The following is a 57671-nucleotide window of genomic DNA, read 5'->3' as shown; positions in this document are numbered from 1 at the left end:
ACCTGAAACTTCGTAGTATCCGTGATATGGATTTGTAACAACAAAATCAGGTTCATACTCAATAACTTTTTCCTCCTCTTCTTTTTCTTCAATAGGTTGAGCTTTGTTATTGATAATTAAGTCTCATAATTTAGCTTTAACTTCTTCTAAGTTTTCACGTTTGATTGCAGAAATTGAAACAACTTCAACATCCGGATATTTAGCTTTGAATTCTTTTAAGTGTGCTTTGAAAGCTGGTAAATCTTCTTTGTTAGCAATTACTAATTGTGGTTTTTGCTCTAATTTTAAATTGTATGACTTAAGTTCATTGTTAATAACTTCATAATCTTCAACAGGATTTTTTTCTTCTGAACCAAAGTCAATAATGTGAGCTATAACTCTACAACGTTCAATGTGTTTTAAGAATTGAATTCCTAAACCTTTACCTAATGCAGCGCCTTTGATTAATCCAGGTAAGTCGGCAACTGTAAATGAATCGTCAAAATATTTAACCATTCCTAATTGTGGCACAAGAGTTGTGAATTCGTATTCAGCAACTTTAGCTTTTGCATTTGAAACAGCATTTAAGAATGTTGACTTTCCTGCTGATGGCTTACCTACAACACCAACATCTGAAAGGATTTTTAACACAATGTGTGCTTCAAATTTTTCTCCAGGCAATCCATTTTCAGAAATTCTTGGAGCTGTATTTTTAGCTGTTTTGAATTTAGTGTTACCTCTACCACCTTTACCACCAGAAGCTATTAAATATGGCTTATGTGGTTCAATAATATCAGCAACTAAACGTTTACCATCATAAACCAATGTCCCAACAGGCACCTTAACGTATGTGTCTTCTGCATTGGCTCCATAAAGGTTTTTAGGACCACCTTTAACTCCATCTTTTGCAACAATACGTTTGTTTTGGTAGAAAGTTAAAAGAGTATTTTTACCTAAGTCACCTACAAAGTAAACATTTCCTCCTCTTCCTCCATCTCCACCGTCTGGTCCACCTTTATCAACGTGTGCTTCTCTACGGAATGAAACCATACCATTTCCACCACGTCCAGCTTGAATTGATACATAAACTTCATCTATAAATTTGGCCATATTTTCCTCCTTTATGGTAATTAATTTAAATTAATGTAATTATATTCTAAAAATATAATTAAGTTATGCAAATGCATTTGTTTTTGTTAAAAAACAAACTCACGTTTGTGAGTTTGAAATTTTAAAGATAATCATTTACTCCAACGAATGTTTGCTCATCTGGACGGTTAATGTTTCAGTAACCTGTATCAATTCTCTTTTGAATTTTTCTTTGTTTGTGCCCTTCTAACATTGCTCATACTCAAGAACAAATGAAGATTGATGAGTAAACTCCGATTGAAATTCCAAATAGCATAACAATGTTAAATGACATATTTGTAGCATTGTTAAAGCATAATAGAACTAAAATAGCTAGAATTGTTGTTCCTGATGTATATAAACTTCTCTTGAATGTTTGTGCAATTGAGTGGTTAACAATTGACTTGATATCATCTTTTTTAAGAATTTTTCCATTGAATTTAGTTTTAATTGTTTCACGTATCTTATCAAATGTAACAACAGTATCATTGATACTTAAACCTAAAATTGATAACATAGCAGCAACTATGATTGTTGAAACTTGTAATCTTGTAATTACAATGAAAGCAATAACCATTAAGAAGTCGTGAACTAAACCAATAATTGCTGCAATTGAGTAAGTTCAACTCATTCTGAATAATAAGTAAACAATAATTCCAACAAAGCTGATTACAGTAGCTAAAACTGCATTTAATACTAATTTGTTAGCTTCACTTGTTGAAATTGTGTAACTAATAATTTCAACGTTTGCATTATTACTTAAAATATCAGCTCTAATTTTTTCAACAACATCTGCTGATAATGATTGACTTGTTTTAATCATTACAACGTATTCATTTCCTGAAGCACTTGCTTTTGAGAATGAAACTATTTGGTCAACATTTTCAATATTGTATTTTGCAGCATTATCTGCAATTACTTTTTTAATAGATTCAGCATCTTCTAATGTAATAGCAGAACCAATCGATGGTTGAACAGTTATATTTGTTCCTCCAGCAAATTCAAGTGATTTATTAAATCCACCTCAAATATTGTGTTCAGATGCTGAAAGTGAAATGAACACAATCAATCCAATAAGAACAAATATGGCAGAACCAAGTGCAAATCATTTTGATTGTTTCAAGTAATCAAAGTTTTCGATCATTGCGCCAAGTTTAGTTTTATGATTAATGTATCTTTTTCTGATACCTAACATATAAAGTTTGTTATCGAACATACCTGTTCCAACTAACATTGACGCTAAAAATCTTGAAAAGACTAACATAATTAACAATGTACATAAAACAGATAATACAAGTGTAATACTAAATCCTTTTACATCTTTTGTGCCAAAGTAGAATAGGATAAATCCAACAATTAAAGTTGTAACGTTTGCATCGATAATTGATGACATACTTAGCTTATTAGCATTCCTGAAGGACTTCTTCAGTGAGTCTCCTGTGTAAACTTGCTGTTTCAGTCTTTCAAAAGTAATAACGTTTGCATCAACACTAATACCAATTCCAATAATCAAGGCAGCTAATGTAGCTGGTGAATATTCTCCTCTTAATACTGTGAAGATTAGTAATGTTAAGAAAATATAAAGAGCAATTGAGATTGTTGATAATGCACCAAGTAATCCATAGTTAACTAACATAAATATTGAAATTAAACTGAAGATAACAATTCCGGCAATCATTGCATAGTTAAATGATGAATTATTTAAATCAGGTTGGACATAAACATTTGACAATACTTCTAACTCATAATCACTTAAACCAAAGTTAATTTGGTTAGCTAAGTGTTGTGCTTCTTGAGCTGTGAAATTACCTGAGATTTGTACGCTTTCACCATTTAATGGCTCATTAACTGAAGCGTTTGAAATCATATAAGCATTTGCATTAAATTCAAACTCTTTTAAAGCATTTTCAACTCTTCTAGGGTAACCGGCTGAATTATCAATTGAGTAAGCTTGGTTTGTAACGTGAATAAAGTTTCATAAATTATGTCCTGATTGATCTCAATCTTCAGGAAACTCATTTTGTGCAATTGATAATAATTTTTCAATATTTAATCACATTAAAACACGTTTGTCTTGTTGACTTGAAACATATTCAGTTGCTTTTGTTCATTCAACTTGACTATCTGGTCTAAGTTTTAGACTAACTGAGTTTTTACCATTTGATGTATTTGCTTGTGATGTTGCAGAATCTTGTAAAAATGGTGGAATTCATTTTGAAGCAGGTATATCTGTAGGAGAACCATCCACTCCAATAGGCTCACCAACTTTAAATGAACCTTCATAGAATAATGGTCTTAACTGTGCATCAGTAATTGTTAATAATGGTTTATCAACAATTTCATTTTGGAAAAGAATTCTCTCTGAATCAGTTAATTGACCTGATTTAGTGATTCTTATTTTTCCATCACCTTCAGAACTAACTGTAATTCCATTTAAACCTGTACTATTAAGTCTGTTATATAACGATGTGTTAACAAGATTTGTAAGTTGATTGTCTGCGTTCTTTTTATCTTTTTGAACTTGGACTAAAACTTCAATTCCTCCACCATACTCAATAGATTTATTTACATTTTTACCAATGTAAAATAAACTACCAAAAACAATAGCTAAGATTGTTGAAATAATTGTGATAGTGCTTATCACAATTCTCTTTCAATTGCTTAACTTAAAAAATTCTGATATTCTGCTTCTCAATTTCATAATTAGTATTAATTCTACCAAAAATATGCTTTATTTTTTATCTATAAGATAAAAAGAAATTAAAACTAAATTGACAGGTTTTGTCTTAGTAAATAATCTATTCCTAAAGATGTTATTTTTCTTCCTCTAGAAGTTTTTTGCACTAATTTTAAGAGCAATAAGATTGGTTCTATTTCATTGACTATATCGTATTTGTTATGTAAGGTTAAACCGACAATAGTGTCTAATGAAACTGATTTTTCTTCAAATCCATCTTTTAAAATTTGAAGATATTCAATATGGTCCTTTGTTAAACCATATTCATATAGATCAAGATATTTAAAAGTTTTCTTAATAATTTGCTTTGTAATTTCACCTTTTTCTGAAGAAAGTGCAAAATCTAAAACTCTATAAATTAAGTGATTTGCTAACCTAGGTGTATTTCTTGAATAGGATGCAATGTACTTAATTAGTTCGTCATCTAAATTTAAATTTAACTTTGAACAAGTGATTTTTAAGATTTTGCAAATATCTTTTAATGTGTAATTAACTAATCTTCCAATGTAACCAAACCTATCTTTAAGAGGTTGTGAAATTTCATTGAATTTTGTAGTTGCTCCAATTAATGTGAATGGTTTTAATTTCATTCTGATCGGTCTAGAATTTCCATCTACACCTATGATTAAGTCAAAAACAAAATCTTCCATTGCAGCATAAAGAAATTCAACAACATTTTTATTAATGCTGTGAATTTCATCAATAAACACAATATCATTTTCATTTACAACTGATAAAACACTAATTAAATCAGCTTTCTTTTCAATGTTTGTTCCTTGTACAAAGTGAATTTTGCTACCTTTTTGGTTAGCTATGATAGTTGCTAAAGTTGTTTTACCCATACCAGGCATTCCATAAAATAAAATGTGATCTAAAGGTTTATTTTGAACTTTAGAACTCTGTATCATTGCTAAAAGTATTTGTTTCAATTTATCTTGACCAATGAATTTTTCAAAACTATGCGGTCTTAAATCTATTGTCTTCATCTTTTTGAGTTGCTATAAATCTAATGCTTTCTTCTACCATATCTTCGAGCGATTGATTTAATTTAACATTTTTAACTGCACTTTCAATTTGACCTTTGGTAAATCCTAAAACTAATAATGATTTATATAACTCATCTTTCAGTTGTAATTTTTCAGCTTTTTTAGCATCTCCATTTGTTAATATTTTTGCTCATTTGTTACCTAATTCAAAACAAATTAAGTTAGCCATTCTTTCAGTAACAAACGGAATTGATGCTAATTCTTCAGTTTTGTGATCAACGATTAAGTGAGCTACATATTCTCATCCTTTTTCAAGAATGCTCATTGCAATTTTAGCGCCTACTTTTTCTATACCAATAAGGTCAATAAATAATAACCTTTCTTTAAATTCTTTGAACCCATAAGTGTGTGTCATATAATCTGTTCTGTATTCAAATAAATATAGTTTTGTCTTTTGTCCAACTTCTCATCTTTTATCGTCAGCAACAGTTACTATGTATCCATCTCCTTTTGATTCTAAAATAATGTTTGATTTGTTTTTATAAACTATTTCTCCGATTGAATATAATTTCATTTTTTGTCCTCCACTTATTTAGTAAAAACTCTCAAAAAGGAACAAAAAAAGAACAGTTGCCTGTTCTAGTTTATAAATTTAATTAAATTATTAGTTGTTACGATCTAATAAAGCTTTGTACCCTTGTACTTTTTTACCTTTATAAAATCCACAGAATTTACATACAACATGTTGTTCAATTTTGTTTGAACATTGCTTGCAATTTACAAGGTTAGGTAATTCTAATGCTGAATGACTGTTTCTTTTGTGTTTACGTTGTTTTGACGTTTTACGTTTTGGAACAATGGCCATTGTTACCTCCTTTTTAATATTTCGACTAGTCTAAAAGCTTTTATATTATAGTATAAAAGGTAAAAAATAATAGTCCATTTTTAGATTTTTTAGTGATATTTTCTAATGTAAAAAATAAGTAGCAAACGCTACTTGTAATTATTTGATAAGTGAAACTTCTGTTGAAGAATCTAATTTTTGAACCACTTGATCAAGTGTGATTAATTCTTTTTTCAATAGCTCTGATGTAACGATTGGAAGGATTACTGCACATAAGAAACCTATAATTTGTAAAATCATATGTTTTCTAAATAGTGATGCATATTTTAAATCTAATTTTCCATTTGCAATTAATGCAAAAATAGATTTTCTAATATCTAACATAAATACTATGCAAATTACATTAAGAATTCCAAATATAAGTATCAATGTTACTAATCATCATTTAGACATAAGTGCACTCAAATCTAAAAGTGAAATTACAACATTTCATGAAGTAGTTGATTTTTTGCAATTTGTAAGTGCCATTAAAAATACAAAGTATGAAAAACCTGAAATAAGCACAAATATAGAAATAACTAAAATTGCTATGTTGAATTTAGCTAATTTTGGTTTCAGTTCTTTAATAATACTTAACATAATATGTTCCTTTCAGGTTACTAAACATATTTAGTAACCAAGTATTTTTAAATCATATATAAGTAGTTATATTCATTAGCATTCTAAAAAGTCATATATTTATATTATAATAATTTTATTCATGAAAAGTTTTATTGCAAGAAAAAAGAACATTGTCGGAATTGTGGCTGAATACAACCCATTTCATAACGGTCATATTTATCAAATAAATTGAATTAAACAAAATATTCCTAATGCTTATATTGTCGTTGGAATGACAAACAAATACACTCAACGTGGAGAATTCCCTATTGCATCATTCAGACAAAGAGCTAAAATAGCAAAAAAATATGGAGTTAATAAAGTTATTAAGCTTGATGATAAAAAATCAATTCAAGCAGCTCATATTTTTGCATCAAACGCTGTAAAACAGCTTGCTAAACATAAAATAAAATACTTAGTTTTTGGCTCTGAAACAAATGATATTGATTTGTTTTATAAAATCGCAACAACTATAAAAGATAATATTGATGAATACAATAAGAAAATTAAGTTCTATTTAAAGCAAAAAGGAACAGGATTTCCTAGAGCAGCTTCCCAAGCTTTATCTGATTTAATAGGAGTAAGCATAACTTTACCTAATGATATTTTAGGAATAGAGTATGTTAAAGAAATTGTTAATTCAAATTTAGATATTAAAGCAATTTCAATCCAAAGAACAATTCCATTTCATTCAGATGAAACTATGTCTAATTTTGCAAGTGCTTCAAAAATTAGAAGTATGATTAAAAACAATGAAGATGTTTCTACGTTCACGCCTATGAGACTAGTTTATAAGTCAAAAAATGATATTGCAAGTACTTATAAAAAGTTTAAGAAAATAGTAAATAAAAAAACACCTCAACAATTAGCTTCAATTAAAATGATTGATGAGGGTATGGAAAATTTATTTAAAAAACAAGTTAATTTAAATGATGATTATTACTCATTTATTGATGCATGTGTATCGAAAAGATACACAGGAAGCAGAATAAAAAGAGCATACCTTAGTATATTATTGAATATTAAAAAAGATTAATTTAATAAATATAAAACCCTCAAGGTTCCAATTTCTTCTTATTAAATTTTTTAAATAAGAATTTAATTCTTACATAACCATTCGTTTTATTAATAATTACATTATGTGTAACATTGTTGCACATAATTTTTTTTCAAATTAACTTTTTAGTCTTAAATGTAGAGACAGAAATCTTTTTAAATTTTGGGTTGTATTTTAGAATCTTGTATCTTTTGAAAATTGAAGTGTTAAATAAATCAAAAAATCTATCTTCTCAATTAATAACTGAATTTAAATTATTTTCATTGTTATTGAATGACTTAAATGGAATTTGATATCCAAATAATTTAGGTGATATTAACAATAAATTTAAAATGTTTGATAATAATTCTGTTTTGTAAATTAAAACATCATTAAACTTATTGATGAATGAATTAGGATCGAATATGAAGTTTAAATTGTTTTTAGCAAAAACAACTTTATCATAGTCTCCAAAGTTTCTTGCTTTATATGTATCCAACTTAGTAAATACATCATAATTGTTGAATAGTTTACATACTTTTAAAGCCTTGTCATAGCACTTTTCATATAAAGTAATCTGAGTTACGGCTACAGCTAAATTATCAATTGCTTTTTTGATTAATTGAATATGAGGTTTATGAATATTATTTTGCTTATCATTAAGAAAATCAAATAAACCTGAAATGACAATACTAGAAATTTCATATTCAATTTGAAGTCACTTGTAAATTTTTTCAAAATCTTTATGTAACTGATTATCTGAATTTGCAAGAGATTCTAAATCCATCATTTGTGTGTTCAATAAATCAACATACTTTGTCTCATCTGATAATGTTTCATTATTCAAAATTTTTTGAACATCGAAACCATTATGTCTACTTAATAATTCTGCAAACGAAGTTATATTATCGAACTTAATAATTCCTTGAATTTCAACATTTAATTTCTTTAAATTAGAAACAAAACTTTTCAACTTATCTATTTTCTGTAAGAAAATTTGCTCTGTATTTGTTTTTGATGATAATAAATCAAAGTTATATAGAGAATATAAATCAGGTAGAACAATAACAAATTTTTCATCAATGTTTGAAGTAATCACTTTTAGCACTTGCTCATAGCAATTTTGAATAACTTCAACATTTTGTGATTTAATAATTTGAGAATCCAAGTAAATAAATGTTTTATTTATTTTTGACGAAATTTTGGATCATAAACATTTCGAAAATATCATATGAATCAACTCCTGAAGTTTTTAATAATTTATCTGTTTTAGCTAATTGTTCAATTATTTTTTGCACTCTATCAAAACCAAATCTTTTTAAAATCATCACGTGAACAAAAACTCTTTTTTCATTCATATTTAAAGCTTGTGAAATTTCAGAGATATTAAGTCCTAAACTTTGATATCAGTAAATTCTATTTACTAATGTAAACGTTGAAACAAAGTTTGCAAACAATAATATAACAGGTGTGTTTTCGTTTTTCTTTTGTTCAAAGATCTTATACATAGCTTGAAAATCGTCTCTTGAAATAGCATTAGAAAATTGAAAAGGATCATCTGATGGGTAAGGTGCAATGGTTTGCTCAATTATGTCTTCTGTAATCGTTTTGTTTAATAAGCACAACTTATTAATTTCATTATTAATAATTTTTCAGTCATTAGGTAATTTTTGTAAAAATACCAATGCAGTTGTTTTATCTATAGAAATATTATTTTTCGCAAATTCACTTATAACATAGTCTGCAAGCTGTGTAGGCAATAATGCAGCTATTTTTTTAGGTTTTTCGCATAGTTTTAATGCATCGTCGCTTATAACTCTTTTATTTATTATTTCTGTTTTGTAAATTAAATAAACACTAATATTTGAATCAACTGATTTTAATAAATTTAATAAATACTCATTTTTAGAATTATCTTTAGATTTTGCAGGTTTGCTAAAACTAATATTCTCGAGGATAATTAGTTTTCTAGAAGAAAATAAACCATTGCTTAACAAAATCTCATTTAATGTATCAAACGAGCTTAAATATGAGTTGACGTCAAAAATAAAAACATCTCTTTCAAGAACATCTTTTTCCTCAGATTTAATTATTGACTTAATGTATTCTAAATCAGTCCCATAATATAACTTCATATCATTCCTTTAAATTCAAATATTAAAATTATTATACAAAGATATTCAAATATTCTATTAGCTCTTTATTACTGTATGAGTACTAAAAAGGTATAAAAAAATAGCACAAAGTGCATTAAGTTGGTGCCTTAGACAGGATTCGAACCTGCACGGATTTCTCCAGTGGATTTTGAGTCCACGGTGTCTACCATTTCACCACTAAGGCATATTATTTATTATATCAATTTTTAACCATCTAAAAATAAAACAAACTGAATAATCAATTTGTTAAATTTACTATTAAATCAGAAAGTGATAAATAATAAGAATTGCAAAAACAAAACTTCTTACTTAAGGTATTTTATAATTCAGAATTGAACTAACAATAAGAATTTCTTATTTTTTTACTCTTTTGTAAAAATCAATGAAAAAGATAATTAACATTTTACTTACTTATAATAAGCATACTCCTTTAATATATGAAATTTGACTTTTAGCAAAATTTTCATTTAGTAAAAAGCGTATAAAAATGCACATAGTTTTAAAGCTATGTGCAAGGATTATTAGGCATAAATAATAATTGTGAAGATAATTGATAAAAGTAAATAAATTGAAAAGTTAAATACAAACGGAAACTTAGATGGTGTAGGTTTGTCTATTTGTCTTTTTTTAGTTTTTTCCTTTGTATGAAGATAAGCTCTCTTTTCTTCATTAGACATAGACTTGAGTCTTCTTTGTTCTTTAGCATCTTGTAGATTAGTTCAAGACATTTTGAATTTTTCAATACTTTTTTCTAAAAAACCAAGTTTGAAAATAATACATAATAAAGCCACTAAACAAGTAACATAAGCTGGAATTGAAAAACCGTTTATGAGTATGTTGTAATGATATTTTTCCTCAGCTAATAATGCATTATTTTTTCCTAAATATGCACCAACTATCACAAAGTATATAACTAGAAATGCTAGTGATATTAAATAAAATCTAAGTGTTGCAAATTCAAATTTTAATTTATTCAAACTTCTATATATTAACTTTTTCATTAATTGTATTTACCTTCTTTTCATTTTTTAGCTTGTTCATCAGTTGCATAAATATAATGTTTATTTTTCTCAACTGTATGAATTGTTGGAATATTAGGGAATTGTTGTTCATCTAAATATGATAATTCAAACTTAACATCTTGAAATTTTTCATTAGCATTTGAAATTTTAGGTATTGCTTTGAATAAATTAAGTGTGTAAGGGTGAATTGGTTTTGCATAGATTTCTTCAGTTTGTCCTGATTCAACAATTTTACCTAAATGCATAATTTGAACTCTGTCAGCGACATATTCAATCATTGATAAATCGTGTGCTATAAAAATCATAGCAATATTTTTTTGTTTACATAAATCTTTTAAAAGATTTACAACTTGAGCTTGGATAGAAATATCAAGTGAAGCAATCGGTTCATCAGCAACAATTACTTTTGGCTCTGTAATTAATGCTCTTGCTATAACTATTCTTTGTCTTTGACCACCACTAAACTCGTGTGGATAACGGTAAGCAAATTGTTTTAGCAACCCAACATCTTCTAAAGACTTGTAAATTATATTTCTTACATATAAGTTACCTACTCTTAAGAAACGATATGGAGCAATTAAGAATTTAACAAAACTAGCAAATCATCTATTTTGAAGTCACATATCTAAACTTGATATCCCCATAAGCAATCTAATATCACTTAAGTTTGCATTTAAATATTTTGTTTCAATTTTGAATGATTCAATTCCATTTAATCTATCTGAAACGTTTGTTTTATAGACATTTAAATCAATTTGTCTTTGTTTAATTAAAGCATTATTTCTAGATGCTTTAGGCTCTTTGAGTAGTGGTTCAATTAAGTTTTCTTTGTAAAACTTGATAAAGTTAGTGTGATTTTTCTTGAAGTTTTCGAAAATCACATTATCTTTACTTCTTAACTCTTGTTGGAATTTTAATGCTTCATCAATTTCTGCTCTAATGTCATAAATTCTATTTGAGTATTCTTGTAAGTATTTTGCAAGTTCCGAATTAAACACTTCTTGTTTTTGTTTAAGTTCTTCTTTTGCAACTTTGATTTGATCACTTACATTTTGAGGATCTTTAAAGAATTCTACAAACATTCTAAAGAATGTTTTATTTTTTGTTTTTTTAGCTTCTTTATAGTTTTGATGTAACTTAGAACCTAAATGCTGTGATCTTTGAATGAATTTTGAAAGATCAAAATTGTATTCTTTTGAAACTATGTTTTGAAGTTCTTTGATTGATGATTTAAATCTTGTATCCACATTTAATTTTGTATAAAAGTCCTGTGAGTAAGCTCTAAACTCATCTGAGAGCTCAACTAAATCTTCAAATGATAAAAATTTAAGGAAACGATAATTTTGTTTTAACTGTCTATATAAGCTATAGTTAATTAAATAAAGTTTGTATTCATGAAAATATAAGTCTAAAAATGTTGTACTTCTTGCATCATTTTTGTGCATTGTGTATTCATTTTTAACTTCTGCTAAAAAGTTTTTAATTGATGTTTTTGAAATTGACACAGTATCCTTGAAATTCACTTTTTGCTCTTTGTAGTAGGCTTTTTGGTCATTGTATAAATCTTTTAATTCAAAGTACTCTGGGCTAAAACTTGCAAGTTGTTTAACTTTTTTGTATTTAAGTTTAGCTTCCTCAAGGTCAATTTCATCTAAGTCGATTTTTCTGTGTCTAAAGTCAGATTGTTTTTGCTCAAATAATTGAATTAACTTCTCATTATTCTTATAAAGATTGTTAATAACTTGAGAGTTAATTTTTGTTCTCTCTTCTAAATATGCAAAATATGAGTTAAATTGATCATCAATATTGTTTTCAATATCAAATTGAATGTTTTCAGATAACTTTTCTCATTTTTTAATTAATGGGATGTGAAGCTTGTTAATTATTTTTAAGTTTTCGAGTCTTAACAATAATTCTTGTTCTAAAAATGTGTATCTGAAGTTATTTGTTACATCTTTTCAATCTTTTTTAATGTTTTTAATTTTATTTTTAATTATTCCATTAACAATTAATGGTTCTTTTAAAATACTGAAAATTGTATTTTGTCCATTAAGCGATGCCATTGGGTCTTGGAAAATCATTTGTATGTTTTTGTGCATAAATTTCTTACGTTTTTTAGAAATTCTTTTTCCTGAAATGATTTTTCCATCTAATCTAACAAAACCGTTGTAGTCATTATATAAACGTAATAATGAACGTCCGATTGTTGTCTTACCTGAACCTGATTCACCTATGAGACCTACTATTTCACCTTCTTTTAAATCAAAAGAAACATCATCAACAGCTTTGTTAACATTGTTTTTGTTAACAAAGTATTTTTTAAGATTAATAATTTCTAATATTGTTTTTTTACTCATTAAACACCTTCTTAAAACTTTCTAATCTAGCTTGTAATTCTTTTGATAATTCAACTTTTGGAGCATCTGGATGCAATAATCAAGTAGCTGCTCAATGTGTTGGTGAAACTTCGAACAAAGGAGGTTCTTTAAGGAAATCAATTTCTAATGCATATTGGTTTCTTGGTGCAAATGCATCTCCTAAAGGTAAGTTATTCATATCAGGTGGTGTTCCACTGATTGAATATAATCTATCTTCTCTATTTTCAGGAATAGCCGAAATTAAAGCTCACGTGTAAGGGTGTTTTGGTTCTGTGAAAACATCCTTTTTTGTTCCTTTCTCAACTATTTTTCCTGCATACATTACATAAATGTAGTCACAGAATTTAGCAACAACTGAAATGTTGTGTGAGATTAAGATAATTGTAATATTGAATTCTTGTCTAATATTTTCAAATAATGATAACACGGAAGCTTGAACTGTAGGGTCAAGTGCTGTTGTAGGTTCATCAGCAATAATTAAACTTGGTTTAAGTGCAACAACCATTGTAATAACAACACGTTGTTTCATACCACCACTAAGTGTGTGTGGATACATATCGAAAACAGCTTCAGCTTGACGAATTCCAAAACGCTTAAGTAGCGAAATTAAGTATTCTCTTTTTTCTAAGTATGTTGATTTTTTTCATTCAGGATTTTTGTTAAGTGCATCTAATAATTGTTTACCAATTTTTCTAGTTGGGTTAAGTGATGTAAGTGGGTCTTGAGGAATGTAACCGATTTTATGTCCTCTAATTGTCTCTCAGAATTTATCTTTTTCGCTACTGAGTAAGTTAATTCCATCAATTTCCATTTTATCAGCTGTAATAAATGAATTCTCATTTATGTTGAGTAATGATTTAGATGTAACTGATTTTCCTGAACCAGATTCACCTACAATACCTATGATTTCACCTTTTTTGATTTTTAAATCAACACCACGTACGATAGTGATAAATTTATTTCTTCTTAATTTAAATGAGACTTTAAGGTTCTTAACATCTAATAATAAATCTTTGTTTTCCATAAATTTACCCCCTATCTTGTTTTAATAACTTTTGGATCAAGAGCATCGTGAACTCCTAATGCAACAAAGTGAAGTGAAACTGAAATTAATAATAAGATTGATGCAGGTAAGATTAAGATAAATGCGTTATCTCCTGCTTGTGATGCTGCGTTAGATAAAATCGTTCCTAAGTTAGCGCTATCTGATTTGAAGAATCCTAAGAATGCAAGTGATGAAATTTGCATAATAATTGATGGAATAGATGCAACGAAGCTTGTTGAAATTTTCCCAATGATTGCAGGTAATGCGTGTTTGTAAATTAATCTAGCTTTTGATGCACCGATTGATTGTGAAGCTGTAATGTATTCTTGATCTTTAACAGTAATTATGAACATTCTTGTACTTCCAACCGATCTAACTCAACCAATAAATACAAGTGCTATTCCTAAAGTTAAGTTTGATGTACCGAATGTAGCAGCAAAGATTAATAATCAAATCATTGTTGGTGGCGCCATAAAAATATCAATAAGTCTCATTATTGTTGTATCAATTCAAGTTCCAACGTGGAAACCTAAATAAGCACCAATTGCAACCCCGATAATTGTTTGAATTGTAGCAACTATTAAAGCTAATTTAATTGCTTCTCAAGTTCCGACTCAAGACTGTGTTCATATATCAACTCCAGCTTGGTTTGTTCCTAAGTAAGTAGATAATGAAAATTGTGGATTGTGATTTAAGATAGCCTGAATGTATTCTCTAGCTTTTTCAGCTGAAATTGATGGGTCAATTTGTGATTTTTCTAAAGCAATACCGATATTTTGGACTTTGTTAAACACGTAAGCATTAACTAAAACTTTGTTTGTTGAATCTGAGATATCAACAATTTTGATTGCATTAGCAGGATTATTTTCGCCAAAGTAAATAAAGTCTCTTCATAAAACTCCACCATAATAATCTCTACTTGCTCAAGTATTAATTAATGTCTCATAGTTATCAATGTGACCTTGAGCAGGATATCAAGGACTGCTCATTGGTGGTAGTCCTATAATGTTACTTGTTGATGAATCAATGTATTTACCAACTTGCATTGTTTGTGGGTCAATTGTTCAAATTCCGACTGAATTATAAAGTGGTTTTGTAGCTGAATACTTTGCAGTTTCAGTTACAAAAATTGAAATTACTAAGATAGTTATAAATACAATTAATGCGGCAACTGCAACTCAGTTTGTAAAGAAACGCTTAATTATTTCAACTAAAAGTTTTTTAGGCTTACCAGCGATCGAATTAAGTGTACTATCATCTTTAGGAGCAAATTGTGAAATTGCTGGACGAATGCTATCTAAAGATAATTTATATTTCTTTTCAAATTCTCTTGCGTTCATATTTGCTCCTTTCTATGATTGTTTCGTTTTTTCATTTTCTTTAAATTGTTTATTTCTTAATAAGTAGTTTCTTATAAATCTTGTAACACTATATGGGTTAGATGCAGAGTATTTAATTCTTGGATCTAAGAAAGCAAACGATATATCTACAAGTATTGTTGTAAATAAGCTAAGTGATGTGAAGAACACTGTTGAGAACATAATGATGTTAATTTCACCATTAGGGAATGCTTGTGTAATAACTTGTGATGTACCAGGTACTCCTCAGTAAGTTTCAATAACAATTCCACCACTTAAAAGAGGAATGTAAGATGGAATTAAAATTGCAGCAAGTGGGATTGAAATATTTCTTAAAACATATTTAAAGAAAATTTCCCTTTTGCTTAAACCTTTAGATTTAGCAATTAAAATGTAGTTTGATGTAAGAACTGTAATAACTTGGTTTCTTGTGTAAGTAATGTACCCTGATAGTGAACCAAGCACGATAACTAAGATTGGTGGAAGTCAACTTAATATCATTTTGCCTACACCATAGGCTTCAACTTCGGCAGGGTTATTAAAGTTAATGAAATTTGGTGGAAAGTTCATTGAGAACAAGATTGAAATAATAATAGGCGCGATAACAAACGATGGAAGCGCTATAAATATAAGTGCAAAGAAGTTAATTGATGCATCAGCAACTGTTCCACGTTTGTATCCTGAAACTATTCCTAAAGTAATTCCGATAAGAGAAGAAATTAAGAAAGCAGGTAATGTGATAATAATAGAGTATTTAAGGTACTTAAAGAAATATTCAGGAATTGTTTTAACATCTGCGTTTTCTAAAAGTGAATTATTGAATGGATATCCAAATGGGTTTGATGGGTTGCTAAATAAATCTCCAACTCAGTAACCAAATCTGATAACTGGATTTAGTTTCATATTAAATCATTCTGTCTTAACATTCTCATAAATCAAATTATTAGGTATTAAATGGTACTTAACTGAGTTTTCAAATAACCTTTTCATCTCACCTGCATTAACTGCTGAAGAATTATTTTCACCAGCTTGCTCAAGTGCTTTTTTAGCAAATGGGTTATCTGAAAACTGAGCAACCATAAGGTAAACTACCATTATAATGATAAACAAAGTAACGATAGCAAAACCTATACGTTTAAATAAGTATTTAAGCATTTTTCTCCTTTCAATTATTTTCCATTAACTGTTCTAATATCTACTCAATATGGAATTTCTGTTTCAAATTCAGGAACTAAATAGTTAGGGTTTTTAAGTGTTTTAGCAAGTATTGATGTACTCATATATGAGAATGCACTCGGTACTGCTCCAACAAAGTTTCCAATTTCTTGTGCTAAATGAACTAAATCTAATTTTGAAACCATTTCACCAGTAACTGGATCTGGATTTTGTGTGTAATCTAATCAGAAGTTTGCATTTAAGTTATCTCAAGATGTATATGAACTTAAGTTGTCTGATTCATCCATTCTGATTAATTTTTCACCATCTCATTTGTACATACCCATAATGTTTGAAAGATGTTGAACTTGACTGTTTGTTAAATTGAATGTAACTTGCTCTGGTGTAATTGATAATTTATTTCCATCAATTTTGATAAATTCACCAAGTCTTTGAGCTGCTTTATAAAGTTGAGGATATAAAGCTTGCATTTTTTGTGCGTATTCAGGGTCAGCTAAAATTGCAAGCATTGCAGTAGTTATATGAGCTCTTTGTGCGACTCCTGTAATACCTGAACCAATTCCGTTGTAGTCATATCCTCATCCAATTAAGTCTACCGGAGATGGTGTTGTAGTTCAAAATCCTCTTCACTCGTCTTTATCTATTGGTTTAATTAATTTAATGTTTAATCTAGGATCTAAACCATTTCAAGCCTTAATAAGTAAATCAAGTGCATTAATAGCTAAAGTTGGATAGTTGAAGAATCTATAAAAGATACTAATATCTACTGTTTTACCTAGGAGAGTAGGGTTTTGAGCATAAACTCTATCGAGTAAGTCTTTCATTCTTGCTTTAAGTTGCTCATAAACAACACTCTTAACTGAATCATCAGCTGTTGTATTAATGTTTTGAGTATCGCTCGGATTAATTAAGTTTCCAATTGCACCGAAATCGACTCTTTGCCCTGTTTGTGAATCAACTACAAAAAATGCATTAACAATATCACTATTGCTTCTTAAACTGTTTGTAGTTGAGTTATCTAAAGCATTTGAATTAATATCATTATCAGGCGCAAGGTAACTTACTCAACCAACTGCAGGTTGTGGTTTTCTTTGCATCATACCGATTGTGTTTCAGTCAATTGCAGCTGATAAAATTGTTTTAAATTCAGCCCCTGTACCTACAGATACTGATTTAATTGCATTTTTAGAAGATTGAGAAATTGCTTCGGCAGTTGACATATTTCACATTACATATGAATAAGCATCATTAAAGTAAGTTGTTGATGAACCTTCTTTTGGTAAAAGTGATCAAATAAAGTTTTTTGTTAATGAACCTTTATTTGATAACTTAACTGAGTTAAGTCCATAGTCATTTGGATCTTGTAACACTGCATCTCTTCTTTTTTGAGTTAAACCTGTAAATGAATATGATGCTTTTTGACCAAATAAATATTGGTTATATGATGAATCATCGAAAATCGCAGCATCAACTAAATAGTTTTGAAATCTTGAAGAGAATTGATTAATTGTTGTTGGGTTATTAACAAACTCTGAATCTCAATAATGCATATTTTTAAATGTTGATTGAGTTAATGTGTCTGAATTAAATTTAGAACCATAGTATTTTCCAGCAAATAAAGTTTTATCCTGTGAAAATCCATATCAGTAGATACCTGAATCTTTTGCAAGTCCATCAATTGATTGAACTGATTGTCTAATTTTGTTGATTTTGACTTCATTACTTTGATCTTCTTTAGTTTGTGGAGTTATGTCCTGATCATTTCTTCTGTTTTTATCTTTAATAAATTCAGATGGTGCTGCAGCAAATTCATATGATTTAGTTATCATATCTAAAATATTTACAAATGATGCAGTTGCATTTTCATTAAGACGTTCAAGCCCAAAATATGAGCGTCCATCTTTGTTAACAACTGAATTTGAACGATCTAATATTTTGTCTAAGCTTACATTAAATAAATCAAACAAATAAGAGTTTGTATATTGTTGTCTATCATCAAAAAGTTTATTTGGTTCAGATAACATCGATCTAATATCATCATCTGCAGTTTTGCTTCCACCATTTTGTCTTCTAAATAGTGTGTCATTCATTTTTGTTCTTAGAATTGAAATATAAAAGTCATCTGCAACAACAGGATATTGTGTTTTATTACCGTTTGAATCAACTCAAAATACACCGTTTCTAATTCTAAATTCCATTCTGTGAGCTAAACCGACTTTTTCGAAGAAGTTAGCTGAGTTAATAGAACGTGGATTAGATGAAGTTCTTTTAACAATACTTGTTGTGTAGTAATCTACATTAAGCACATCATCGTGTTCAGTTGGTCCAGGAACTAATCCGGCGTCATCTTGATCAAAAACAATAGCTTCTAAAATTGGCTTACCATTTGGGTCAGTTAATTTAGTTCCGTTTTCTTCTTTTTGAACATATAGAATGATTGCGTCAGCTAAATCTAATTTAAATCTTTGTAATGTAGGTTGTAAGATAAGTTCTGTTTTTTTGTTTGTAATTCCAGCTTCAGAAAGTGCTGATTTTTCAGTGTTAATAAATTTTGCCTTACCTGAACTTTCTAAAGAAATAAGGGATGAATAAGTTGTTCAAAGTAATGGGTCAACTGGATTACCATATCCAGCACTTGCATCTCATGGATATGTGCTTGATGAATAAACTGAGTTATATACTTCTTGATAAATTTGTTTTTGAGCGAATCTATCACTAACTTTAGATTTATTGAATGCAATATTAGGATAAAGAATGTTTTTAACTTGTTCACTAGTTAAAAAGTTATTTTTACCAGCATTTTCATCAACATAATCTTGTCCATGTGAAGCTAAATCATCTTCAATTAATTGGGCTTGATAATTTCTAGCTAATTTATTATGAAGATTGAACTTTTCTAATTCAACTTTCATTTGTTCTGCATATTGAGAATTGAATTGATTTTCGATTTTGACAAGTTTTGCTCTGTAGGCATTATCAGCAGCATTGAATTTTTCACTGGTTTTGTTGTATTCAGCTTCTGCAGATTTTACTTGTTCTGTTAATTCGTTTAGCTTTTGTTGTCTTTGTTCTGCAAAACTTGAGCCCATTAAGACATCTTCATTAATTAACTGTGTTAATTTATCTAATGTATGTTTCGCAATTTCTTGTTTAGATTTAATATCTTCAATTTGCTCGTTTAAATCTTGAATATTTTGTTCTAGCTGACTAATTGCTGATTTGAATTTTTGTGCCTCTTCTGAATTTTTATCTTCTAACTTCTTATATTCAGCAGTTTTTTCTGCAAAAGATTTTTTATTAATATCAAGATTAATATTTTGGTTTTCTAACTCTTGCTTTAATTTTTCAATATTAGAAAGTGTTGCGTTATATTGTTCTGATTTAGGTGTTGAACCTTCTTCTAAAACAACATTATAAGATTTATTCGTGTAGTTCCCTAATATATCTAAAACTTCTAAGTTAACATCATTGTTTTTAGGTAAATTATCAACTGCTAAAATTAACGCAGCTAAATCGTTTGAGCTAGACACCAAGGTATAAAAGTTTTTTTCTGATTGTAATGAAACTAATTTTCTAAATGAATTTGTATTTTCATTTTTAGCAGCTCTATATTCAGTTTCAGTATCGTGTAATTGTTCATAAAGAGCTTCTTTTTTGGCGTAATACTCTTGATATTTTGCTCAAGCTTCATTAGCAAGATTTGTTTCTTGGACAGATAATCTTTGATAATTCGCTCTCTCTTCACTGCTTAAAGGTGGTTTTTTTGGTTTATCACCTGTATTCGAACACGAAGCAATTACTAATGGTGATATTATGGACAAACCGGATATAGCACCTAATAATAATTTTTTGTATTTTTTCACGGATACCTCCTTATTTTTTATCTAATTTGAAAATTTTGTTTCCTAATTTAATTCATTGATTTACTAAATCTGATAAGTAATCAAAACTTTGTTTATAGAAGTTTTCATCAAGTAAATCAACCCCAACTTTTTTAAGAATTTCAAGTGGATAATCACTTCCACCGGCTTTTAAGAAATTGTCAATGTAGTTATCTAATGCTTCTTTACCTTTTTCTTTATATTGAGCAAAGAAGTAATTTGCTGTTAATTGTCCAACTGCATATTTATATACATAAAAACCATAGTAATAGTGAGGCACATAAATTGAGCCCAAGTTTTCTTTAGCTACATATTTAGCTTTTTTACCCTTCTTAGATTTGTATTTGAATTTAAGTGAATTTTCGTGGTAAAGTTTTGAAATTGCTTCATAGCTTCCTGAAACACTTCCTTCTTCTATACCTTTGTACAAGTTGTATTCGTATGAAGCTCATTCAACTTGTCTTACTACTGTACCAATAAACCCTTGAATAATTTTTGATAAGATTTCAAATTTAAATAGGTCGTTTTTAGATGTTTTAAGTAAGTAGTCATATAACATTGACTCATTGAAAATTGATGCAATTTCAGCCAAGAAAATTGGATATGAACTAAGTGGTAATGGTTGATATTTAGTTGCAAAATATGAATGCATTGAGTGACCTAATTCGTGAGCTAAAGTTTCTACTGAATCTAATTGACCATCAAAGTTCATTAAAATGTACTTCTTATCAATTCCATAAGTTCCACCGATACTGTAAGCTCCTGAACGTTTGTTTTGGACACTCATAAAGTCAACTCAATTTTCTGTTAATGCTTTGTTAGCTTCGTTTGCGTATTCTTCACCAAACGGTTTTACAGCTTCATTAACTAAATCAACCGCTTCTTCAACTGTGTATGAGGTTTTAATATTTACAAGTTCTCTTAATGTATCTCATTTTTCCATTTTTGACTTATATTTAGCTTTATAGAATTTTTTGTATGCTTCTGAATATTTAGCTAATACTTTAATGTTTGAAGCAACTTGATCAAATAATGTTTGTAAGATTTCATCAGTAACTTTATCTGAATTAGTTAACATCATAACTGCTGATGGGTATTTTCTAACTTTTGCAGCTACGGTTAAGCTCTTAAAGTGTTGGAATAAAGTTTCTGCTAATGAATCTTTGTGTTTATAGTAAGCATCCCAGAACTTTTCAAAAGCTTGCTTTCTAACTTCTTTTTTATCTGATTTAAGTAATTGATTTCTATTTGTTTTATTTAATTTAATTTTCTTTTTGTCTGATAAATCAACATATCCATAATCCAATTCTGAATTAGTAATAATTGAGAAAATGTTGTGTGGATCAGGTTCTCCATATGATGTTTGCAAAATGTATTCTTCAACATCATCACTTAATTTATGTTTATGTTGTTCAATTGTTTCTTCAATTTGCATTTTGTAATCTGCTAATCTTGGATCATCTTTTCAAACTTTCATTTTGTCCAAGTTTGCATAGAATCTATTAATTTCAGAACCAAATTCAGTTTCAAGTTGATTATCTAAAAATTCAACATCTTGTGATTTTTTGATAATTTCAGGATCAATTAAATTAACATTTTGCTTGTTACTTAAATAATTAGAAACCTTGTTACTAATAAGTGTTAATTGCTCACTAACTTTTAAATCTTCTAAATACGCTTCAATTGAATCATATTTTGAATCTTTATTTTCAATTCTTTCTTTGTATAGTGCTACATACTCGTCAATTCAGTCATCTAATTTTTTACCTTGTAAAATGTCTTCTAAATCTCAACGATATTTTTTAGGTACATCTTCATATTTTCTGTATTGTTTTGCTTTCATAATAACTCCAAATAATTAAATAAAAAGTTTTGTAGAACTATAAATCTACAAAACTTTAATACAAAATTTAAAATAAATTAATGTTATTAAAAGGATGTAAATCTATAGCACCAATGGTTAAACCAAAGAGTAGAAATCTTTTATGCTTTTCTACCAATATAGAAGTTTGCCAACCTCTATATTTCGGCTTTTATATCCTTTCAATATTCGTCTTTGCATGCCTGCTAGAATATTTACTTTTATTAAAAGCTCCTCTATAGTATTTATTACATAACAGATTTCATTTTTAATGTAATCTGTTATGTTTTTGTTAACAGAATACACCAAATTAAACGTTAATATGAAATCAACGAATATTGGTGATATTAATAATTCTGTTTTTCTGCATTTTCATTTTTTTATTATAAACCATAATATTGATTTATTTTTAAAAATTAAAATATTTTTATATATGTGAGTAAGGGATAAATAAAAAATAGCATTACTAAACTGGGACGCAAAATATGGACAATACCGTATTTTGTGTTTTTATATTAAGGAGTTATTATGAAACAACTAAAAGAAGAACAATGACTAGAACTTTTTTCAGACTATGATGATTATAAGAAGAGTTTAATGTCAAAAAATGATTTTGAAATTAAATATCGAGCGATAAGAGGTGTTAGCTTTTTTGACAAAAAATCTACATATTCGAAGAGGAATTTTTTAGAGAAATATAAAAGATATAATTTAGGAATGACAAATCTAATATCACAAACAGGTAAATCTTCTAAAAAAGGTAAAGGATCTGGGAGACCTAAAAAATCAAAAATTACACCAATGGATATTGTTAAAAAAGAATGAGAAAAAATGCCAAAAGAACAATTGATTGAAATTTTGGAAATTTTTAAAGATTCATTCGATAGGAATAACTTTGATGTTGATATATCTAAAATCAAAAAAACTTCTGTTTCAACTAGAAAATTAGCGATTATATTTAACAGATCAAAATCAACAATTCATAATTGAAAAAGCAAAGAGCAAAAATCTAAAACCAAAAAAATTGATCATAAAAATGATGAATTAATATTAGAAGCTTTTAAAAAGAATAAATGTATATTTGGAAGAAAAAGATTAGAAAATTACATTAAACAAAAATATCAGATTTTGCTTAATTATAGGACTATTGGCAGAATTATGAATAGATTGCAATTACATTGTTTAATTAGAAGAAAGAAAAAAGATAGAGAAAGAAAAAACACAAATGTTAAATTTGTAGACCTTGTAAAACGTGATTACAATGGAAAAACCAACCAAATAATCGCAACAGATGTTACATATATTACAGCACCAAAAGATTGTGAAAACAATTTTGTTTTTTTGTCAATTGCCATTGACCACAAAAGTGAATTTATTGTAAATTACAATTTGTCAAAAATAAATGATTTAGATTTAGTTATGAAACACATGTCAAAAATAAAATTGAACAAACAATGAATAGCACATTCAGACCATGGTTTCCAATATTCATCTAAAGATTATTTGCAAACAATATCTAAAAATAATGGCATTGTTTCAATGGGGAGAGTTGGCAACTCTCTAGACAACAGAGAAGCAGAATATTTCTTTTCCATTTTAAAGTCTGAATGTTTAAAATTAATTGATATAACCCAGATAACTTTTGATGATCTTAGCAAAATAATTAATGAGTTTATTTTTTGATACAATAATGAAAGAATTCAATCAAAATTAGATTGAAAAACACCCCAACAACATTGAGGTGTTATTATGTCTAATTAAACCTTCTGTCCATTTTTAGTGTCCCAGTTTATTACTGCTACTTTTTATAATTTGTTAACTTCAATGATTGCCGAATATTTTTTATTTTTAACTAATTCAATAACTTTGAAGCTAATTTCATCTTCGATAGTGAATTTTGTTGATTTAAGTAGTTTAGTTGAATTTGTCTTAGTTAATAAATAAGTTTTCAAGTCCATAGCTTTTTCATCATCACTTATAAGTTCTTCATCAATCTCAAGTTGCTTAATTAAATCAGACATTTTAACGTTTGAATGAGCTTTAGCTCTTTCAAGTGAAATTTCATAAATTTGCTCATCATCATCGTATTCATCATAGATTTCTCCAATGATTTCTTCAATGATGTCTTCAATTGTAATGATACCTAAAACATCTGTAGAGTTGTTGTTTTCAACAACAAAAGCCATTTGAGCTCTTGCTGCTCTCATTTTTTCAAGAGCACTTGAAAGAATTGAGTTAGCTGAAATGCTTGGAACTTGTTTCATATAATTAATCACTTTACCTTTTTTAAGTGAGAATATGTCTTTTAATAAAACAATTCCAATAAGTTGTCCATCTTTTTCAATTGGTAATCTTGAATAGTTTGTATCCTTGAATATTTCAATCGCTTCTGCTACACTAGCTTTATAAGAAATGTAAGTTACATCTTTTAATCTAATGTAGTGTTGTGCAACTTTTGTTGAATCTAAATCTAAAGCATTTTGAGCTAAAATACTTTCTCCGGTTTGCAGCACCCCTTCCTCGTTAGCAAGTGCTAGCATTGATTTAATGTCACTTTCTGAGTTTGTAACATAAACATTTTTGCTAAGCTTGCTAATAAAGAAAGTGATTGGAAAGAATATTCAGAACATTAGTTCATTGAATAAACAGAAAACCTTTAAGTATCTAATTGGATTATTTTTAGCAATTAATTTAGGTGTTATTTCACCAAATAATACTAAGATTGGAGTAACTACTACTGTTGAGATAATAACAACAAGTGAGTCATTATCAGAAAGATATTTTGATAAAACATAAGACATTGTAGCTGATGAAGCTACGTTAACTAAGTTGTTACCAATTAAAATGGTACTTAGAATTTGATTGTATTTTTTAACTTGTTTGTCAATTAACTTTCCAAATCTATGTTCGTTTTCAACTAATTCATAAACTTTAGCAGGTGAAACTGTTGAGTAAGCAGTTTCACTTCCACTAAAGATACTACTTAAAATAAATAATATAAGCATAACTATGCATAAAACAATTGTAATTACTGTTTTACTATCCATAGTACACCTCTAAAGAATTATTTTTTTGGTTCCTATAATAACCGGAGTCCATTAAAATCCACCTCTTTCATTCGTCATATCGTCTAAAAATTGTACATACTTACCTGTGTAAATTAAAGTTGCTTGACCAGGTTCACCATTACGGTTTTTAGCAACTGATAGGGTCACAGGGATTGATTCGAATTTTTTAACTTCGTCATCATCATTGTGTGCTGATTTTTTAAGTTTCTTTCTACTTAAGAAAATAACAATGTCAGCATCTTGCTCAATTGATCCGGATTCTCTAAGGTCACTTAATTGTGGACGCTTGTCTTCTCTATTTTCAACACTTCTGGATAACTGTGATAGAGCAATAATTGGAATTTTAAGCTCTAGAGCAAGGGTTTTTAGTGAACGTGAAATCATCGCAACTTCGTTTTGTCTATTTCCTGTTGCTTGATTTCCACCTGAAATCAATTGTAAATAGTCAATTACAATTAAGTCCACTTTGTTTGTGTTTTTAATTAAATGTTTAATTTTAAAAATGATTTCATTAATTTTTGATTTAGGATCATCATCAAATCAAATTTGATTTTCATCAGGTGTTCTTTGCATACTTGAAACAACGTGATGAATTTTCATTAAATCTTCATAATTGTTTTTTAAGAGTTTGATATTTTGCAATTTGTACATATCTATTAGTGTAGAAGTTGCTAAATATCTAGTTGTAAGTTCTGATGTAGGCATCTCAAGAGAAATAAAAGCTACATTTTTTGGTTTACCATCTTTCATTCCTTTTTCAATAATGTTTCTTGCAATGTTTAATGCAAGCGCGGTTTTCCCTACCCCTGGACGAGCAGCCAAAATAATTAGCTGACCAGGTTTAAATCCTTTAACATATTTATCAATTGCATTAAATTCTGTAAGAAGAGCTTTTTCTTCATTTTCATCATTCTTAAGGCGACTAAAGTATTTCTCAAGAGCGCTTTCAAGTGAAATAAATTCACTATTTTTGATTGATAAATTATTACTGCTAATAATGAAGTTTTCAACATCAGTAACAATGTCTTCTCAAGTAATTTTAGGATTTTGCCCTAATACAGCTAAATAATTACTAAAGAAAGCTTCTGCTTGTCTTCTTTTGTGAAGTTCAATTAACTTTTCAACATTTGGCAAAAAGTTTTCATCTGAAGAAAGTGTCGAAACAACTTTGTTTAATGTTTCAATTGATAAAGGAGCTCATTCAAGACTCGGGTTTTGAGCTTTGAATTTAGGTATTTCGTTTAAAAGTGTGTTGTAATCAAAAATGTAATTTTGATTAGGTTCACTTGCTTTTCTAGTTTTTAAAAATCTAAATAATGTAGAGTATTCAGGGTTGAAAAATGCTTCAGGGACAAGGTAGTCTAAACCAAGAGATTGTTTTTCAGTATCATTAATTATCGTACTTAAAACTTGTCTTTCGATTTTTTCATCTTTGTACAAAGTATTTGCTAAAGGACGAATTGTTGTTTCAACTCACTTGTATAAAGAGTTTTGATTGTTTCTATTATTTCTTAACATTTTTAATTTTAATTTCCACTCTTAAAGTTGCTTTTATATCTTTGTATAAAACAATTTCAACATCGTGCAATCCTTCTGAAACTAAATGCACTTTTTGGATTGAATGTTTTGGTAACTTGTAACCTAATGAAGTTAATTTTTTATCAACATCTTTTGTAGATACTGAACCGTGTACATTTAAATTAGAATTTCCATCAATATTAGCTTCTAAAGTAAATTCTAATCTTAACTCTTCTAATTTTTCTTTAAGTCTTAAAGCACCTGTTCTTTTTTCATGTTCATCAGCTGATAAATCATCTAATCTTCTTTGTAATTGTCTTGCAGTTTGTTCATTGTATGGAACTCCAAAACCATTTTTAACTAAGTAGTTTGAACCATAACCATTTGATACTTCGATAACTGTGTTAGCTTTTCCATCTTTACAATCTTTAATTAGTATAACTTTCATCTTTTAACTCTCTTTCTGTTGTTGTTATTGCGTGGTGCACATTGTTAACAAATGTTTCTAATTCTTCATTTGAAATAGCAGCAGCTGTTCCAAAGTGTCCACCTCCACCAACTTGCTCAGTAATAATCTGAACGTTTGTATTTATACCTCTAGCACTAAGTTTGTATAAGTTTGTCCCCTTAAGTCTTGCGATAACGAAGGAAGCAACTCTACCTTTTGTTTTAAGAAGTTCATTAGCAGCCATTGAAATAACGTCAGCTTCAACTTCGATTGGAGAATATGCTAAGTAGCAACCTTTTTTAACTTCTTGTGCATTTTCTAAAATAGTATTAATTTGTTCTTTTGTTGTTTCATCAATTTTAAGAATTTCGCTTCCTTCAACTACATTTGCGCCTTTTGATTGCAACCAAGCACTTGCTTGGAATGTTCTAGCTGAGACTGATTTTGTAAATTGTACTGTATCAACTAAAATACCACCTAAAAGTAATTGAGCACATAATGGCGAGAATTTTCATTCCCTATCTGTGAGCATAAAAATTTCAGTAACAATTTCTGAAGCTGAAGAAGCTGTTGTTTCAACATAAATATTTGTAACGGGACAATAATCAATTTGTTTTCCGACTCTGTGGTGGTCAAATACGAAAATATTTTCCCTGTCTGCATTTAAAATAGCATCCTTATTATCTGTACGACTTGGATCTGAATTATCTACAAACACAACTAATGTGTTTAAGTCTGTTAATCTTGATGCTTTATTTGCGCTTATGATAATTTTTTCTAAGTTTAAATCTGTATCTTCATAAACGTTGTTTTTGTGACTAAGTTCATCTCTAAAATATGTTGTAGTCATATCGAATGATTCAGCACATATGTAAGCTTTCTTACCTCTTTGATGAGCTAAATATGCAATTCCATATGAAGAACCTAATGAGTCCATATCTGCTGATTTGTGTCCATAAACAATAACTTTTGTAATTTGGTCGCTATCAAGTTTTTTAAGAAACTCATCTGAAATTTTCTTAATTTTAGTCATATTATTGTTAGACACAATTTCGATATTTGAACCATAATAAATTGCAGTCTCGGTATCACTGAAAATCGCAACCTGGTCTCCTCCACGGTTTTGAGCTTGAACTAAAGCTTTTTTAGCTTGCTCTAATTTCTCTTTAAGCGAGCTTCATCCTCTAGCAAACCCAACACTAAGCGAAAGTTTACCGATTGATGTGTCCGGAACATTCTTTTTAATATTTGTAAATAAAGAAAACTTATCTTTAGACATATTGTAAAGTGAAACCTGGTCTGTAATAACAATGAACTTACCATTTGTATATTGTCTATAAATTAAGTTGTATTCTTTTGAATATTCATTGAATGTATCAATAATTGTTTTATTAACTAAGTAAAGTTGCTCTTCAGATAAGATTGATTGATACATTTGGTAGTTATCAATTTCAATTTCACCAATAACAGTTTTTTGGTCATGAACTTCATTTTTAAATAAAGTTTCAGTTGTAATATCACGAATAATTATGATGTTTGATAATGGTCAGAATTGAGCTTCATAAATGTTTTTATTATTTTCAAACTCAATTTTAGTTTGATTCATATCAAGCTCTAAAAATTCTTTGTTATCTGAAATTGTTGTAAAAAATGTCTTAATGTGAATATCAATAAAATCTTTGTGAAACTTGTTTTTGATAAAGTTACTTGCTCAAATGATTTTATGTTCAGCATTGTAAATAACAAATCCGATGTTATTACTTGACATAATATCTTCAGTAAATGAATCAAAAGAGTTTTTAACAATGTTTCTTGACCTTGCAAAAATCTTTGTAATTCAAACTAGTGTAATTGCTAGTGATGCAAAAACTAAAATCATTGCGACAACAACTAAACCAATTTCTCAAGTTAATGCAGTTGCTTCGTTATTTTTTACTAAAATTGAAGTTAGCAAAATAAACAGAATTACAAAAACTACACATAAACACGAAAGTAAGCTTATTTTGTATTTTGTTTTCATTCAAATCCTTTTTGTTTGTGTTGTAAAAATTTAAATATTTAATATTTAAATTATATAAGTTTTGCAGAAATTGTTATCAATATGTTTTATTACATCGAAAATATCTACAGCAATATGATAAATAAAACAAAAACTCACAATTAATGTGAGTGATTGTGTGTATGGAATGAAAGAATTAATGCAGCAAAGATTACACCAATAAATAAGAATGCAAGGATGAAATATCATTTTTTCTTCGACATATGTGAATGATAAAACTCAGGAATAAACTCAATTAAAGTAGTGAAAATGAAAATTCCTGCGATTGCTGACATCATCATTCCTTTTAGTATTCAGTTTTTCTCAATTGCTGCACCTGCATAGCAACCAATTAGCATAAATGGTAAAAATAATGAAAGCCCTAAAAATGATAATAACAATGATTGAATTCTTGAGTATCCTGCTTCTCTAAGTCTGAAATAGAAGATTGTTTCTTCAGGGATTAAGTGTAAAACTAAAGAAGCAAAATAAGCCATAGTAAGTGAGTTTTCGTGACCGTTTGCTGCTAAATTTAAGTTGTATCCTAATAATAATCCTTCTGGAATTCTGTGAGTTAAAAGTAGTAACAAAGCAATAACTTTTAATTTATTTGAAGCTGAATTAATCGCTTCTTGTTCAGCTTTAATAATTGACTCATCATTTGAAAAGATGTAATCAGGATGATAATGAACGTGTTTTGAGTTATTATAATTTTTACTTTGTCTTAAAAATATATTTTGATTTTTATTATATTTCTTAACTTCGTAAAAATGTTCTGAATGTGGGTGTGAGAAATCAAAATCACCGTGCTCGTGTTCATCACCGTGATCGTGGTCGTGAACAAATGCGTTTAACTTTCTATTATTTGATTTTTTAAGTTTTTTATTAATTTGATAAGTAATTGCATACTTAAGCGTGAATGAAAATAAGATACCTACAGCAAGACCGACAACTACGACTAAAATGCTATACCCATAGACGTTTACATTGTCTGTTCATGCACCTTGATTTGCTAATTCAAGCGATTCTCTTAAAAAACCAAATGTAGCTAACACTAAGAAAAAACCTGTTGAAAATGAGTATAAATAAAATGACAGATTTTTTCAACCATTCTTACTTAATTTAATAAGTGGGAAAATGAATGAAAGAATAGTTGGTATAGCTAATAAGCAAAGTAATGTGACAAGTATTAGAATGAAGTAAGATAACCCTTCATTACCTGTGCTTAATTTGAGGGTTTCGAAAAAATCTCTAATTATTTGCATTATTCTTCAGTTTCGATGTTATGATAAACATCTTGAACGTCATCATCCTCTTTTAATTTGTCTGCAAATTCTAATAATTTGTCTTTCTTTTCTTGATCATATTCTACATACATATCTGGTACATATGTTACTTCACATTGGATAAAGTCAATTTGACCGAATTTATCTTCAATTGCATTTTTTAAATCTGTGAAGTTTTCAGGTAATGTTGTTAATACAAATGATTCATCATATGTTTCAACATCTTCTGAACCATTTTCAAGTGCAACTTCCATTAAATCATCTTCATTAACTAATTCTTTAGCAATTTCAATGATTCCTAATTTTCTGAATGGATATGGAATTTGACCTGTTTTACCTAATGTAGCATTTTGTTTGTTAAAGTATGACTGAATATTTGATTTAACTCTGTTAAGGTTGTCTGATAATGTAACAACGATAAATGTTGCTCCTCCACCTACAGTAGCGTTAAAAACAGTTTCAATAAATGCGTTTGCATTTTTATCTCCAGCTGCTTTTGCAATTGCTCTTTCAATGTTGTCTTTTGGCATATTTTTTGATTTAGCCTTAGCAATTGCTAATTTTAAAGCTGGGTTAGTATCAGGATCTGCTCCTAATCTTGCTGCAACAAAAATTTCTTTAGATAATTTTTGAAAAATTTTTCCTCTTGCTGCATCTTGTGCGCCTTTTCTATGTGCTATATTCGCTGCGTGTGAATGTCCTGCCATAATTTATCTCTCCTAATCTATATCATTTGGTTTATAAATTGAATCTCTTTTGTGTTGTGAGATTTTATGTTTATATTCAATTTTCTTAATAACTTCTTCTGGTAATACTGATTTGATTTGTTCATAGTCATTTAAGTGATCTAAATAAAAATCAAGTTGAGCATATGATAAACCTAATTCATCTTCATCAGTTTGATTTTCTCATAATCCTGCTGATGGTGCTTTGTTAATAATTTCACTTGGTACATTTTGAAGTGAAGCTAAAAATCTAACTTCACCTTTTGTAAGATGACAAATCGGAAGTAAATCAACTCCTCCATCACCATACTTTGTGAAGTAACCAATGAATGTTTCATCTTTATTATCTGTTCCTAACACAAGTAAATTATTTTCTTGAGCTAGAGCATATAAAGTTGTCATTCTTAAACGCGGTTTAATGTTAGCAACTGCTAATTGATTTTTAACATTAACTTGCTTGCTTAAAGCGTTAAAAGCATCAGTTAAATCAATGTACTCAAATTTATCATCAAACTTTTCTTCAAGTTTTTTAATATGTTCTAAATCACTTTGTAACATTCCATTGACTGACATCACAACTCCTTTAACTTTTAAAGGAAGTTGTTTTGCTATTGCATACACAAGTGAAGAATCGATCCCTCCACTGATACCTACAATAAAACCATAGCAATTAGCTTCTTTTGCTTTTGTTACTAAAAAGTCTTTAATAACTTCAACATAAGATAATCCATTTTCTTTGTCATAATATGGTTTGTTATCTTTATAAAACGTAATCTTACCCATATTGCCTCTTTATTAACTAAATTGAATATTTTTAACAAAATATTAATTGTAAAAATATACTTAATTTTACCATAACAATCTAAAAAATAAACTGAATATATTACTTTTTAATTGTTTAAAATTCAACACACTTGTTTTTTATAGTCATATGAAAAATGAACTAATTCAGTCTCTAGTTCATAATTTGTTCTTTTTTGGATTTTTTTACTAATAAGATGAAATAATGATATTATTTAATGAATATATTTTTATATCGCGAAAAGTAAAAAGTGTAAAAAAGGAGGAAAATAATGCAAAAAAAACAATTTTTAGTTTGAAATAACGAAAATATGAATGTTATTTTCAAGATGGCTTTCACAGGTTTGATGTTAGCTATTTCTATTGTTTTCAGCATTATCGGAAGTTTCATTCCATTTAATTCATTTTTAACTTTCAATTTCCTTTTAATTTCAGCTTTTTTAACTGCTTTTATTATCGATATTCAATATTCATTAATAATGCTTATTTCAAACTTTTTGATAAGTCCTTTTATAACAATTAAATCAACTACATTAGATATTGCATTTCTAGGAAACTTTATTCTTTTATTAATGCAAGGTGTCTTCGTTTTCAGTTCTTATTTATTTGGAAAATTATTATGAAAATCTAAGCTTAAAAAAGAACTTTCAACCCTTTTAATCTTAGGCATAAGTTCATTAGTAACAATTGCAATAATAACATTTTTGAATACATTTTTATTTAACTTAATTTATTTCAAATTATTCAAGCAACTAGATGCTGTTTCGTTTAATGAAATGATTGCTAACTATGATAAAAAATTCAAAGTTTTCTTCTTTGGTATTCCAAATTATTTTGCAGGTTCTATCGCTTTATATTTATCATTTAATTTGAGCAATATTGCAATAAATTATTTTATAATTTATATATTTATTTTTACCTTATCTAAAACTAAGTTTTTAGATAACATCCTAAATAATTTCACAGTGAATAAGTGTGATTCATAGAAAGGTGTTTATGTCAAAATTTAACTTTAAAGAAATTGATTCAAAGTGAAGAAAAATCTGAGCAGAAACTAATGCTTTTGAACCAAAAGATGATTTTAGTTTACCTAAAAAATATGTCTTAAGTATGTTCCCTTACCCAAGTGGAAAATTGCATATGGGACACGTTCGTAATTACTCAATCGGTGATGCTGTAGCTAGATACTTTAGAAGAAAAGGTTTCAATGTCCTTCACCCATTTGGTTGAGATGCTTTTGGTTTACCTGCTGAAAATGCAGCAATCAAAAACGGAACACATCCAAAAAGCTGAACATATCAAAACATTACATCAATGGATGATGAAATTAAAAGATTAGGAATTTCATTTGCTTGAGATTATGAAACAATCACTTGTGATGCCTCATACACAAAATGAGAACAATACATTTTCATCAAACTTTGAGAAAAAGGTTTAATTTACAAAAAGAAAAGCTCATTAAACTGATGTGAATTTGACCAAACAGTTTTAGCTAACGAACAAGTTGAAGATAACAAATGTTGAAGATGTGGAAATCAAGTTATTCAAAAAGAAATGGATACTTACTACTTAAAAATTACCGAGTATGCTGATGAATTACTTGAAGACCTTAAATCTCTTGAAGGACATTGACCTCAACAAGTTCTTACGATGCAAAAAAATTGAATTGGAAGAACTGAAGATTACAAATTAACATTTGAATTTGCAGATAACAGTCAAAACACACTTAATGTCTATGAATGAAATTTAGATTACATTTCAAAAATTGATTATGTTGCTATCTCAAATAAACATAAATTAGTTGATGCCTTAAAAGAAGCAAACTACTTTAATCAAGAAGCTTTAGACTTACTTGAAGAAATCAACTTAAACTTTGTTAAAAAAGAATTTTCAAAGAAAATTTTTATCAAAACACCTTACACTGTTAAAAATCCTTTCGATAGTAGCTTAGTTCAAGTTATCATTACTGATTTTGCATCAAATAATCCAAACAAAGATGCAACTATCGTTTCATCAAATAATCAAACACACACCACTTTTATGGAAGTTAACCATTTAGACTTTTTAGATAATAATTTAGTTCAAGTTGAAGAAACTAAATTAACTAAAGAAGTTAAATACAACTTACGTGACTGAGGTATCTCAAGACAAAGATATTGAGGAACACCAATTCCTCTTGTGCACTGTGAAAAATGTGGAACAGTTCCTGTTTCGCTTGACCAATTACCTGTTTTATTACCTGAAGAAGTTAAGTTCACGGGTCAGGGTAATCCACTTTTAACTAATGAAGAATGAATGAATACAACTTGTCATCTTTGTGGTTCAAAAGCAACAAGAGAAACTGATACATTAGACACATTCTTTGAATCAAGTTGATATTTCTTAAGATATACAACACCATCAAACTTACGTGACGAAGTTATTTTCAAGAAAGAAAACTTAGATTACTGAAATTCAGTTGACTTATACATCGGTGGAATTGAACACGCTATTTTACACTTACTTTATGCAAGATTCTTCACCAAAGCATTATCTGACTTAGGTTTAGTAAACTTTAGAGAACCATTTGCTAATTTATTAACTCAAGGTATGGTGCTTAAAGATGGTGCTAAGATGTCTAAATCAAAAGGTAATACAGTTGAACCTGGAGAAATGATTAACACCTATGGCGCTGATACAACTAGATTATTTATCTTATTTGCAGCTCCTCCTCAAAAAGAACTTGAATGAAGTGATTCAGGTGTTATTGGATGTTTTAAATTCATCAATAGACTTTACGATAGAAGTTCTGAAATTGATGTAAATTCAGACTTTAAAAACATTGACAAGTCAACCTTAAGTGCTCAAGAAAAAATTGCAAGACTCAAACTTTACCAAGGAATGCAAAAACAAAAGAACACATTTGAAAGTGATGATAATTCATTCTCATTTAACACTTTAGTTTCTTGAACTATGGAAATTATGAATGAATATGATTCAATCACAAAACCTGAATTAATCACAGAAATGTTCTATGTTTTATTAAACATTCTTGAACCATTCATTCCACACGTTGTTTGAGAATTATCAAGCAAATACTTTGACTCAAAAAACCTATATGACTTTGCTATAGATAATTCTGCATTAGAAATGGATGAAGTAACTTATGGAATTACAGTTAACGGAAAAGTTAGAGCTGAATTAACAGTTTCAAAAACAGCACAAAAAGAAGAAGTTTTAGAAAAAGCAAAAGAACAAGTAACAAAATGATTAGAAGGTAAAGAAATCGTCAAAGAGATCTTTGTACCTGGAAAAATCGTTAACATTGTTGTAAAAGACAAATAGAAGGAGAATGATGACTTTTAATGAATATATTAAAAAAGCGAAAGCTGATAAATCAGGCTATATAACATTCTTTGAAACACCAGATTTTTATTCAATTCCTGGTGGTTTTATGGAAACTGAGGTTACAGAAAAAGTTCTTGTTGAAGATCTTAAAAAGAACCGTGAAGAATTACTTAAAGAATCAGGAAGAGCAGTTGTTTTATATGCAAAACCTGAATCAACAGATGAAATTGTTTATGGTAACTATGTAAAACCACTTGAAGTAATTTATAAAGCTACAACAGATTCATTTATCGTAGTTTATAAAGTTATTTCACAATTCTATTTACCTAATGGATTCAAAATGCTTGAAACTCTTCCTGAAGGAGTTCAATCACACGTTGAATATAAAGGTTTCATAGGTTCAGAAAATGGAGAAGGTGGAGCATTTGTTGACTTGCCTGCTACATTATCTAAAAAAGAATTAAGGGAAGTTTATGACTACTTGCAAACTTTCTCAATTTTTGCAGGTGTCGGAATTGACCTTGAAGAAGATAAACCACAACAATTTGCTGATTCCGATTTTATTGGCTTATTTAAAACTGAACCTTTATCAGGAAGACACTTTACATTCACAAGTATTGTCGATTTAACAAACAGATACTTTGAAGGTAGAACTGATAGATTCTCTGAAGATTATGCAAGTGCATTAATCGCTACTTTCTTAAACCACATTTCACCTGTAGTTGTTCCAGAAAGACTTGAAATTTTCAAAGAACCATACAACAGATTTTGATACCAAACTTACTTAATTCAAGCTACTGCAAAAATTAATGAAATTCTTCAAGCAGAAACAGAATTAAAAGGTAAGATGACACAAAAATTAAGTAAGCAACAAACAGAATTCTTACTTAGAGAAAAATTAAAAGCTCTTCAAGAACAAATTAAAGAACTTAACCCATCTGCATCTGATGATGAGTATGCACAAATCATCAATTCAAAATTCAAAGACATCTTCCCTGAAAGTGTTATTAAACTTATTGATGCCGAAACTAAAAAATCAGAAGAAATGGTTCCTGTTTCTCCTGAAGCTTCAATCATCAAATCATACATTAATACTCTTAAGAAACTTCCTTGAAGAAAAGTTCAACACGAATTATTAGACATAAACAGAGTTAGAGAAGTTTTAGATAAACACCACTATGGTTTAAATGAAATTAAGCAAAGAATTATTGAATACTTAGCTGTTATTATTAAAAACAACCAAGTTAAAAAACTTGATGAAAATAAAATCAAGATTGATGATAAATTTGAAATTGACCTTTCATTGTTTAAAAACAATGAAGAAACAAACACATTTAACAATGTTCCTATCTTAACTCTTGTCGGTCCTCCTGGAACAGGGAAAACATCACTTTCAAAAGCTATCGCAAGTGCTTTGAATAGAAAATTCGTTAAAGTTTCACTTGGAGGAGTTCATGACGAAAGCGAAATTAGAGGACACAGAAGAACTTACGTAGGAGCTATGCCTGGAAAAATCATCAAAGGAATGATGTATGCAGGAGTTTCAAACCCTGTTGTCCTTCTTGATGAGATTGATAAAATGGCATCTGATATGAAAGGTGATCCAGCAAGTGCAATGCTTGAAGTTTTAGACCCAGAGCAAAACACAAGATTCCAAGATCACTACTTAGAACACGAATACGACTTATCAAAATGTATTTTCATTGCTACAGCTAACTACTACGAAAACATACCACCTGCATTAATTGACAGGGTCGAAGTTATTGAATTATCTTCATACACATTGAGTGAAAAATTAAGCATTGCTAGAGAACACTTAATACCAAAAGTGCTTGAGCAAGCTACTTTAGCTGAAAAATACTTCCAGATTTCAGATGATATGCTTAAATACATCATTCAACATTACACACTTGAAGCTGGAGTCAGAGGTCTTAAACGTACATTAGATAAGATTGCTAGAAAAATAGTTGTTAAGACTTTTGATGAGCCATCATTAAAAGAATATGTAATTACACTTGATAAAATCGAAGAATTACTTGGTGTAATTAAATTCAAACAAGAAGAAAAAGAAGAAGATGTTGTTCCAGGTTTAGTAACAGGATTAGCTTACACATCATTTGGTGGCTCAACATTGCCGATCGAGGTAACTACATACCCAGGTAAATCAGAAATTAAGTTAACTGGTTCACTTAAAGAAGTTATGCAAGAATCAGCTCAAATTGCTTTAACTTTCGTTAGAGCAAATGCTGAAAAATTCGGTGTTGATGAGTTTGATTTTGAAAACAATACAATTCATATTCACGTACCTGAAGGAGCAGTCCCTAAGGATGGACCAAGTGCTGGTGTAACATTTACAACTGCAATTATTTCTGCTCTTTCAAAAAGACCAGTTCCTAACACAATTGGAATGACTGGTGAAATTACATTAAGAGGAAAAGTCCTTGAAATTGGTGGTTTAAAAGAAAAATCATTTGCAGCTAGTCAAAAAGGACTTGAAATGATTTTCATACCTGAAAACAATATTAAAAACTTAAAAGACATTCCTTTTGAAATTAAAGAAAACTTAACATATGTACCTGTTAAAACATATGATGAAATTTACAATGTAATTTTCAATAGTCAAAAACCTTCTAACGAAATAAAAGCAAAATAATAAAAAATGCAAAAGCAGTTCACACAGAAAAGTTTTACATTTTTTACAATTAATTTTGTCGTTGGTATAGGTTTTATAACTACAATATCAACAATTATGAACATATCTTACTGAGGGTATCTTGTAATGATACTCTCAGCATTTATATGCTTCGGAATAATGTTGGTATTCTCTAGATTATCAAATCAATATAATGATCACTACGGTGGTTCGTATGCTTACGCAAGACATTTAGATGATGATGTTGTTGATGGTAAATTAACAAAATCAAAGAAACGCGGTCTTAGAAATCTTGTTTTCTTCATCGGATGAAACCAATTTATTCAAACACCACTTTTATCAGCGATTGCACCTTTATTCTTAGCTGATGTTGTTGAAATCATACTACCTAAACCAGAAGAATTTCCTCAACACAGCTTAGTTATGTGAATAGTTAGAGGGATTTCGATCTTACTATTCATTTCCATAATTGCTATTTCAACAATTGGATTAAAAACAAATAAGAAAATTATTTTCATTGCCTCATTATTTAAATGAATAATACTTATCTTAGCCATCTTTGTAATGTTAGTTGCTGTTTCAAAGGAAGCTACATTACCTGACTCGGCTACATACAAAAAAGTTACACCTCAATTAATTATCGCTGATGTTCTTTTATTTATGTATGCTTTTGCAGGAACTGAAGATGTTGCTGCTATGGCTAAAGATGTTAAGTTCAAGAGTTTTAGAAAAATATTATTAACATCATTAGCTTTCATATTTGGATTTTATCTAATATTCTTTTCACTCTATTTATTCATACCAAACTCATTAAAAGTAACTAATGGAGATGGCTCAAACGAAATTTCAAAAATATACACCTATGGATTAGGTGCATTTGGAGTTTCTATCTTCATTATTGGATTATTATGTAATGATTTAGGATTTAGAATTTTTCAAACAGTTGCGACTGCTAGAAAGCTTGTTCCTCTTTCTGAAGATGGTTACTTATTCAATTCATTGCATCATAAAAATAAAAAGGGTGAATTTAAAAATGCGATCGTTTTCTCTACAGTTATAATAATGATTTCAATGATTACATTATGACTTGTTCCTACTATATTCTTAGATAAAGAATATAGCGATGAGTTCTTCAAAGCAACAATTATAACCAGTTCGATTGCATTATTAATTGAAGACTTAATCACATTCTTTATAGCATTCAGATTAGCTGCAAAGAAAAGAATTTCAAAAATACCTGTTTGAGAAAAAACTATTTACATTATTGATATTTGTATAATGTCATTTATCTTATTAATCACATTCTTCCCTTGAATTTTAGGTGGCCAATGAGAATTCAAAAATACAGTATCAATTATCATTTACGTAGTATTTATTGGGGTTGGTTTTGCACTAAAACTTCTCAATAAATACAAACACAAATTCAAAATTTACAATAAATGAATTGCTAAGCACAATAAGCAATTTGATAATTTAATTTTTATAAAAAATAAATAACCAACTTCTGTAGCTGGTTATTTTTTAATAATTATTTTTAATACGGTCGTAGTTCTTTTGATTTTTAAGAACATACGCATCATATAAATCTTCATATGTAAACCCTAACATTACAAATGAACCCAATGCAACTTGAAACGCGTGTTCGATATTTGATTTATTAACTTTTTTCATTATGTTTGCTAATGAAATAAATAAATGTTGGAATTGAATGTTTATATCCTGATTAATTATTTTTGGTTCTATTTCAGGTAGAACATCAAATTTATAAGCAAAATTAACTAAGAAATGGATTAAATCAGCAAATTCTTCAGTTACAGCTAATTTATTTACATTCTTTTGTGATTTTCAATATTTAAAACTTTGAACTTCATTTACATATTCAGCAGCTTCAATTAAAAGCGCTAGAGTTTTTTGAACTATAAAGTCTTCTTTGTTAAATGTTGGATTAAGACTTAAACTTTTTTCTCTGATTTTATTATCCAATTCTTTTTGCATCTCAAATATCTTTATTAAATTCATGTTCTAATTATATTACAAATAAATGTTTGTATATTTAAACTTTTACAGCTTGCAGACTATGCTTTTAGTTTTTGAGAAGTTAAATAAAAAATCAGAGAACTGAATCTCTGATTTTCAAATTATTCGTTTACGAAGTCTTCTTCATAATCATCATCAGATGCATATGAATCTTCAAATGAGTTTTGTAATTCTTCGTTTTCTTGTGCTAAGTCACTTAAAACTTCGTCTAAGTCACCCATTTTTTCAGATTCTTTTAATAAGTCTGATGTGTACTTGTTAAAGTCTTCTGAAATGTATACATTACCATTTTCATCTTCAAGTGTATCATCTAAGATAATTTTGTTTGTGAAGTATGAACGTGGGTCGCGAATGTCATATTTACCTTTAAGTTGGTAATTTGAGTTTGTTCCAGCAGGAATTTTGTGACCTAAAATAATGTTTTCTTTAAGACCGTCTAAGTTATCAACTCTTTCTGCGATTGATGAGTTAACAAGAATCTTAGCTGTTTCTTGGTATGATGCAGCTGATAAGAATGAGTCACTTAATAAAGGAGTTTGTTTTGCTCCACGGATTTTAACTTGACCATAAGCTGGTTTAAGTCCTTGAGCAATTAATCTTCCATTTTCTTTTTGGTAGATGAATGTATCCACTAAGCTTCCTGTGAAGAATTTTGAATCTCCTGGGTCTGTAATCATAATTTTTGAAAGCATTTGTCTAATAATGATTTCAATGTACTTATCTGAAATTGTAATACCTTGTAAACGGTAAAGTCTTTGAATTTCTTTTAATAAGTAGTTTTGAACTGCACGTGTGTCAGCAACTTCAAGAAGGTCATTAATAATAATTGGTCCTTCAAAGATTTTTTGTCCTGGTCTAAGTGTTTGTCCAACTTTAACACGTAATTTTTGAGAAACTCTACCTGATGTTGTAACGATTTCTTTTTGTCCATTTGGTCTTGTTGTTTCAATTTCAACAAGCATAATGTCATTTTCTTTTCCGTTTTTATCTCTAGCTGGTGCAATTGAAACAACTGTTCCAGTTACAGGTGAGATAACAGCAGGTTTTCCTCAAGGTTTTTCATAGGCATCGATAAGTTCAAGAAGACGTCCAAATCCTCCTGTAATATCTTCAACCCCGGCAACCCCTCCGGTGTGGAATGTACGCATTGTAAGCTGTGTACCAGGTTCCCCGATACTTTGTGCAGCAACAACCCCAACAGCTTCACCGATGTTAACTAAACGGTTTGTTGCAAGGTCTTTTCCATAACAGTGAACACAAACTCCATTTCTTGTATGACAAGATAATACTGAACGAATTTCAACTTGGTCAATGTTGTATAAGTTAACAATTTTGTCAGCCATTTCAGCTGAAATTAATGTGTTTGCATCAACAATAATGTGACCATTTGCATCAATAATTGGTTTGTTTGTGAATCTTCCTTCGATTCTTTCTTGTAATGACTCAATAACTGTGTTTGTTTTTGTATCTCTAATGTCTTTTACAACAAATCCAAAGTCTGAACCACAATCAACTTCTTTAACAACAATACTTTGAGCAACGTCAACAAGTCTACGTGTTAAGTACCCTGATTTAGCTGTGTTAAGGGCTGTATCTGTAAGTCCCTTACGAGCCCCGTGAGTTGATGAATAGAATTCGTAAGCACTAAGTCCACTAAGGAATGATGATTTAACAGGAACTTCAATTGTTGAACGAACAACACGGTCGTTTTCAGCATCGGCTTTAAGAACTTTAGTGTTGTTACTCATAAGTCCACGCATACCAGCTAACTGTGTAAAGTTAGATGAGTTTCCACGAGCCCCTGAAGTGAACATCATAAATAATGGGTTATCAATATCTGATTTTGTAACTTCTTTAAGATCTTTTTCAATAGATTCTTTAACTTGTGATCATTTTTGAATTGTTAAGCTGTAACGCTCATCATCTGTTAAGTAACCTTCAAGGAAGAATTGTTTTAATTGGTCTGTGTATTCTTCCCCTTCTTTGATCTTTTGAGCTGTTGTATCTAATGTTGTAATATCATTCATTGAAATAGTTGTTCCTGATATTGTTGAATATTTGAACCCTAATTCTTTGATATTGTCAAGAATAGAAGCAACATAGTTTGTATATCTGAACCAAACTCTTTCTAACACTAATGTGTAGTCATTAATGTTTCATTGTCTCTTAAGTTTGTGTGTTTCTTCATCTGTACCAATGATGAAGTTGATTCTTTCGAATTCTTCTTTAATGAAGTTTGAAATGTTTGTTGCGTGAATTGTAGGAATACGTTCACCTGCATAGTCAATTAATGCAGCACAGTCATTGAAACGACTTTCAAAGTTGTTTACATCTGTAGAATCAATAACACCTGCGATGTCTTCCATTGTTACAACGGCAACATATTTTTTGTACACATTAAGAACAATTTTTGCAATGTCTTTTTTGTTTAATCCCAAGTTGACAGGGATATCTTTAAGATATTCGGCAAAGTTTGTTCCATAAGGCATTGTGTATTTGTCTAATGCATTTTCTGATGTGTCTAATCTTTCTTTTTCAGAAACTGAAATTGAGCCATCTGCATTAACTGTTTCTTTTCTTACTATTGATTTACCAAAAATAAATTCAAAATCTGATGGGAATACTTTGTTTAAGATGAATTTACCTACTGTTGAGAAAATGTAAGGATTTGATGTATGTAATTTAACTGAATTTTTATCTAATTCAGAAACTGGTAACACAACTCTTGTATGTAAGTTAACAATACCATTTTCATAAGCTAACATCATTTCTTCATAGTTAGCAAAGATTTTACCTTCATTAGGTTGTCCTGATTTTTCAATAGTTAAGTAGTAAAGACCTAAAATCATATCCTGTGAAGGGTTAATGATAGGTTCTCCATCTTTTGGTCCAAGGATGTTTTTAGAAGCTAACATTAATTCACGAGCTTCTCTAACAGCTTGATCTGAAATAGGAACGTGAACAGCCATTTGGTCCCCATCGAAGTCGGCGTTGAACGCTGTAGTTACTAATGGGTGTAATTTAATAGCTTTTCCTCTAATTAAAACAGGTTGGAATGCTTGAATTGATAAACGGTGCAATGTAGGAGCACGGTTTAAAAGAACTGGTCTTCCATCAATAGCTTTTTCAACATATGGTCAAATGATTGGGTTTAATGAGTCAATCATTTTCTTAGCTGATTTAACAGATGTGATTGAAGTTTCATTCTCTAATAATTCTTTGATAATTCAAGGTTCGAATAATTTAGCAGCCATATCTCTTGGGATACCAACTTCGTGCATTTTAAGAGTTGGTCCTACAACTATAACTGAACGACCTGAATAGTCAACACGTTTTCCTAAAAGGTTTTGTCTGAAACGACCTTTTTTACCAACAAGTGCATCAGAGATAGATTTAAGAGGGTGTCCATCTTTTGATGTAACTGGTGTAGGTTTCTTTCTGTTGTTGTCAATTAAAGCATCAACAGCTTCTTGAATCATACGATACTCGTTTTGTTTAATTAACATAGGAGCATCAGCTTCGTTTCATTTAGCTAAACGGTTGTTTCTGATAATGATACGACGGTAAAGTTCATTAACATCACTTGTTGAGTGTCTTCCACCATCAAGTTGGACTAATGGACGTAAGTCAGCTGGAATAACTGGTAAGTTGTAAATCAACATATTTTTTGGGTGTTGACCTGATTTAATAAATGAGTTGATGATTGTTAAACGTTTGTAAAGTTTTCCTCTTTCTTGTTCTTTTGTTGAAGAAAGATTTCCATTCTCATCAGCTTCTTGGTTAATTAAATCAATTTCAGCTTGAACTTTTTTAGCTTCTTCTTCTAAATCAATGTGAGTTAATAAATATTCAATTGCTTTTGAACCTGTGTCAATTTTAGCATCTGAATATTCGTGAATGATTTCGTTGTATTGATAGAAGTCAATACCGAAGTCTTTACCAATTTTAGATTCAGCATATGTTCTTAGTTCATCTAAAGCTGTAGCGATGTCTTCGTATTCATCTGTATCTTTATCATACATTTTTAACATTTCCATTAATGCAGCTTCATAAATGTTTGCAGCTTCGTTAATGTCAATGATTGTGTTTTTCTTTAATGACTCTAAACCTCCATCTTCTAAAACGATGTGTGATTTGTAATAAATTAATTTTTCTAAGTCTGCTTTTGTTACTTGTTTTGAAGAGTCAGCAACTCTAAGTCCAAGTAATTTAGCAATAATTGAGTGATCGATTTTGAAGAATCAGAAGTGGACAACAGGGTTGTGTAATTTGATGTGTCCCATTCTGCTTCTACGTGTTATTTTAGGTAAAATAACTGGTTTGTATTTTTCACAAGCAGGTGTTCTAGTACATACTGAGTTTTCATCACTTTTTTTGTATTTTGTACCACAAACAGGACATTTGTAGTCTGTTGTAGGTCCGAAAATAAGTTCATCGAATAAACCATCTTTTTCTGGTTTATATGATTTATAGTTAATTGTTTCAGGTTTTGTAACTTCACCGTGAGATCATTTTAAAATGTCTTCATCTGTTGCAAGTGAGAGAGTAATTTTATTGATTTTATCTTCTACTGATTTAGCATCGAAATTTGAATTATTCATATCAATCTCCCCCTGTTTCATGTGAATCTACATAGTGATATTGTTCACTATCATCGTAATCATTGTCGTAGTTTTCTACTTCAGTTGTTTCAAGTTTCATCCCAAGACCTTTAAGTTCATATGAAAGAACGTTAAATGATTCTGGAATACCTGGTGTAGGTAATTGTTTTCCTGATACTAATGCACTATATAACGCATTACGTCCAGCGATGTCATCTGATTTATATGTAAGGATTTCTTGAAGAACGTTTGTTGCTCCATAGGATTCGATAGCTCATGTTTCCATTTCCCCGAATCTTTGTCCCCCGTTTTGAGATTTACCTCCAAGAGGTTGTTGTGTAATAAGTGAGTATGGACCAACTGAACGAGCGTGCATCTTGTCATCAACCATATGGTTAAGTTTAAGCATATACATAACACCAACAGAGATAGGTTTATCAAATTTTCTACCTGTAATAGGGTCGATTAAAATTTGTTTTCCACTCTTGTTTAATCCAGCTTCTTCTAAACAAGCTTCAATGTCTGACTTCTTAATACCATCGAATGATGGAGTAACGAATTTAACATTTAATTTTCTAGCAGCCATTCCTAAGTGAAGCTCAAGAACTTGACCAATGTTCATACGTGAAGGAACCCCTTGAGGGTTAAGCATAATGTCAAGTGGTGTTCCGTCTTCTAAGTATGGCATATCTTCTTCAGGAAGTACGATTGAGATAACCCCTTTGTTTCCGTGACGACCAGCCATCTTATCCCCGACTTTGATTTTACGTTTTTGAGCAATAGAAACCTTAACAATCTTGTCAATTCCTTCTTCTAAAACATCACCTTTTTCTCTAGAAAGAACTTCAACGTGAATTACAGTACCATTGTGACCGTTTTTAACTTTAAGAGATGTATCTTTTGATGTTTGTGGACGCTGTTGAAGAATAGCCATTAAAAGTTTTTCTTCTTGAGATGGGTTTTCTTCTCCTTTAGGTGATAATCTACCAACTAAAACGTCACCAGCTAAAACTTCTGATCCAACTTTAACAATACCATTTTCATCTAAGTTTCTTAATGAGTATTTAGAAACGTTTGGAATGTCGTTTGTTAAGATATCGTCACCAGCACGTGATGATCTGAATTGAATTGTTTGTTCTTCAATGTGAATTGATGTATAAACATCATCTTTAACTAATCTTTCGTTGATGATAACAGCATCCTCAAAGTTGTATCCGTTTCAAGTTGTAAATCCAACAAGAACGTTTTTACCAAGAGCCATTTCTCCATCTTTGAATGAAGAACCATCAACTAATAAGTCACCAGCTTTAATTTCTTGTCCAACTTCAACAATTGGTTTTTGTTGAATTAATGTACCTTGGTTACTTCTTTCAAAGTTTCTAAGTGTATATTTATCAAAGCTTTCTTTTGTTGTAATTTCTCCTGTTTTAGGATCTTTTACTTCTTTAAAGTGTTTTACGTGGATTTTTGATCCATCAACAAAATCAACAACCCCATCGCCTTTAGCTCTTAAGTTGTATGATGAGTATTTAGCAATATCTGCCTCAATACCTGTTCCAACATATGGAGCTTCTGCTTGGATTAATGGAACTGCTTGACGTTGCATGTTTGATCCCATAAGTGCACGGTTGGCATCATCGTTTTCTAAGAATGGGATAGCGGCAGCAGCTATAGAAACAATTTGTTTTGATGAAACCTCAATGAAATCAATTTCATGTGGTTTACCAATGATATAGCTGTAATCACGTCTAATTGTTAATAAGTCGTCTGTAATGTTGTTGTCATCATCAACGTGAACTGATGATTGAGCAAATGAGTATCCAATTTCTTCAGCAGCTGTTAAGTATCTAATGTCGTTGTAATCTACAACCCCATTGTTAACTTTGTAGTATGGAGTTTTTAAGAACCCTAAATCATTAACTTTTGCATATGTTGCGTAGTTTAAGATAAGACCGATGTTTGGCCCCTCAGGTGTTTCAATAGCACAAATTCTTCCGTAGTGAGTTGCGTGAACGTCACGAACTTCGAATTGAGCTGTATCACGGTTAAGACCTCCAGGCCCAAGTGATGTAACACGACGTTTGTTTGAAACTTCTGATAATGGGTTAATTTGATCCATAAATTGTGAAAGTTTTGATGAGTTAAAGAATTGTTTCATTTGGTTTGTTACAAGTTTGTTGTTTGTAACATTTTTAGGTGTAACCTTGTCAGCTTCTTTAGCCCCCATACGCTCACGAGTTGCTTTTTCAAGTTTTGTTAAAGCAACTGATAATTGACCTTCTAATAATTCACCAACTGAAACGATACGTTTGTTTGTTAATGAATCTGGATCATCGTCTTTACCAATTCCATCTGTTAAGTTGAAGTAGTAGTTAATTGCAGCAACTATATCTGAAATTAATAAGTGTGGCTCAACTGATTTTGGATCGTTACCGATTACTAAAACAGGTTGTTCTGGTTTTTCTTCCATTCATTTTCTAGTTGGGTAAACTCAAACTTTAACAATGTGTGTTCTCTTTGCTAACACCTTGCTGATCTTAATAACGTGGTGGTAAACAATTTCTGGATCGATTCCAGGAATTCTTTCGTATGAAATTTTTCCTTCGTTAAATAAGTTTTGAATTTCTTTAGCTTTTCTAATGTCAATGAATGTTCCTCTTGTAAATGCAGGTTCATCTGCACCTTTAAGGTAAATATCTTTAGCTAAGTATGTGTTTGTAATTCTGTCAACTAAAGAAAGTTTTTCATTTAACATATGACGACCTGTTACAGATAAGTTGTAACGTTTCTTATCAAAAAGCATTCCTGGTAATAATGAACGTTTAGCTTCTTCAGAAATACGGTCACCCTTTCTTAAACCTCTGAAAAGTTCTTCTTGACACGCGTCAAGTAATTCTTCAGATGTGAATTCTGAGTTTAAGATAAGTTTGTCTTTCTTAAGTGTTTCATCAAGTAATTCATTGTTTTCACCAAATAAATCTCTAATTGTTTTTGGTGAAAAACCAAATGCCCCCAAGAATGTAGCTAAGTTAACATTTTTGTTTTTGTCAATTTTAATCTTAACTGCATCTAATGTTGATGATGTAACTTTGTGAGAAACTTCAAGTCAAGAACCAATTCTAGGTAAGATTTCTAATTTGTTGAAAAGATCATCAGATTGTTTGTTACGCACACCTAATCCGAAGTATGCTCCTGGTGAACGAATTAACTGACTAACGATAACTTTTTCAGAACCGTTGATAATAAAACTTCCACCACTTGTCATGTATGGAATTTCCCCAAGTAAAACTTCATCTTCTTTAATTTCACCTGAGTTTTTAACTTCACTTTTTAAAGTAACGAAAACTTTTGCACTAAAGTTCATTCCCTTCGCTTTAGCTTTTTTGATTTCTTCACTTTCACTAGTGATTTTTTTGAAAGGTAATTCTAATCTAACAGAACCCTTTTTGTATTCAAGCTTAACTTCTCTGTTAGCAGCTTCAATAGGGTAAATTTCTAAAAGACATTCTTGAATCTTTTTGTTCATAAAAAGTTCGAAACTTTCTTTACTTGTTTCAAGAATATCAAAAAGTGGAAGAGTAGTCTTTGTGACTGAGTAATCTCTTCTTCAAGTTTTTGGACCAAATTTACGTAATTTGTAATTGTGTTGTTCCATATTTGTCATTCCTTTCTTGCAGATAAACCTTCAATAAGAATAAAAAAATACACCTCTATGTACAATTTATATAAAAGGTATATAAATTTTACATTAAAAATATAATTTTTAAAGGTGTATTTTAAAGCATTTTAAGTGAAATCATAAGATATTTTTTAGTATTTTTAAACCTATGTGCTAGGCTTAAAAATTTATTTTGTAAAATTTTCTAAAAAAATTTTGTTAAAAATCTTTTTTAAAGAATAGTAAATCTTGCGATTTTGGAATAAAATTTTGCTGCTTTTTGAATGAATTTCATAACTTTGAATTATTGATATAAAACTTGAGTTTATCTTTGTTTTTGAAGATTAAATACGCAAGTTCCAACATAATTAAAAACACATAAGCAGGCAATATTAATGGAACAATTTTTGAATACTCTTGAGTCTCTTGATATTTATTAATAGTTTTATAAATACTGATATTCGCAAATGCTCCATAAATAATTGCATTTCTAAATGACTTTTCATATTCAAATAAGTTAGTTGAAATTATTTGATTTTTAATTTGTGGAATTATAAAGTTTCTATAAATAAATCATTTCGAATTACCCTGAGCTTGCATATTTGAAATTTTTCTTCTATCAATTGAGTTAATTGATTCAGCAAACTGCTTGCACATATGTCTAAATGACGAAATTAAGATTGCTGAAGTTATTGCAACTTGACTTTTCATCAGTGGATTAAACATATAAAATCAAATTACTGCAGGTATGATTTTGATAATTATCAAAATAGTTTTGTTAAATCACACAAGATATGAATTAAATAAGTTTTCTGACAATATAAATGAGTAAGCTATTGCGAAAATAAACGCAAGAGCTACAGCCACATAAGCACACATAAAAATGTATAAATAATCTTTATAAATGTCAGTTTTCACAACATCACTGAAGTCTCAAATAAATAGCGATTTAAAGAATAGTGAGAATGTTTTTACGTCTACCTTACTATGGAATAAGCCTGTTAAACTTCAAATAAATATCCCAAAGTAAATAGCCAAAATAAATCAGAAAACATACTTTCTTCAGTTATATTTGAATTTATTTAAGTCTGCTTTTGAATTAATTGTAATGTTAGGTTTAACAAATAAAACTTTATTAAAGAAGAATAATAATCCTTCATTGATTAATATAAACAAGAATATAAAGAATAAGGTTATCCCTATATTTTTTTGGTATTTACTTAAATCACCAAAAAAGAACCCTAATCCATTTATTCCAACAATACCTAAAACTGAAACTCATCTTATGTTTGATTCATAAGATAAGAAGAAGTTGACTCAAAACTTATTTTTGAGTACTAATACAATATTTGTATAGTATGACTTTAATTTTGAAGATCCTTTTGCAATATCATTTCAATATTTTTTAGTATCGGCTGCTTCTATTAAATCATTAATGTACTTGTGCAATCATAATCAAGTAAATCAGAAATAAATAGTAAATGCAGCTAAATAAGGGTCAAAGGAAATTTTAAATATCAATAAAAACACAATTACAGGGAAAGCTCTTAGCAATAAGATAATTATTTTAATAATTAAAGGTATTGATTTGTGTTTATGAATATTCGTTGAAGCAAAAAAACCTGTAAATAAAGCTGCTAGAAAACCTAAAACGCTACCACAAGTTATTGTTTTGACTGTCTGGATAAAGTATTTAAAGTTTAATTCTCATAAGTTTTCAGTTAAGTTTTTGTTATATGACTCAAATGAAAACATATCTGTAAAATTTTTAGCAGCTCTTTTTCAACCTGGATTCGAAACCGGAGAAAAGAAACCTAAATAATACATTGAGACTATTAATAAAATAAGTGCGACTGATATTAATATTCACTTTTTGAAAAGGGACTTATTTTGATATTTTGTTAACTTGGTTTGGTTCATCAAAATAACTTTCTATTTGTTTTTTATCAAATTCATCTTTAATAAATACTTTATCCACTTTTCCTCGTTTAAGCGATATTAACTTATCACAGTATTGGATTGCTAAATTCAAATCATGAATTGCGATAATCGTATATCTATCTTTAGAAAACTCTTTTAAAAGTTTCATAACATTATGTGAATTTTGGTTATCTAAATTACTTGTGAGCTCGTCTCCAAGTAAAATTTGTGGTTCATTTATTAAACTGATTAATAATTGAGCTCTTTGTTTTTGACCACTAGATAACTTATTTATTGGTGCAAGGAGCAAGTTAGAAATTTGTAATCTTTCAGCAAGATTTCAAATTTTATCTCTTCTTTCCTTATCAATAAATTTAAAGAACTTATAAATAAAGTTTTTGTAGTGCTTGTAATTAAATTTCAGATTATCAAAAGTTGAGTAATTAACTAAATTTAAACCATCAGGATCAACATATTCGATTTGGTTTTTATATTTTCTTTTTTGGTTTTTCGTTAAATTTTTAATATCTAAATCATCTACAATGACTGAACCGTTTGCTATAGTGTCAAGGTCATAAAAGGATTTAAGGATTGTTGATTTTCCTGCTCCTGATTTTCCAATTAGACCAACTAATTGGCCTTTTGGAATAGTAAAATTAAGATCTTTTAGATCAAAATTTCCATTATCTTGATATTTAATTACTACATCTTTAAACTTTATCATTCTTAAATCTCACTTAATTTATTTCAATATTCTATTTGTTCATTATCAATTGACTTGTATCCATAGAAACCATTTTTAGGTCCTCAGATATCTTTATTTTGTTCTGATAATGATTTAAACACTGAGTTAATAGCTTTTTTAGCTTTGTCAGTAACTCTTGAACTGTAAACTCCTACATTGTATGGTAATGGGTCTGTCACAGTCAAGAAGTAAATATCTTGTTGTTGTTCCCCTTCACCCGGTCTAACTTCTGGATTAACCTTGTATGAAAACTCTTTACTATCTTTATATTTTGTATATGAGTAAGAACCTTCATTATCAAAGAAAATGTGAATGTTAGCATTAGCTTGTGTAGAAGCTTCAGTTAATTTAGCTTGCTTTATTTTACCTGAGTATGTAACTCTTAATTGATCAAGTGAAACAAATGGTTTGTTTGTTTCTGTATTAAAGTTTTTAGCGAATAATGCTTCTGGTAATAGGTATTTGCTTCCTGATGAACTTTTACCAATACCTATTCCATATGAAACAAATTTTTCTAAATCTTTAGTTTTTCAAGCTTTAATAATTTCATCAGCCATAGTACGAGTCGCAACGATTGCAATTAATCCTCTTTGGTATGGCACTAATTCATTTGAATAAAATCTAGGGTAGTAGCTTTCAGCTCATTCTCCCTTAGGTTCATTTCAACCATTCCCTCAGTCTTTTTGTTTGAAGTATATGCTTTCAGCATCTGCAATCTTCATTAAAGATGCACCTGAATCTTTTGAATAAGTTGCATCTTTAATGTCGCCTTTAAATTGTTTTGTTAATGTTTGAAGTGCAACTGATAAGTTCTCTGAAATGAATTCATCTTTTTTGCTTAATAATGTTCCTGAATTAATGAAAGCTAAATCAGTTTCACCTTTTAATAATTCATCTTTTGCAACATTATATGAATCATCTTCAACTAACTTAATGTTAAGTTTGATTGATTTATCAATCTTTTGAATTTCTGAATTAAATAAATTATTTAACTCAGTTTTGTAAGTGTCTGCATTTTCAATACCATAAGGTTTGATTAAAGAAAGTGTATAAGTAGTCACTTTTTCATCTTCTCTTGCAGAAGAACATTGACCAGCAACAGCTGGTAATGTTGTTAGCGCAAGTAAACTTGCACCAAATAGTAAGCTTTTTGATTTTATTTTCATAGAAATAAAAAATCCTTTCTTTTGAATGAAAGGACATCGAAAAAGAAAGACTCGCTACGCTGGCATTACCCAGTTCAGCTAATAAGAGTATTTCTCAACCTGCGATTAAAAAATAAAAGCAAGTACCTCTGTCCTTGCTTAATATTTTACTTTAAAAATCAAAATACAAAGTTGTTTTTACAATTTTGTTCCCTCGTCATAACTAAAGGCTAATTCTTCATTATTTTCATCATCTTCAGTTGTCGAAATTGAAGCTAAATTTTTATTATTTATAAGTTCATTATAGAGAGTTAAGTCTTCCAAAATTGGATTGTCTTTTTTCTCTCTAACACTTACTCCATGCGATGTAAGTAAAGCTTGCGATTCATTAAATACACTTACTAAATCTGGATTAACTAATGAAGTATGAGTCTGAGTTTCTCCTAAATCAATTGAACTTTCTACATTAACTGTTTGAATAACATGAGTTCAGGTTTGAAATTCTTTAAGAGTACAATAAACATAATGATCTAAATTATCATCAATTGAGAATGAGTTTCTTTTAACAAATGACTCAACATAACTTGAATTTGTTTGAGAGTTAAGTGATTGAATTTTACCTTCAATAAGCATTTTAACAAGTGGTGAAATCGTTTTGTTAAATACTTTAGAAACCCTTCCTCACTCAAGAACTTGAGTATCATCAAAGAAGTAAACATAATCACAGCTATTTTTGATAAATTGAAGATCATCTGTGATGATAATAATATTCATATTATTTGCATTAGCAAATTTGAAAAGGACTCTATAGAATTCATTTCTAGCTTCAGGAGCAATTGTTTTTATGTCATCAGAGATGAATAAAAACTTAATTTCATCCAATGCAAATTTTGTAATTTTAAGTTTAATTTTATCCAATGTATCTAGAGTTTTGTATTTATCTAAATACTTGTGGTGTGTGATTGCTGAGTTTTCAAATGTTTCGACAAATTTAAACATTGCACTTAAATCTTTAACAAACTCAAACTTAGGTGCTGTAGTCGTTTTAGAAAAATCAATTAAATCTGATAACATCTTAGAAACTCAAGTGCTTTTCATTAAAAATTTAATATTAGCAAAACTATTCAATACTTTTGTTAAGTTTTCCGAATTATCATTTTTAAATACAGCAGAAAGTTCAGATACTGTTTTGTCTAACATTTTTTCAATCTTTTTATAACTTGCATTAAATTCTTGGAGCTTCCTGTCTTTATTTTTAATAAGATTCTTAAACAATCTTTCTTGAGTATTTGTTTCTCACTCTAATTCAGCATTTGCGAGTTGAATCGTTTGACTAAAATCATGAACCATAACTTCATTTTTATAACTTGATATATAGTTAAAACGTTTAGATTGAATAGTTTTAATTATTGCTTTATTGCTACTAATTTGATTTTTAATAAACTCAAAATTACTTTTTGATTTACTAATAAATCTATTGATATTAATATCAAATTCCCTAGAAATAAAACTCTTAATCCTACTTACGGTTGTATTTTTATATTTATTTCTGATATCACCAAAGTTTTTATTGATGAAAATATTGACTTCAGACTCAATTTGTGATTTAAGGTGTTCTAAATCTTCTTTCTTCAAGAATCTAAGATTTCAATAATTCTGCTCTCAAAGTTTTAGCTCTTGTTTTTTAATTAAAATATCTTTTATACAATCAAAATATTCAGGACTTTTAAAGACTGCAATTCTTGATTGAATTTCAAAAACATTAATTTGTTTTTTAATTTGTTTAATAGTTGCAAAAATGTATTTCCGAGAATAAGCTTTGAGTTGTTCTTTATATTCTTTGTAAAATGCAATCTCAAACTTTAAGTCTCTAATTTTGAGATCGTTTTCTACTTTTGCAATACTTGTGCTATTAATCTTTTCAATAAATTCAAGTTTGTATTCACTTTCTTGAATTTTAGTTTTTTTATCACTTAATGCATTATTTTCAACGTTGTTTAAGACATCTATAAATTCTTTTGAAACTACTTTGAATAAGTCAATAAAGATTTTAAATAAGTTTTTATTAAACTCATTTGCAATGAAAAATATGTTTCCTAATTGAACTTCTTTGTTTTGTTTATCTTTTTTTACAAACGCTTCTTTAGCAGCGTTGAAAAAGTGTGATAAGTCACCGTTGAAGTTATCTGAAAGTTCGCTAAAGTGGTTAATGAAATCACTTATGTGTCCATATGTTAGGTTTTTTAGTGGGTGAGCAAATTGCTCATAAACTTTTTGTTCTTTTAAAAGCTTATCTTTATTCTTAACAACTGATAAACAACTAAGTCAAATATCGACTAAAGGAATGTTGTTATCATCGTCATCACTAATATCGAGAAGGTCAAAATAGTCACTAATATAATCTAAATCTTTCTTTCTATTTGTGAAATCATTAGTATTATCGTATCTATCTGCTTCATCAATTAATTTATTGTAGTTATATAGGGTTAAAAATGAATTCTTGTCTTTAAGTTCAAAGTTTCTAACTTTTTTATAAGTTAAATTTTTGTTATCTTTGGAAATATAGAAGGCTGTTTTTGAATTAGAATAGATTTTAATTTCAGGAATAGAAATAGAAGAGTAAGGCCATTTATCTTGCTCCTCACTCTTTTTTATAAAGATATTTGAAATTGTTAATTGAAGATCTTTATTTTTCATTAGTATCCTAATTTTGAATTTTTCTTAATCAACTTAATAATGATTGAATATGAATAGTAAATAACAAAAACGTTAAATCAAATCTTGACAGGACTGGAAATAATATGTTGGGTTATTCATAAGAAAATATCTTTTGTTTCTCCATTTCCTAAACTCATATTATCCCCGAGAGATAAAATTGGTATATTAATAAGTTCCAAGAAAGCAGAGAACACTATAATCGGGACAAATATTAAGAAGCGCTCAACCCTCATTTTGAATCTTGCGACAATTATGAAAATAAGTAATAATGACATCCCTGTAATCATTAAAGCAAGTAATCCTCAACGATTTGGAATTAAACCTTTTTCAATATATTTATCTGGAACTCAAAAACCTACATAGTAAGTTATTATAATAATTACCAATGATATTAAAAAGACTGCTGCAGTGGTATAAACATTCTTTAAGATGTCTTTTGAATTATCATCTCTAATGAATGCTCTTTTTGAATTAAGTTTAATTAACTTATCGCCAACTTTAATAGCTTTTTCCATAGTAGTTTCATTTTTAGAAAGCTTTCTATATTTCTGTGCTAATAAAGTAATTTTAATTGAAATTCTTTCAAGTCTATATTCCTTACTGAAAGCATATTGTAAAAACGACACAAAGTAAAGCCCAAAGATACCTGAAATAAGACCGTTAATAGCTGTCGCTAGAGTGTACATCGGGTTATAACCAACAGGTGGAACAAAAAGTAAAGATAATAAATCTGACACAACACCGACAAAAACTCCAATGACAGGTCCAAAAACAAAACCTGTGATTTTTACAGGTAATCCTATAAATGAGAATTTGAATGATGGAATATTAACAATAGGCATTAACTGAGCTGCAACAACGGTAAAGCTAACTGATATAGCAATCAAGATGGCTATAAAAACCATATTCTTAATAGTTCATTTACGTAATAGTCCTCACTCCGATAATGACGACATAAGCTTAGCTGTTACCTTTGTTTTCATATTATTAATTTTATAATAATTCCTATTTATTAAATTATTAATTTAATAAATAAAAAAGACCTATCTAGTAGGTCTAAATGTCTAATATCATTTATTGAAAATTTGAAGTAGTTTGAGTATTTTTGGTTTATTTTGCAATATCTTTAAAGTTCTCTTTTCTTTATAGACTTGTGTTTTATAAATTACAGGTTTTTTGTGTGTGAATGTATCAAAACCAGCTTTACCTCTATACTTACCAATTCCACTTTTACCTCTACCTCCAAATGCTAAACGTCTATTTTGTAGTTGTAAAAGTATATCATTTATTACTATTGAGCCAGCTTTAATTTCACTAGTTACTTTATTAATTTCATAACTATTTCTCGTGAACAAGTAAGCTGTTAATGGTTCAGATTTTGAATTTACAAATTTAACTGCATCGTCTAACTCATTAAAAGTAATAATAGGCAACAATGGTCCAAAAATTTCTTCAGACATAACTTTCTGAGTTGTGTTATCTGATAATTCTAAGATATTTAAATCAAATTGTAATGTTTCTTCATTCCTTTTAGCTTGTGGTGCTAATTTAACTAATCTATCATAATGTTCCTTATTTACAATTCTTGCAATATCCTCATTCATCGCATTTTTTTCTTTAAAAATGGAATGGTATGAATTGTTAATTTCCTGAATTAACTCTTCTTTTTTCTCTTTATGTACTAATACATAATCTGGTGCAATGCATGTTTGACCTGCATTAAGTAATTTTCCTAAAACCAATTTGTTAGCTGCTTCTTCCATATCTGCTGTGTACCCAACAATAAGAGGTGATTTTCCACCCAATTCCAATACGCATGGAATTAATAATTCAGCAGCTTTCTTATAATAAATTTGTCCAACTTTTTCTGAACCTGTAAAAAAAATAAAATCAATCTTATTTTCAGAGTAAATTTGTTCAACTATTTCCTTATCTCCTTCATAGATTTTAACTTGTGCACTATTGAAAACAGTTGTTAAAATCTTTTTAACAATTTGATTCGTGTTAGGACATAATTCAGATAATTTCAATATTACGTTATTACCTGTTCCTATTGCATTAATAACAGGAATGAGAGATAAATTGAATGGATAATTTCAAGGACATACAATTAGAACATTTCCGTATGGTTCGCTTTTTATGTATGTCTTGCTGTAAAAAGTCTGAATTGAGTTTGTTACTCTTTTATTTTTTCATCATCTTTTTAGCTTTCTAATATATAAATTAAGTTCATTTAAAACTTGACCTACTTCAGTGGCTTCAGCTTCTAAGGGATTTTTATTTAAATCTTTTTTGAGAGCTTCATAAATTAGTTCTCTGTTGTTTAATATTTCTACTTTAAGCTTTTTTAAATTTGATTTTATTTCCTTAATTTCGTGTTTATACATAATTATTATTTTACTTTATTTTATGATCATAATAAATAGCTTTTACATAGTGTACATGATGTAAAAAATTAAAAAGCCACTTCAGTAAAGTGGTTGAACTAAATTAGAAAAGCAGATATTTTTTCATTTTGTTTATTTAGAAAATAATCTTACTAATTAAATATCATAATTTGTGATAATTACTTCCTGAGCTCTACCTCTACGATCTGATTTTGAATTGATACCACTTTTCGCATCAATCACTTGAATATTAAAACCATCATAGTGTCCATATTATAAAAAAATGTGTGTTTTGTAAACTGGGACACGAAATATGGACAATCCATATTTCGTGTTTTTTGTATAGGAG

36 protein-coding genes, 1 tRNA gene, 1 pseudogene and 2 riboswitches (1 of these 40 running past the window's edge) are annotated in these 57671 nt (G+C 29.0%); of the genes and pseudogenes, 6 read left to right on the top strand and 32 right to left on the bottom strand.

Features of this window, described 5'->3' with window-relative positions:
• The 6 genes from obgE to VBM91_RS01300 form a co-directional block, all read right to left on the bottom strand.
• Window positions 1-1089, bottom strand: partial view of a GTPase ObgE gene (gene obgE / locus VBM91_RS01325; protein WP_257088887.1) — the 5' portion only. The gene continues 177 nt to the left of window position 1, outside the view; 1089 of the gene's 1266 nt are visible here — the first part of the coding sequence; it begins with the start codon at window positions 1087-1089; the stop codon falls past the left edge of the window.
• A 121-nt stretch (window positions 1090-1210) separates the two neighbouring features.
• Window positions 1211-3808, bottom strand: coding sequence for a protein translocase subunit SecDF (gene secDF / locus VBM91_RS01320; protein ID WP_323189037.1), 2598 nt, complete (start codon window positions 3806-3808; stop codon window positions 1211-1213).
• A gap of 65 nt (window positions 3809-3873) precedes the next feature.
• Window positions 3874-4830, bottom strand: coding sequence for a Holliday junction branch migration DNA helicase RuvB (ruvB, locus tag VBM91_RS01315; protein ID WP_323189036.1), 957 nt, complete (start codon window positions 4828-4830; stop codon window positions 3874-3876).
• Window positions 4802-5404, bottom strand: a complete 603-nt coding sequence (gene ruvA / locus VBM91_RS01310; protein ID WP_323189035.1) for a Holliday junction branch migration protein RuvA — start codon at window positions 5402-5404, stop codon at window positions 4802-4804. Before ruvA ends, ruvB begins: the two co-directional genes overlap by 29 nt.
• 90 nt (window positions 5405-5494) lie before the next feature.
• Entirely contained in the window at window positions 5495-5695 is a 201-nt protein-coding gene (gene rpmF / locus VBM91_RS01305) for a 50S ribosomal protein L32 (RefSeq protein WP_257088893.1), read from the bottom strand.
• 138 nt (window positions 5696-5833) lie between these two features.
• Window positions 5834-6313 (bottom strand): hypothetical protein, encoded by a 480-nt coding sequence (locus VBM91_RS01300; protein WP_323189034.1) that lies wholly within the window; start codon window positions 6311-6313, stop codon window positions 5834-5836.
• 121 nt (window positions 6314-6434) lie between these two features.
• Here VBM91_RS01300 and VBM91_RS01295 point away from each other — a divergent pair, with 121 nt between their 5' ends.
• Window positions 6435-7370 (top strand): nucleotidyltransferase, encoded by a 936-nt coding sequence (locus VBM91_RS01295; RefSeq protein WP_323189033.1) that lies wholly within the window; start codon window positions 6435-6437, stop codon window positions 7368-7370.
• 1 nt (window position 7371) lies between these two features.
• Here VBM91_RS01295 and VBM91_RS01290 read toward each other — a convergent pair whose 3' ends face one another.
• The 10 genes from VBM91_RS01290 to pepF all read right to left on the bottom strand — a co-directional run bounded on the left by VBM91_RS01290 (window position 7372) and on the right by pepF (window position 22229).
• Window positions 7372-8601, bottom strand: coding sequence for a hypothetical protein (locus VBM91_RS01290; RefSeq protein WP_323189032.1), 1230 nt, complete (start codon window positions 8599-8601; stop codon window positions 7372-7374).
• The gene (holA, locus tag VBM91_RS01285) at window positions 8552-9505 is read right to left on the bottom strand and encodes a DNA polymerase III subunit delta (RefSeq protein ID WP_323189031.1); all 954 of its coding nucleotides are present in this window, start codon (window positions 9503-9505) and stop codon (window positions 8552-8554) included. The genes VBM91_RS01290 and holA overlap by 50 nt, the downstream gene beginning before the upstream one ends.
• Window positions 9506-9626: 121 nt before the next feature.
• Window positions 9627-9710, bottom strand: a tRNA-Leu gene (locus VBM91_RS01280).
• Window positions 9711-10047: 337 nt separating this feature from the next.
• On the bottom strand, window positions 10048-10527 hold the full coding sequence (locus VBM91_RS01275; RefSeq protein ID WP_323189030.1) for a DUF3899 domain-containing protein: 480 nt from the start codon (window positions 10525-10527) through the stop codon (window positions 10048-10050).
• Complete coding sequence (locus VBM91_RS01270; RefSeq protein WP_323189029.1) at window positions 10527-12905, bottom strand: ATP-binding cassette domain-containing protein; 2379 nt, start codon at window positions 12903-12905, stop codon at window positions 10527-10529. The genes VBM91_RS01275 and VBM91_RS01270 overlap by 1 nt, the downstream gene beginning before the upstream one ends.
• Complete coding sequence (locus VBM91_RS01265) at window positions 12898-13950, bottom strand: ABC transporter ATP-binding protein (RefSeq protein ID WP_323177343.1); 1053 nt, start codon at window positions 13948-13950, stop codon at window positions 12898-12900. The genes VBM91_RS01270 and VBM91_RS01265 overlap by 8 nt, the downstream gene beginning before the upstream one ends.
• Before the next feature lie 11 nt (window positions 13951-13961).
• On the bottom strand, window positions 13962-15311 hold the full coding sequence (locus VBM91_RS01260; protein ID WP_323189028.1) for an ABC transporter permease: 1350 nt from the start codon (window positions 15309-15311) through the stop codon (window positions 13962-13964).
• Between the two features lie 12 nt (window positions 15312-15323).
• On the bottom strand, window positions 15324-16484 hold the full coding sequence (locus VBM91_RS01255) for an ABC transporter permease (RefSeq protein WP_323189027.1): 1161 nt from the start codon (window positions 16482-16484) through the stop codon (window positions 15324-15326).
• A 14-nt stretch (window positions 16485-16498) separates the two neighbouring features.
• Complete coding sequence (locus tag VBM91_RS01250) at window positions 16499-20368, bottom strand: OppA family ABC transporter substrate-binding lipoprotein (RefSeq protein ID WP_323189026.1); 3870 nt, start codon at window positions 20366-20368, stop codon at window positions 16499-16501.
• Window positions 20369-20378: 10 nt separating this feature from the next.
• The gene (gene pepF / locus VBM91_RS01245; RefSeq protein WP_323189025.1) at window positions 20379-22229 is read right to left on the bottom strand and encodes an oligoendopeptidase F; all 1851 of its coding nucleotides are present in this window, start codon (window positions 22227-22229) and stop codon (window positions 20379-20381) included.
• 97 nt (window positions 22230-22326) lie between these two features.
• Window positions 22327-22494: riboswitch (Lysine riboswitch) on the bottom strand.
• Between the two features lie 281 nt (window positions 22495-22775).
• Here pepF and VBM91_RS01240 point away from each other — a divergent pair.
• Window positions 22776-24008: an IS3 family transposase gene (locus tag VBM91_RS01240; RefSeq protein ID WP_323189024.1), complete on the top strand. Its 1233-nt coding sequence runs from the start codon at window positions 22776-22778 to the stop codon at window positions 24006-24008.
• A gap of 44 nt (window positions 24009-24052) precedes the next feature.
• Here the strand turns inward: VBM91_RS01240 and VBM91_RS01235 are convergent, their stop codons facing one another.
• From VBM91_RS01235 to nadE, 7 genes are all read right to left on the bottom strand, one after another.
• Window positions 24053-25294 (bottom strand): CNNM domain-containing protein, encoded by a 1242-nt coding sequence (locus tag VBM91_RS01235; RefSeq protein WP_323189023.1) that lies wholly within the window; start codon window positions 25292-25294, stop codon window positions 24053-24055.
• 51 nt (window positions 25295-25345) lie between these two features.
• On the bottom strand, window positions 25346-26833 hold the full coding sequence (locus tag VBM91_RS01230; RefSeq protein WP_323189022.1) for a DnaB-like helicase C-terminal domain-containing protein: 1488 nt from the start codon (window positions 26831-26833) through the stop codon (window positions 25346-25348).
• Entirely contained in the window at window positions 26820-27281 is a 462-nt protein-coding gene (gene rplI, locus VBM91_RS01225) for a 50S ribosomal protein L9 (RefSeq protein ID WP_323188374.1), read from the bottom strand. Before rplI ends, VBM91_RS01230 begins: the two co-directional genes overlap by 14 nt.
• Window positions 27262-29301, bottom strand: a complete 2040-nt coding sequence (locus VBM91_RS01220) for a DHH family phosphoesterase (RefSeq protein ID WP_323189021.1) — start codon at window positions 29299-29301, stop codon at window positions 27262-27264. Before VBM91_RS01220 ends, rplI begins: the two co-directional genes overlap by 20 nt.
• A 140-nt stretch (window positions 29302-29441) precedes the next feature.
• Window positions 29442-30584, bottom strand: a complete 1143-nt coding sequence (locus VBM91_RS01215) for a ZIP family metal transporter (protein WP_323189020.1) — start codon at window positions 30582-30584, stop codon at window positions 29442-29444.
• Window positions 30584-31312 carry a YebC/PmpR family DNA-binding transcriptional regulator gene (locus VBM91_RS01210; protein ID WP_257088921.1) on the bottom strand — a complete coding sequence of 243 codons (729 nt, stop codon included), beginning with the start codon at window positions 31310-31312 and terminating at the stop codon, window positions 30584-30586. The genes VBM91_RS01215 and VBM91_RS01210 overlap by 1 nt, the downstream gene beginning before the upstream one ends.
• A 12-nt stretch (window positions 31313-31324) precedes the next feature.
• Entirely contained in the window at window positions 31325-32113 is a 789-nt protein-coding gene (gene nadE, locus VBM91_RS01205) for an NAD(+) synthase (RefSeq protein WP_323189019.1), read from the bottom strand.
• Between the two features lie 290 nt (window positions 32114-32403).
• On the opposite strand from nadE, the gene VBM91_RS01200 reads away from it, so the two are divergent.
• From VBM91_RS01200 to VBM91_RS01185, 4 genes are read left to right on the top strand one after another with little or no spacing between them, the layout of a single operon-like run.
• Complete coding sequence (locus tag VBM91_RS01200; RefSeq protein WP_323189018.1) at window positions 32404-33117, top strand: MPN527 family putative ECF transporter permease subunit; 714 nt, start codon at window positions 32404-32406, stop codon at window positions 33115-33117.
• 10 nt (window positions 33118-33127) lie between these two features.
• Window positions 33128-35455 (top strand): class I tRNA ligase family protein, encoded by a 2328-nt coding sequence (locus VBM91_RS01195; RefSeq protein ID WP_323189017.1) that lies wholly within the window; start codon window positions 33128-33130, stop codon window positions 35453-35455.
• A gap of 10 nt (window positions 35456-35465) precedes the next feature.
• Window positions 35466-38111, top strand: a complete 2646-nt coding sequence (gene lon, locus VBM91_RS01190; RefSeq protein WP_323189016.1) for an endopeptidase La — start codon at window positions 35466-35468, stop codon at window positions 38109-38111.
• A 6-nt stretch (window positions 38112-38117) separates the two neighbouring features.
• A complete protein-coding gene (locus tag VBM91_RS01185; RefSeq protein ID WP_323188367.1) occupies window positions 38118-39608 on the top strand; it encodes an APC family permease in 1491 nt (496 codons plus the stop codon).
• Window positions 39609-39632: 24 nt separating this feature from the next.
• On the opposite strand, the gene VBM91_RS01180 is transcribed toward VBM91_RS01185, so the two are convergent.
• From VBM91_RS01180 to VBM91_RS01140, 9 genes and pseudogenes are all read right to left on the bottom strand, one after another.
• A complete protein-coding gene (locus tag VBM91_RS01180) occupies window positions 39633-40130 on the bottom strand; it encodes a dUTP diphosphatase (RefSeq protein WP_257088930.1) in 498 nt (165 codons plus the stop codon).
• Window positions 40131-40794: 664 nt separating this feature from the next.
• Window positions 40795-44749, bottom strand: a pseudogene (locus VBM91_RS01175) (DNA-directed RNA polymerase subunit beta'); the annotation flags it as partial.
• A complete protein-coding gene (locus VBM91_RS01170) occupies window positions 44742-48404 on the bottom strand; it encodes a DNA-directed RNA polymerase subunit beta (RefSeq protein ID WP_323189014.1) in 3663 nt (1220 codons plus the stop codon). The pseudogene VBM91_RS01175 and the gene VBM91_RS01170, both read right to left, overlap by 8 nt.
• Window positions 48405-48626: 222 nt before the next feature.
• Window positions 48627-50234 (bottom strand): hypothetical protein, encoded by a 1608-nt coding sequence (locus VBM91_RS01165; protein ID WP_323189013.1) that lies wholly within the window; start codon window positions 50232-50234, stop codon window positions 48627-48629.
• Between the two features lie 58 nt (window positions 50235-50292).
• Window positions 50293-51051, bottom strand: coding sequence for an ABC transporter ATP-binding protein (locus VBM91_RS01160; protein ID WP_323189012.1), 759 nt, complete (start codon window positions 51049-51051; stop codon window positions 50293-50295).
• A gap of 2 nt (window positions 51052-51053) precedes the next feature.
• The gene (cypl, locus tag VBM91_RS01155) at window positions 51054-52238 is read right to left on the bottom strand and encodes an ABC transporter thiamine pyrophosphate-binding lipoprotein p37/Cypl (protein WP_323189011.1); all 1185 of its coding nucleotides are present in this window, start codon (window positions 52236-52238) and stop codon (window positions 51054-51056) included.
• 34 nt (window positions 52239-52272) lie between these two features.
• A riboswitch (TPP riboswitch) is annotated at window positions 52273-52378 on the bottom strand.
• Between the two features lie 37 nt (window positions 52379-52415).
• The gene (locus VBM91_RS01150; protein ID WP_323189010.1) at window positions 52416-54914 is read right to left on the bottom strand and encodes an MAG1360 family OppF-related protein; all 2499 of its coding nucleotides are present in this window, start codon (window positions 54912-54914) and stop codon (window positions 52416-52418) included.
• The gene (locus VBM91_RS01145; protein WP_323189009.1) at window positions 54914-55891 is read right to left on the bottom strand and encodes an ECF transporter S component; all 978 of its coding nucleotides are present in this window, start codon (window positions 55889-55891) and stop codon (window positions 54914-54916) included. The genes VBM91_RS01150 and VBM91_RS01145 overlap by 1 nt, the downstream gene beginning before the upstream one ends.
• 108 nt (window positions 55892-55999) lie before the next feature.
• Window positions 56000-57322 carry an aldehyde dehydrogenase family protein gene (locus VBM91_RS01140; protein ID WP_323189008.1) on the bottom strand — a complete coding sequence of 441 codons (1323 nt, stop codon included), beginning with the start codon at window positions 57320-57322 and terminating at the stop codon, window positions 56000-56002.
• Window positions 57323-57671 lie beyond the last annotated feature (349 nt).

The organism is Mycoplasma sp. 2248 (genome assembly GCF_034863245.1).
Classification (GTDB): Bacteria; Bacillota_I; Bacilli_A; order Mycoplasmatales; family Metamycoplasmataceae; genus Mycoplasmopsis.
Note: the sequence above shows the minus strand (reverse complement) of the source record. Positions and strands in the feature narration are given on the sequence as shown.